Raw genomic sequence first — 57,671 nt, forward strand, 5'->3', positions numbered from 1 at the left:
ACCAAGTTCACGGAATTGCTTAACTCTATCAGGAGTTTCTCTGAAGAAGCCATCAGTTGTCCAAGTAGTTATTTCATCGTAGTCTAATTTCATATCTGTAATTATTTTTTCGATTTCATTAAGATATTCGGACTTCATATCAATGAATTGTCCTGGCTCTTGATAGTAAAAAGAAGTGCCCTCGCCTCTAATAGCCTTGACTGGTAAAACCATCTCATTTTCGGGTAAATCGATTAAAGCACCTGCATTGCCAAAAGCCAATACTTGTCTTACCCCATAAGCAATTAGCCAATCTAATAATTGGGTTGCTGCAGGAGCTCCAAGTGGAGCCTGACATAAGGTCAATTTTTCTCCATTAATCTCGATTTCATAAATATTAGGTTGAAAAGAAACAGAATCAAAGCTACCTAAAATCTTATGTGGAACTTGTTTTAAAAAGTTATCGATATCTTCCTTTGGTACAAATGCATACACTAATTTTTCATGAAACTTAAAAGGCAATTGATCATGATTTGGTTCTAAAACTGCATGCTCATTACTGTCAAATTCTAAAATAAACGGTTTCTCATTCATCTCTATCCCTCCAAGTTATAACCACCATTCTGGGGTTAACTCACCTAATGTCAATACTTTATTGCTCTCATAGTCCATCATCACTTCAACATTTTGATAATCTTTTTCCATCATCTGAACCATGAATTCGCGGCAGGCACCACATGGCGCACCATTTTTACCATCAGACATAAGCGCCAATACACGTGAGATTTTAGTTTCACCATTAGTAATCATATTAAAAAGCGCATTTCTTTCAGCACATACGCCTAAAGTACAGGCTGTGTCAACACACACTCCGGTATAAATCTTTCCCGATTTTGACAAAACTGCAGCGGCAACACCACCGGCTTCCATATGATCGGATATTTCATGGAAACCCTGTACTTTTTTGGCCGCTTGGAACATCTTCTGCCAAGTAGAGTCAGGAGCTAATCTATTTTTAACGTCTTTCATTCTCTTCTCCTTTAGTAAAAAATGCTTTAACCATTACATAAATTGCAATCCAAATAGCTAAACTTAGTAACCAGAACCAGGAATTATTGGTCATCGTCAATGAGATTCCATTGTTTACCGTCAAGTTCATTTTTATACCAAAAATTAGCTCAATAGTATGCAATCGCACGTGCGTCCACAAAAAAAAAACAAAATACAGCATAATGCAAGTGCACCAAATTCCTACTGCTTTAAAAATATTTTTTACAATTGTATTCATCTTAATTATTCCAATTCCATTGTGTCCTCAGAAAAGACGACTGGAAATTCATCAGACCATTTCTCAGTCCTTGTTTCGATTACCTTAAAGCCAAATTTCTGATACAAATTCTTGGCTCGTTCATTATCAGTAAACACGTCTAATCTTACTGGTCGTGGCAGCTTCGCCAATGCGGTCTTCATCAATGCAGAACCAGTACCTTTTCCTTGCATCCCTGGCAAAACATACAAGAAATCTAAACGGCGTCGTCCTAGACCGACAAATCCAACTACTTGCTCATCTTTTTCAGCAACGTAAATATCACAGGACAAAAAATACTTGAGATATGGTGCATCCTTCAACGCAATAAAAACTTCTTCCAAGCCTTCTGCTTTAAGCTCTTGCAATCGCCCTTGATCCATAACTTGTGCTAATTGCTCAAAATCTGTGGATTGATATCTTCTAATAGTTACTTTTACCAATCGGATGCACCTCTTTTTTAATAAGTTTTATATTGTTTTCTAATTTTATCATATATAATTTTAAATAAAAGACCTTTTAAAAGAAAATGTGACTTACTATGAAATTAAAAAAGATTAATCCTGATACTTACGAATTATTTGAAAATAGCCATTCAATCGGTACTATTTCCACATACCGTAATCTTTTCCATGACACATGCAGCTATTTAAAATTCAATCTAACTAAAATTCCAACATCTTCTCCTTTTACAGAAATTAGGCATCAAGAACAAAAACCTCTTCAGGTAATGATTGAATCTCAGCAATCAGAAATAGTAAATTTTCTGACTAAAAGCGGCTTTCAATGCAAACGACGCTGCTATGAAGCTGAAGTTAGTTCGACTGAGCTAAAGCATCCCTTAAGAGCAGAACTACCAATACTTCCTTTTGCAAAATGCGATCCTATTTATCAAGCCTGCTATCATTTTCTATATCAATATTATAAAGACGCTCATGAGCAGATTTCTCCTTTGACAGTTACTGAAACAGAATTCACTGCTGAAGTTCCCACCCAAACTGGTTATTATTGTTTGAATGAACAAGGTCAACTTTCCCATGTTGCTTTCACTGAAAAGAACGAAATCGCTTATCTGTGTTCGACCAATCTGCATACTTGCTCTGCTTTCATTGATAGCTTACTAGCTGAAATTTTCAAAAATTATTCAACTACTTTCTTTGAAGCAGATGACACCGATTGGGCCGCTAGTATGTTGCTTGATAAGTTCAAATATTCTAAAACAGAAAGTTTTAATACTTATATTTATAATTGAAAGTTGAATTCAAAGAACCTAAAATAAAACTGAAACGGAGGTCAATTATGGAAAAAGTTGAACCAATGGACATCTTACGTGCTCCTTCACCAGAAGAAGTAACTATTGCAAAAATTGGTAAATGGATCAAAGATTCATACTACGATGAAAATCATCAAGTCAATGTAGTTTTTAAGAAAGATACTCCCAAAGAAGTCTTCCGTTCATTTAAAAAGAATACAATTCTTTTTAAAGCCATTACTGATGCAGACGTCAACGAAAAGTATCAAATTGAAAAATAGTGTTTAAACAGCAATAGCCGCAGCATTACGCTACGGCTATTTTAAATTTCAATCACTTGATCAAAACTAACTTTATTTTCATCATGCAACTGGTGACTAACAAAGATAACTGTGAGGTCTTTCAGGCTTAAAAAGCTATTCTCAACTTGCAAAGCACTTGCTTTATCTAAATTGCTAGTACTTTCGTCTAATAATATTACTTGTCGATTTCTTAACAACCCTCTCGCTAATGCTAACCGTTGTTTCTGTCCTCCTGAAAGGTTAGTGCCATTCTCACCTACCATTGTATTTAAACCTTTAGGTAACTTTTCTATAAAAGTCCATAAATCAGCTTTAGTCAGAGCTATTTTGATTTGCTTATCAGAAAAATCCTCTCCTAAACACAAATTATAACGGATACTATCATTGAACAAATATGGCGTTTGGTCGATATACAAAATAATTCTTCTTAAAGTATCATAACTTAGTTCTTTTTCCTCAATTTGATTAAGCTTTAAGCTACCGGAATAGTTTCTTAATTGACCAGATAAAATCTTCATAAAGGTAGTCTTGCCACTTCCGGATTCACCATGGATTGCTACTTTTTCTTTTGCGTTAATTACAAAATTAAGAGGATGTTTAAAAACAGGTAAATGATCAAATTGTGTCTGTAAATTACTTACTTTAAGCAGGTTAAAGCTTTCATTTCTAATATTTTTTCCAACTTTTTTTGGCTCTACAGTGTCATTTAACTGATATTTTTTAAAAATTGGCTCTAAGGCAGTCATTTCAGACCAAATTGGTGCAATCACTGCTAATGAGTTAAATACGTTATAAGATAAATTACCAGACGAAGCAATCACGCCAATAGAAATAATATGTCTAAGAGCTAGGAAACCTGTCCATGCCTGAATACCCACTTGTCCAAGAATATTAGAAAAACCAGCAATATTATTGGCCACAGTTTGATATTTGACCTGTCCAACTTTTTTCTGAATAACAACTTGAACCGCATTAATAATTCTATTCTCGAGTTGTTGCTCTACGCCAAAAATGGCAAATGTTCTAAAACCACCTAACGCATCATTGATCACATTAAGCAATTTTTCATTAGCTTTAGTAGTTGAAAAACTAGCTTTTGCTAGCTGTTTGCGAATTACTTGCGGAAAAACCACCGTTAACAATGAAACAAATAAAACCAATGGTATAAAAGTCCACGAAAATTGGATTAACGCAATCAAAGAAAATAAAGGATCTGTAATAATTTGAATTGCTTCTAATATATTTCCAAAACCGTCATTTTCAATAGTTGTCATGTCATTAGTCAACCAAGACGCGTAAACTCCTGTATCCTGTGCTTGATATTGTTCAATCGTTCTGCTTGCTAAATGTCTAACGATCTCTTGTCTTAAATCTCGACTCAAATACTGCACTGTTTTTTCTCGAATGATTTGCAAAATAATCAAAAAGACTGACAGCACCGCAAAAATTGCGACGTCATATATAACCCATTGGAAAAATGGTAGCATTTTTAAGGCAATTAAATTATTAAAGATTTGAACATTAATTAAGGCATGCACTACACGTAACGCTGACGTAATGATCGTTAAAACCACTACTTGACTAACTAACAATGGTTCATACTTCAAATATCTAAATAAATACTTCATTGTTCTCACCTCGTCATTCATTATTTGACAAAGTAAGTAAAAATAATTTAATTTGTCGTATTTGAAGGTGAATTGTCGTATACGCAAATTATAATTTGGGTAATGTATTTACGAAATCATGCCAGCCGGCATTATCTAGGACTTCAAAGATCTTTTTAGCTGATTCACGATCTTTTGCAAAAATGGCTTGATAATAGTTAGTCAAAAGCTTAATTAATAGAAGTGAGTTTTTGATAGGCAGCTTCTTCAAGTATCTAATAATCCGCTCAGTTAATTCAGGGTGATTAAACTCATAACAAAGATCAAGAAAGTTAATACAGATTGCTCCTATCGTTTCTTGTAAAGCACTGCTCATCCCTTGAGGATCAGAATATTTAGCCAGAATACTGTTCACTAAAAAGCTAACCTCATCAATGTTATAAACCCGTATCGTTTCGCGAAAAATCTGCAAAGAATTTTTATCCCATCCATTATTTTGAAAAACAAACTGTTTCAGTTTTTCTTTTAAATCAGTAGGAATTGCATCTGTCTTTTTCAAATAAACTTCATTTAGGTGCAATTGCAGTTGTAAATATTTTTTCTGACGGGATTCAGGTAAAGCATCAATTTTTCTTTCAAGATTATAAAAAGAAGCCCCATCTTTCTGTTGTAAAGCTCGATCGATTTCGTGCAAAATGTTTTCGTCAGGACGATTACTATTCTGAAACTCGGCAAAGAATCGCTCATAATTAATGTTATTAGCAGCCAAAATATGCAATAATTCGTCAGCACCAATATTATGGATGCCACGTTCAACTTTGGAATAAAACGATACTGAAACTACTCCAGCCGCCATTTCTGTTTGTGTTAAACCTAAGGATATTCGAATTTCTTTGAGAGCTTGTCCAATCGTCATTTTCTTTTTCTCCTCGCATTATTTTTTACTTTACCTAAAACCATTCCCACAATCAAGCTGCTATAATACTAATATCATGAAAAAGATTTTCTTATTAAGATCTTTGTTGGCAGCCCTAAACTTAACCGCCTGTCAGCAAAAATTCGCTCAACCAAGATCAAACAATGCTAGTAGGTCAACCACCTCACAGCATAAACATCCTACAAGCCAAGCTCAAGTTGCACCCAAAATTACTACTCATAAAAAGTATAAAGGCTTCAAGTTAGCTACTATACCTGTGCAATATCAGGGCACTTGGTATCGCGGCGACCCTTATAAAAGTTGTACGGAAATTCAAAAACTACCCCATCTTCAGATTCACTCAAAGCTTGTAAGTCTGAAAAACTCTTTAAGTTGGTCAACGTAGCAAGATCTTTTTGAATTGGTTTAGCACCATCGGAATTACGTTTGGCAAAATCTTTAGCCATCTTGTATAATTCAACGGCTTTTTTAAGATTTGGAATGTCGGGAATTTTATTTTTGCCTGAAATAAATTTATCCAAATCTGTCATCATGCGCTTTTCAATTCGCATGTCAATTTCAGTATTAACTCCAATTTCAGTCCGGTCTGCAGGAATGACTGCATCCTTTTGCCATTCAGAGTTAACAGCTAAATATAAGTTGTCTTGTGGGCGGGCATTAACATCTGGCTTAGTTAAATCACCAACACCGCCACGTACTTTTTGGTTAAAATGGATCATCGAATCCGTCCTCTCTTTACTTTTTTGTTAAGCCTATTTTAATGCTAAATGAATTTTGGCAAAAGAAAAAGTTGTAGAAAAACTACAACTTTTTGCTTTTTAATTTGAATTTACAGTCTATTCAGCTGGGAAAATCTTGTCAGGGTTAATGACATAATTTGGATCAAAGACGCGCTTAATCTTTCTCAAAATATCAGTGTAATCCTTGCCATAATAACTTTCGAACCAGTCTTTTCTAGCATAGCCAATCCCGTGCTCACCAGACATATTTCCATCTAATGACTTAGCGGTCTTGTACAATTCTGTAATAACATAATCGCTCTTCTTCTTAAATTCTTCATCACTCATGTCATCGGAGCAAAGGTAAATATGCAAGTTACCATCCCCGGCGTGCCCAAAGTTTGGAATCCGCATATTTTGTTCTTTCTCTAATTCATCAATGCGGTGCAAGACATCAGGGATATGGTTGATTGGAACACAGATATCCACTTCATCCATCTTAGGCGTTGATTTTTGAATAGCTAACAGCAATGCTTCACGGCAAGCCCAAATCTTCTTAGCTTCTTCTGAATCAGCATCCAAGACAACAGCCTTCATCGCGTTAAATGGCTTAGTTGCTGCTAAAGCTTGCTTAAGTTCAGCTTGTAATTCTTCATCAGTAAAGGCATCAATTCCTAAAATAATGAACCCATCCCCTTCACTAATTGGGAAGGTTTCATTATAGTATTTCTCCCATAATTGAATAACCTTACGGCCCATAAATTCAACGGTCGTTGGTACTACACCTGAAGCCAAAATGGCTGGGATAGACTTAATCGCATCGTCTAAAGTAGGGAATGGAATAATCGCGTTAATCGCCTTTCTTGGGCGTGGATATAAGCGGATCGTAACTTCAGTGACAACACCCAAAGTCCCTTCAGAACCGATAATGATGTCCTTTAATGAATAACCAGATGCGGATTTAACTGCCTTACTACCAAATTTGTAAAGCTTGCCATCAGTTAAAGCCACTTTTAATTCACGGATGTGTTCACGAGTAACCCCATACTTAATCGCCTTTAAGCCACCAGCGTTAGTATCGACGTTCCCACCAATTGCAGCCCAGTGCATGGCTGGTGCTGGCATGTAAGTGAATGGCTTATCGGCTAAAAATTCTTCGATATCCTTTAATCTAATGCCTGCTTGGACGGTCATGTTTAAACTTTCTGGACTATATTCTAAGATCTTGTTCATCTTAATCATGTCCAGTGAAATCCCACCATCAACCGTTAAGTTAGCTCCCATTAAGCCAGTTGAATTACCACGGGGTACTAATGGAATATTGTGATCACTAGCATACTTCACTACTTTAGTTACTTCTTCATTAGTAACTGGTTGAATGACTAAATCAGGCATGGCTCGAACGGTCTTAAACTGATCGTGATCCCAGTGCTCAGTTGGTTTAGTAATAAATCTTTCATCATCGCTAATATAAGTCTTTAAAATGTCCAAGTCATTTTGATCAATTTTATGATATTGCATATTATTCTCCCTTTTCTAAATTAAATCGCTGAAACTCAACAGTTTCATTCTACGGGAATTTTGTAAGCGCTGTCAAAAATATGATCTTTTTCACAAAAGAAAAAGCCTGCTAGCTTCACTGCTAGTAGACTAAAAAAATTATATTAGTGATTATTTTGCAAAGTATATAAGTTATAGTAATAACCCTTCTTAGCTAATAATTCCTCATGTGTACCCTTTTCAACAATCCGGCCCTTATCCAAAACAATAATTTGATTGGCATCAGCAATCGTCGATAAACGGTGGGCAATCGCAAGAGTTGTCCGCCCCTTACGCAAACGCTTAAGACCTTCTTGAATTAAAGTTTCAGTCTCAGTATCGACATTAGCGGTTGCTTCGTCTAAAACTAAAATCTTCGGATCAGTTACCAAAGTCCGCGCAAAGGAAATCAATTGTCGTTGTCCCTGACTAAGTTCACCGCCGCCCTCAATCACCTTGGCGTGATATTTACCAGGCATCTCTTCAATGAAGTTGTCAGCTTGCACAGTCTTAGCTGCCGCTTTGATTTGCTCGTCGGTGATCTTGTCATTATATAAACGAATATTAGAAGCAATATCACCATAAAACATGAATGGTTCTTGTAAGACCAAACCTAATTTCTGCCGCAATTCTTCTTTAGGATATTTCTTCAGGTCAACGCCATTAATCAAAATTTGTCCTTGGTAATATTCATAAAAACGCATCATGACGTTAATAATCGAACTCTTACCAGAACCCGTATGACCGACAATCCCCAACGTTTCACCAGGGTTAACAGTAAAACTGATATCATGCAGAATTTCATTTTTGCCATCATAAGAAAAGCTGACATGCTTGAATTCAATTTTACCTTGGGTGATCGTTAAGCCTTTTTGCGCATCTTGTTTTGGTTCATACTCCGTATTATCTAAAATGCAGAAAATTCTTTTACCAGCAACAATCCCATCTTGAAACAGTGTCATCTGGTCCATCATCGTTGAGATGGGGTTAAAGAACTGAGAAATATACTGTGAGAAAGCATATACTACCCCTGCTGGGACAAAAGTCTTTTGCAAAGGAAAGCCAAAGTACATCAAGGCGACTGACAAGGCAAGTGAATAGAGCAAACTAGTCAATGGTGATAACAACAGTGAATTAATCCGGATCATATTGAACCGCGTATTCATCAAGCCACCATTTTCTGCTTCAAACTCGCCAGTCATCCGTCCTTCTTGTTTGAACTGCTGGATTAAAGAAACTCCTTCAATTGATTCATTCAAGTTAGTATTAATTCGGCTCAATCGTTCACGATAATTCCGATACAGCTTAGAACTCTTTCTTGAATAAAGCCAAATTACTAAAAGTAAAATAGGCAAGAACGCTAACATCAACCAACCTGCTGTTTGATTAGTCAAAAACATGGTGACTAAAGCTGAACCAACTGAGAAGACACTAATCACGACTGTTGATAAAACCGTTAAGAAATTACTTAAGGTCATCGTATCATTAGTCACTCGGGAAACAATTGACCCAGCTGGTGTCTGGTCAAAATAGCGCATCCCTAGTGAATGAAGCTTACGATAAAGCGCCTGCCGTACACTTTCCAATGATTTTTCTGAACCAAGAGCAAAGAAAAATTGATAGGTAAACTGCAAAATTGCCTTAAGTAGTGAACCAGCCGCATACAGAAAGCCCGCAAATAAAATAACTTGCACAGTCGCCGTTTGTTTTAAAAGAAAATGATCAAGGAAATACTGCAAGCCAAATGGTAAAAGCATATTAATCACACTGACTAAGAATGCTCCGACAGCCGCAATGATCATCTCCGTCTTAAACATCTTCACAAATCCTAACAAACGTTTAAAGATTTGCATTTGTTCTTTGACCGGAATTTCTTCAGACCAAACTGACTTAAACTCATCGTTATTCATTTGCATCACCTACTTTCTCTTCTAATTCTTGCCGGCGCCACATCTCAGCATACCAACCATCTTCGGACAATAATTGCTCGTGATTCCCGCGTTCGACAATCCGACCATTCTTTAATACCAAGATCAAATCCGCATTCATCACTGAAGTTAAACGGTGCGCCGCAATTAAAGTGGTCTTGCCTTGGCGTTCTTTCTTAAGTGATTTCAAAATTTCAGTTTCGGTCTTAGCATCAACTGCCGACAAGGCATCATCCATAATCAAAATCTGACTATGTTTTAACAGAGCCCGAGCAATTGACATTCGCTGCTTTTGCCCACCTGAAAGTGAAACTCCATTTTCACCAACTAAAGTTTGATAAGAGCGCGGCATTTGTAAAATATCATTGTGTAAATCACTCTTTTTAGCTGCTTCAATGACTTGATTATCTCCAGCATCAGCTTGTGAGAAAGAAATGTTCTTTTGAATGGATGTTGAGAACAAGTAATTATTCTGCGGTACATAAGAAATTTGACGCAACAAAACATTTAATGGAATTTCACGAATATCGTGACCATTTAAAGCAATTTGGCCATCATAATCATCAAACTCCCTTAATAATAGTTGGATAATGGTCGTCTTCCCTGAGCCAACCCGGCCCACAAGGCCTAAGGTTTCACCTTTATGCAAAGTAAAATCAATCTTTTGTAAAACCGGAATGTCCTTTTCATCAGGATAGGCAAAGGATTTAATTTGATACTTTAAGTCGCCATCAATGTCCTTAGCAGTTAAACTTTCGTCGGCATGAGCATCGGTGATTAGTGGTTGCTCATCCAGTAATTTTTGCACCCGATCATAACTCGCACTACCACGCTCTAAGATATTATATAAATAACCAATGGCAAACATTGGCCACACCATGTTCCCAATATAAGCAATAAAGGAAACTAATTGTCCAATTGATAGCACATGATTAGTTACTAGTAGACCCCCGTAAATGATCGTAATCGTGTAAGTTAAGCCAATGATAATTGTGCCTAACGGATCAAACAAGGAATCCCAGACAAAGACCCGCCGATTAATTTTTATTGTATCTTGCACCATTTTGTCAAAAGCAGCTGTATCTTCTTTGCCTTGACCAAAAGTCTTTAAGACTTTAATGCCTGAAACTGATTCTTGTGTCTTATTATTTAAGCGCGAAAAAGCAGCTTGTGATTCATTAAAGGCATCATGCAGACGGTTACCTAACTTTTGTGCACCCCAAGCCAAAAATGGCAGTGGCAATAAAGCCACAATGGTTAACCGGACATCGACAAAAATGATCATGGCAATCATTGTCGAGACCCCCATCATCAAAGAGTCAACTAAAGTTAACACCCCATCACCAGCTACATTTTGAATGGCAGAGACATCGTTAGTGGCATGGGCCATCAAGTCTCCTGTTCGGTGCCGCTGATAAAAGGTGCGGTCCATCTTCATAAAGTGTGCAAATAATTTTGACCGCATTTGTCGTTCTAGTTCGGCAGCTCCGCCCCAAATTTGTTTACGCCAAAAATAGCGCAAAATATACAAGACAATCGCGGCCGCAATCACCGCCAAAATGAGCATCCCATACTGACCCCAACTAATGTGGCCTTGATCTAATTGGTCTGCCATTAAACCTAGAACTCTTGGTGGGACCAAGTTAGCAAATGACGTTAATGCTAAAAAGGTAATCCCAATAATATATCGTGTCTTTTCCTTCTTAAAAAACCAACCTAGTTTTTTAAAAATACCCATTAAGTCACCCCCCTATTTTTGAGCAAAAGAAAAAGACGAGATAATCCGTCTTCCTACTAGCTATTCAATAATTGAATTTACTTACCTTGTTGTTGATGCTTCATCATGTTCATCACTTGGTTAACCTTCTTAGCTGAAGGTTTTTGACCCATTTGTGACATCATAGCAACAATCATATCTTCGCTAATTGGAGGATTATCTTGGAAATATTTCTTCATATATGCTCTTGCACCATAAAATCCGCCGATTAAACCGACAGCTAGTGCGACAATAATTAATACAATTGCTAAACCTAAATTCATAATCTAATAAATCCTCCATTACCTAACATTAATATCTTACCTAATTTCAGGTATTTTTCAAGACTAAATTAATCTTTTCTCAAGCCTTTTCTTCTTTGAGCTCTTTTAGCTCTTTCAGAAGTAACTTCCTTACCGTTCTTATCGATAATTACGGTATCTTCTAATTGTTGCTTGAAGCCCGCTCTGAAGTTAGCAATAAACTTCTTATGCAATTCTTTTCTTTCGGCTTCCTCTTCAGGAGTCAAGCCTTGTTCTTGTTTCTTGTGATAAAGTTCGTTAATACGAGCAGTAACTTTTTTCTCTTCTTCTTTGTCCATTTTTAACACCTCTATTTATAATGTAGTTTACAGTATTTAGCCTTTAAAAAAAAGCAAAATAATTTAGAACGCTTGTTTGTAATTTTTGGATTTTTCTGTTAAACTTAATATAAAGCAAATTTGAATTGAGGTAAATAACAATGCCAAGAAAAGAACATGAAACGAAACAATTAGAAATCTTGAAATTTATTTATGACACTGTCGAAGATCGTGGCTTTCCTCCAACAGTTCGGGAAATTTGTGCCGGAGTTAACTTATCTTCAACTTCCACAGTTCACGGTCACCTATCACGACTGGAAAAGAAAGGCTTAATTGTTAAAGATGCAACTAAGCCACGTGCACTAGAAATCACAGCTGAAGGTCGGAAAGAATTAGGGATTAAGCCAACTACAATTCCAATTGTCGGTGTAGTTGCAGCCGGTCAACCAATTTTAGCCGTTGAAGACACAACTGAATATTTTCCATTGCCACCAGATTTAAAGAATGATGCGGGAGAATTATTCATGTTGCGCATTCACGGCGACAGTATGATCAATGCCGGAATCTTTGATGGTGATGAAGTGATCGTTAAGAAGCAAAGTACGGCTGAAAATGGTGAAATCGTGATTGCGATGACTTATGAAGATGAAGCAACGTGCAAACGTTTCTATAAAGAAAATGGTCATTACCGTTTGCAACCTGAAAATGATACGATGGATCCAATTATTTTGAACCACGTCACGATTTTGGGTAAGGTAGTCAGCCTATACAGAAATAACATTGATTAATTAAAAAGTGTTTGGACTTGCCAAACACTTTTTTTATTGCAAAATTTTAGTTAATTTTTCCTCAAAAACCGGTAACCATTTTTCGCGATAACCTGCTCTAGTCGGATGGATTTCATCCGCCATATACAAACTATCTTGATCTTTAAAATCAGGATTGTGATAAAGATCAATTAATTCTAACCCATACTTTTGCACAATTTCTTGTGCGCGATCGACCATTTTGGAATAAAGGTCATTCTCAAAATAAGGATTCGTATAGATGACAATCGGACAATGCCAAGTTGCTTGGGCTTTGGAAACAATATACTCTAGCGCACCCGTGATGGTCTTGGTATCAAACTTGCCATCTTGACTCAATTCTCCTAATTGTTGACTACCACGCTTGGTATCATTAGTTGATAATTGCAAGACAAATAACTCTGGCTTAGCCTCGGGCAATTCTTTGTTGAAGCGAGCAACATATGAATCACCAGGCTCAAAGGCAGCTTCATCAACCAAGGTTGTACCATTCTCGGCATCCTTAATTGCTTCAATTCCGTCTCTTTTCCATAAATAATCAACAAAGGATTCACCTAATGCGCCAAAACCAAAAGTTACCGATGATCCTAAGAACAAGATCTTTTTATTAAGTAGTGGACTAATGACAGTCTCGGTACTGTTGACGCTATACTTGCGACTATTCCCAGGTAAATCAGCAAGTTCTTGGAAGTATTTTTGCATTAAAGGTTTTCGGTCAGCTTCCATTCTTAATTCCGCTAAAGCCACCTTTGACAAGTCATTATTTTGTCCTAAAGAGATCAAAAAGGTTTCATTACTCAATTTATTTTCGCTTCTTTCTTTAAGTATGGCTTAATAACCAACCAATCTTTGGCAATTTGCTCGGTTAATTTTCGATTGTAAAAGACCGCCGCAGGATGATATTGCGGAAAAATTGTATATTTCTCCTTAGACCACACGTAACCATCTTCTTGGTCATTTAATTGTAAAATCGGTGTATCTTTAATTACTGTGCCATGCTCTTGGGAAATCTTGTGTCCAGGTCCTAATAAACGCTCTAAGGCAGTATTTCCCACGGCTACAATTAACTTTGGCTGTACTTGCTTAATTTCGTAATCAAAAAGTGGTGCATGCGCTAAAATCTCTTTTTTAGTAGGTTTGCGGTTAGGATATTTGGTCACCTTTTTATTTTCGCGCTTACTGAAGACCTCTTTCACGCTATAAGGCCGACTACGGACTGCAGAAGTGATATAGACGTCTTCGCGCTTCAGACCAATTGAAGCTAGCGACTTCATTAATTCCTTACCAGAATCACCGTGAAAAGGAATATGGGACTCAATTTCTTCTCTTCCTGGTGCTTCACCGACGATCATTAGCGCCGGATGAATTGGCCCAGCTCCTTCATTGATCCCTTCTATTTTCATCCCTTGAGCACGTTTTTCGACTTTTTGCCATAATTCTTTTGGATAATGCATTTTAAGCCTGCTTTTTCAAATATTCAGTAGCATCCAGCAGCATTTGTTCTAACCCGCGTCCTTTAACAAAATAGGCTGGCCCTTCACTAGCAGTAATCCACTTAGAGTTGAGAATTTCTTCTTTTTGATCAACTACTGCTTGGTCAGGATTATACTCACTTAAAAAGAAATCGACTTTTTTGATAGTTCCTTCTTCAGTATGATATTCAGTTTGACGTTGAAAATTAAAGTCAAACTTAGGATGTAATCCCACTTCTTCGGCAACCTCTCTTTGAGCAGCTTCTTTTTCAGTTTCACCTGGTTCAAGGTGTCCTTTTGGAAAGCCCCAACTGTGATGCAAAACACTTTTAACAATTAAAAATTCCAATTGACCATTATTTTTACGGTAAATAATACTACCGGCTGAATGTTCATGTATCATCAATATTTCCCCCTCGTATTGGCTTAATTATACACGAAAATTAAGAAATAATTTAGTAAGAGCAAGGATTAGACTAGTTGTGATACACTTAAGTAGCTAATCTTTTTAAAAAATCAGGTGAATTAATTGAATAAGAAAACAAAAGGTATCATTGTTTGGTGGGTGGAATTTTTAGCCTTCCTAGCAATCTTGTGGGGTGGTCTGCTAGCCCTGAATACTTACGTCTTAGCCAATTGTACAGTTTCAGGGATTTCAATGGAACCAACCTTTGACAATGGTGAAAGAGTGGTCGCTGTCCGCCATGCGCAATTAAAACGCGGTGAAGTGGTAGTTGTTGATGCACCAGATGAGCCAGGTGCGTTGTACATTAAGCGAATTATCGGGATGCCCGGTGATAAGCTCGTCAGCAAGAACAATCAAATTTATATCAATGGCAAAAAAATTAATCAGCCGTGGCTAAAAGCTGGTTGGAAACTAACCGATAATGGTGAAGATGGCTTTACTGGAACAAAATACTCACAAACGCAGAACTTTACCATTAGTTCCTTAGCCAAAACTGCCAATTATCGCCGTTTCTACACGACTAAGCAATTAAAAACCATGCAAAAGACCAATCGTGTTCCGAAAGGTACTTATTTCGTCATGGGAGACCACCGGAGCGTTTCAAAAGATAGCCGCTATATTGGTACTATCAAACGAAGCAAAATCGTTGGTGTGGTTAAATTTAGTTACTGGCCATTAAATAAGATTAAGTTTTATTAGAAATCAGTGGGAAGAAACTTCTCGAAAAATAGCCGAGATAGTGTAGAACCGAATTAGAATACGTAGTATTCAATTCGTGTTCGTAACTATAGTCGGCTATTTTTGTTTCTGACCACGACAATTCTGAAATGGAGAAGACAAAAAAACAAACAGAAAAAAGCACCATCTTCCACATAAATGTGAAAAATGATGCTCCAAACTGACCAGGCTCCCCTCCTAGTCAGTTTAGTTTTTTTCTAAAAAAGCAAACAAAACCAGATGCCTACCTCTGATAACTTTAAGTAAAAGACTTTTTCGCTAACGCGAACGCATGCTATTACCGAATCATCAATCAGAAATTAGTTTCTCATCTGGTTTCATTCCCTTCTTCACAGTAAATTAAGAATATCATACTATTCTTATGTGTCAACCTTTTTTATCAAAAGGGCTGAACTAAGCAAAAAGTCAACTCAAAACGAGTCGACTTCCTGTTGTTACTAATTCAATGAAATTAGCGACGTGCTTCTGCAATTCTTGCAGACTTACCCTTACGGTCACGTAAGTAGTAAAGCTTAGCACGACGTACACGACCATGACGTACTACGTCAAGCTTAGCAACACGTGGGTCGTTAATTGGGAAGGTACGTTCAACACCAACACCTGAAGCAATTTTACGAACAGTGTAAGTTGCAGCAATGCCAGTACCCTTCTTCTTAATAACAACACCTTCGAACATCTGAATACGTTCGTGGCTACCTTCAACAACACGTACGTGAACACGAACAGTGTCACCAGCACGGAAAGCTGGGATATCGTCACGAATTTGTTCTTTAGTTAATTCTGCAATTAATGGATCCATAATATTTTTTCTCCTTCTTCGGCATTCATTCACGCACCAGCGCCAGCGGAACACCCATAACTTATTTTGTGGCTTTTGCCACGCAGTATAGTTTATCAGATATCGTCAGCTTAAGCAAGGTCTGCTTTGATTTGACGCAAAATTTTTTCTTCTTCTGGACTTAAGCTGCGCTTTTCTAACATATCTGGTCGATGAAGATAAGTTGCCTTTAAAGCTTGATAATGACGCCACTCAGCGATCTTTTGGTGGTTGCCACTAGTTAAAACCTCTGGCACTTTTTGTCCCTCAAAATCAGCTGGACGTGTATATTGGGGATATTCAAGTAAACCATGTGAGAAACTTTCTTCAACTGGAGACGCCTCATTACCTAAAATCCCTGGAATTAAGCGGACAGTGGCATCGATCATACTCATGGTTGGCAATTCGCCACCAGTGAGCACATAATCGCCAATTGAGACCGTTTCATCAGCTAAATCATAAACTCTTTGATCAAAACCTTCATAGTGACCACAGATAAAGGTGAGCTCATCTTCTTTAGCCCAATCTTGTGCCATTTGTTCATTGAACGTTTTACCTTGCGGAGCGGTAATAATCACCTTCCCAGTTGAAGGCAAGGAATCCAGTGCCTTTTTAATTGGCATAATTTGTAGGACCATGCCAGCACCTCCACCATATGGCGTATCATCAACATGATGATGGACATCCGTCGTAAAGTCACGAAAATTGACTAAGTTTAACTGCCACTTATTATCTTCTAGTCCTCTACCAAGCATTGAAACTTGCAGCGGGGTAAACATATCTGGAAAAAGTGTTAAAACATTAATCTTCATCGCGTAACCCCTCCATTAATTCCACAAACACTTGCTTATGCTCAATATCAACTTTTTTCACTACATCCTTAATGTATGGTAACCAAAATTCTTTGCCGTTTTCTTCTTTAACCAGCCAAATATCATTTGCACCAGGTGCTTCAATATCAGTTATTTCGCCAATCAAAGAACCAGTTTCATTGTCCAAAACCTGGCAGCCTAAAATATCACGGTAGTAGTAAGAACCGGCCGGCAATTCCTGTTGATTAGCTTCACTAACGACCAAAGTTTTCCCTTTTAACTTTTCGGCTTGGTCAATATCAGTTATTTCTTCAAATTGGACTAACCAAAATTGCTTAAAGGGACGCCCACTTTTGACCGTTAAAACTTCTTCAGGTTGATCCTTTAAAGCTAATTCTGAGCCAGCACTAAAGCGTTCATTGGGAAAGTCCGTAATCACGGCTACTTTAACTTCACCATTTAAACCATGGGTGGTTAAAATTTTTGCGACATCGTAATATTGCATTCTTTTCACCTTTAAAATTCGTAAGAAAAAAAGTTTGAAGTACAAAACTCCAAACTTTTTAAGTAATTATTTAATTACTTGTTGTACTTTGCATCGTGCAACTTCTTCATAAGGCCAGCACCTGAAAGAAGTGATCTAACAGTGTCTGAAGGTTGAGCACCCTTTTGAAGCCATTCAAAAATCTTGTCTTCTTCAAGCTTCAATTCCTTTGGTTGTGCAACTGGGTTGTAGTAACCAACTTGTTCGATGTAACGACCATCACGTGGCATACGTGAGTCGGCAACAACGATTCTGTAGAATGGCTTTCTCTTGGCACCAGCACGGTGCATACGAATTTTAACTGACATAAATTAATTTCCTCCTAAAACTTAACGATTAATAATATACCACCAAAGCAAATGGGTGTAAAGTGTTTTTCCTTAACAGTTAAAAATATTTTTTATGAATGGAATCGTTTCATCTTCTTCATGCGCTTGCGTTTATTCTTCTTGAATTGCTTTCCCATCTTGCGCATTGCCATCTTAGCCATTGGTGAATTCATTCCTGGCATACCTTGTAACGCCTTAGTATTACCTTTGGTAATCTTGGACATCATGTCGCGGGCCTGCTTGAACTGCTTAATCATCCGGTTAACTTCAACCACTGGGCGGCCGGAGCCGGCTGCAATTCTACGTCTACGACTAGGATTCAAGATATCTGGATCTTCTCGTTCTGCTTCGGTCATTGAATAAACGATAGCCTTAGTATGAGCGATTTGTTTTTCATCAACACTTAAATTCTTTAATTGCGGATTGTTGGCCATCCCTGGGATCATCTTCATGATTTGATCTAGTGGTCCTAATTTTTGCACTTGTTCTAATTGATCAATAAAGTCGTTGAAGTCAAAGGTATTCGCCTTCATCTTTTCAGCAACTTTTTCAGCTTCTTTAGCATCGTAATCTTGTTGAGCCTTTTCAATCAAGGTCAACATATCACCCATGCCTAAAATTCTTGAAGCCATCCGATCTGGGTGGAAGTCTTGTAAATCAGTTAACTTTTCCCCTTGACCAGTATAAATGATCGGCTTACCAGTAACGGCTCTAATTGAAAGGGCAGCACCACCACGAGTATCACCATCAAGTTTCGTCAAAATGACGCCAGTCACATCAAGCCGTTCGTCAAAGCCTTTAGCGACATCTGTAGCAGCTTGACCAGTCATGGCATCAACAACTAATAGAATGTTATCGGGAAGAGCAACTTCTTTTACTCGTTCCAATTCTTCCATTAATGGTTCGTCAATTTCAAGTCGACCGGCCGTATCAATAATGATATAGTCATTCTTATTTTTATCAGCTTCTGCCAACCCATCTTCAACGATCTTAGCGACATCTTTTTCATCAGCTTCGTTAAAGACAGGCACGTCTAATTGTTGACCAATTTGCTTCAACTGATCAATGGCAGCTGGACGGTAAATATCGCCAGCAATTAATAATGGGCGCGCCTTTTCAGTTTGTTGTAAATGATAGGCAAGTTTACCAACAGTTGTCGTTTTACCAGTACCTTGTAAACCAACCATCATGATAATTGTTGGGATATGCTTAGACTTGTTTAAGCCAACGGCGGTTTCACCCATCATCTTAGTCAATTCTTCATTAACAATCTTAATGACCTGTTGACCTGGGTTTAAACTTTCTTGAACTTCCTTACCCAGCGCTTCTTGCTTGATTTTCTTAATAAAGTCCTTAACGACTTTAAAGTTAACATCGGCTTCTAATAAAGCTAACCGGATTTCACGACTGGCTTTATTGATATCTTCTTCCGAAATCTTGCCTTTACCAGTTAAATTTTTTAATGCTTTTTGAATTCGTTCACTTAAATTTTCAAAAGCCATGGGTTATTCTCCCCTCATCTTATTCAACAATTTGACTAATTCTGCTTTAGCCACTTGTTGATCATTATTATCAATTGCTAATACTGCATCGGCAAGACTATTTTCAATCTTGTCATAATCTTGCTTCATATGCAGTTTACTTTCATAATTCTCAAGGATCTTACTTGAGCGTTTTAAATTATCATAGACAGCTTGCCGCGAGACTTCATGATTAGCAGCAATCTCACCTAGTGAAAGATCATTATAATAGTAATCTTCAAAGTAATCTTGCTGACCTTGCGTAAGCAAGCTGCCATAGTAGGCATATAAATCGCCTAATTTTTCATTCTTTGTTAGTTCATCCATTTAAGTTTCACCGTTTTTAAGTATAGCAAAAATCCCCTCTTTTTAGAATTGACTACGCCTAATTTCATTGTTAAAATGAGTTGATTTTTACTTTTATTTTTTAAGTTACTTCTAATTTCATGATATAGTAGTGTACAAGGATTTGAAACATTGTGAATCTTTTTCAAAAGATGAATCGAAAAGAAGATCCACGTGTCTATGAGAATAAGGATGGACATTTAGTGCGATCTTTAAAAGTAAAAGATATTTTAGCTCTAGGTGTGGGAACCATTGTCTCCGCCTCAATTTTTACTTTACCTGGTGAAGTAGCGGCGATGCATACTGGTCCAGCGGTTGCAATTTCCTTTATTTTAGCTGCAGTTGCGGCAGGGTTAGTAGCCTTTGCTTATGCAGAAATGGCGGCAGCAATGCCTTTTGCCGGATCAGCCTACTCTTGGATCAACGTCATTTTTGGTGAATTCTGGGGCTGGGTTGCTGGCTGGGCCTTGCTTGCCGAGTACTTCCTTGCCTTAGCCTTTGTTGGTTCTGGACTTTCAGCTAACTTGAGAGCCTTAATTGCTCCGCTAGGCTGGAAATTACCAGCTGCGCTTTCCAATGCTTTTGGGACTGATGGCGGAGTCATTGATTTGATCTCTGTGCTCTCAATTGCCTTAGTTGGAATTTTAATTTCAGTTGGTGTAGGCCGGGTGGCACGAGTTGAAAATGCCTTAGTTGTTTTAAAAGTATTTGCAATTCTACTCTTCGTCGTAGTGGGTGCCACTGCTTTAAAGGCTGGCAATTACCAACCTTTCATCCCTAAGTACCACCCAACTGCCAATGGTCCGTTTGGTGGTTGGCAAGGGATCTATGCCGGGGTAGCCATGATTTTCCTATCATATATTGGCTTTGATTCAGTGGCCGCTAATTCCGCTGAAGCGATTGAACCTGAAAAGACCATGCCACGAGGAATCATTGGTTCTTTAGTTATTGCAGTTGTCTTATTCGTCAGTGTTAGTTTAGTTCTGGTAGGAATTGTTCCTTATCAAGAATACGCTGGTAACGCTGAACCAGTTGGTTTAGCCTTAAGAGCTGCTAATCATCCAATTGTGGCTGTTGTGGTACAAACAATTGCAGTCTTGGGAATGTTCACGGCATTAATCGGAATGAGTATGGCTGGTTCAAGACTGATCTATTCCTTCGGTCGTGATGGGATGTTACCTAAGGCTTTAGGTAAGCTTGATGAAAATCACCGTCCAAACAACGCTGTCTTAACTATTACCTTAGCAGCAATTATTATTGGGACGATCTTTCCCTTCTCAGCTTTATCACAATTGATTTCCGCTGGGACCTTAATTGCCTTCATGTTTGTTTCCTTAGCGATTTATCCATTAAGAAAACGAGAGGGGCAAGACATCGTTGATCCATCTTTCAAGATGCCACTTTTCCCAGTTTTACCTTTCTTAGCCTTTCTTGCATCTTTAATTGTCTTCTTAGGCTTGGACAAGCAAGCTAAGTTATATGCTGGTATTTGGTTTATTTTAGGAGTTGTCATCTACCTAGTTTATGGTGTGCGGCATTCTAGCTTAAACAAAAAAGAAAAATAATTTTAGCTATTAAAAAGTGAGTGGGAAGAAACTTCTCGAGAAATAGCCGAGATAGTGTAGAACTAAATTAAAGCACGCAGTGCTTAATTTATGTTCGTAACTATAGTCGGCTATTTCTGTTTCTGACCACGATAATTCTGGAATGGAGAATGCAAAGAGTCTGGGAAAGTTATTTCCCAGACTCTTTTTCTTTTTGCGCTATTTATTATAAGTTAGCATCCATGTTGAAGGTCAACTTAGACATGCTGATGGAATCAACCATCATTTGACCCCAAAGCTTTTCAGTATCCTTCTTAGTGTGAGCAACTGTTTCTTGGTTAGCCTTTGTTAAGTAGGCAGTTAATTCTTCACCTGACTTACCTTCAGCACCTTTGATTACTTCTTCAACACGAGCTCTGTAGTAACGGTTAAGTTCAGTTAAATAAGTAGTATCAAGTTGAACAAATTGTGGGTAATGACTTTCTACCAAAGCAGCAACTGACTTGTAGTACCACCAAGCATCATTCATGTTGTAATCCATAGAGGTGTTGTTGTATGAAGGATCAGTATCACTCATATTAGCAAAGAATGGAACATATGGAGTGAAAGTTGGTCCACCAATACATAACCACATAATGGCAGCACGATCAGCTGGAACATCGCTTCTAATTTGCAAAATGTGGGAGTTTTGCGTCCGGTTCAAGCCAATTGGACGGAAGCGGTGCTTTTCTTCATCGGTTCCTTTACCAAATGGATCAAATGGGGTGTCTTGGTAGTGTGAACCCAAGGCAAATTGGATATCTTCGCGACTAATCTTCTTAGCAGCCTTACGGATAAATGGAATGTCGCCATCTTCTGGATCTTGTTCAATTTCTGGGTTAAACAACTTTTGAATGTACCATTGACGGTTAGTGTTGTAGTGACGATCTTGTTCAGTGTAAGTACCAAAAATATGACGGAAGTTCCAACCTTCGTGGTCAGTGTTCAAATGGTGTTCTTCAACAAATTCACGAATACCATCGCTCCACATAAAGTAATCTGGATTGTCAAAATCAACTTGTTCAATGGCTACCCGGTTACCTGTCGCAGCATAACAATCATCTGGAATTCGTTCAGCAACCCAGTGGTGACCAGTAACAATTTCCATGTACCAGATTTCATCCTTATCACTGAACAAAACTGAGTTACCAGCTGGTGAACCATACTTAGCGATTAATTTACCTAAGTAGCAAACACCATCTCTAGCTGAATGAATGTATGGCAAGACTGAGGTTTGCATACAATCTTCGTCCAAACCATCCTTAACTAATGGATCAAAAGCTAAAGTTCTTTCATTACCATAAGTTGATTCAGTACATGACATCGCAACGTTTTCTTCGTTAATACCACTTTCGTCGTAATAACCACGATGCTTGTAATCAACATTTGGTACAGCTGGTACACGTTGAGCATCTTCTGGTAAATCCATTTCGAACTTGTTAAGCCAAGACTTAATATGTTTCTTTTCGCCGTGACGAGCTGGTTCAATAATAAACTTTTGTGGGGTAATTGGTCTAAAAGTATCATCGTTACGAGCAATCATCGTTGTCCCGTCGATTGAAGCTTTTTTACCAACTAAAATAGTTGTACAAGCACTATATTCTTTCATAGTTTTCTCCTTATTATTCTTTAAAATTAAACTTAACACTAATTTTAGACTAATCCATGGAAAAGTCCAATCGCGTAATTGGCGGCATCAAAATCAGCCAAATCTTCAGGCTTTTCGCCAAGACCAACTAATTTTACTGGTAATTTCATTTCGTTGCGGATTGCTAACACAACCCCGCCTTTGGAAGAACCATCTAATTTAGTTAAAACTAAGCCGGTTAATTTGGTAGTTTTATCAAAGTCTTTGGCTTGAAGTAAGGCATTTTGACCAGTTGAGCCATCTAAAACTAACAAAGTTTCAGTTGGTTGATTAGGGGCTAACTTTTTGATTGTTCTTTGGATCTTTTCCAGCTCTTTCATCAAGTTAGCCTTATTCTGCAACCGTCCAGCCGTGTCAACTAATAAGTAATCAACATGTTCATCAATTGCTCTTTGAGTTGCGTCATAAACAACTGAAGCTGGATCAGCCTTTTCCTTACCAGTCACCACCGGAACGTCAACGCGCTTACCCCATTCAACCAATTGTTCAACCGCACCAGCTCTGAAGGTATCGGCTGCTGCCATTAGGACAGTTTTACCTTGATCCTTAAAACGCTTAGCTAATTTACCAATCGTCGTAGTTTTACCAGCGCCGTTAACCCCAACAAAGAGATAAACATTTGGCTTTTCATCTTCGTTGTAAATTAATTTTTCATCGTCGCTGTCACCATTTTGATCATACAAGTCCACTAACTTTTCAACGATGACCTTCTTTAAGTCATCCCGTGACTTGGCATTTTGTAATTTAGCTTCATCCCGCAGTTCTTCGGTTAATTGTTCGGCGGTTTCAAAGCCAACATCAGATTCAATTAGTAAATCTTCCAAATCATCAAAGAAGTCTTCATCAACCGTTCTGAATTTGGCAAAGAAAGCATTCAAGCGGGCAACAAAACCTTTATTGGTTTTTTCTAGCCCTTTTTCATATAATTCTTTCTTTTCTTCTTCAATTGATTCTTCACTAACAGGTTCGTCTACTTCTTCAGTAGTTTCTGCTTCGCTTGCTTCTGGTTCAGTTTCCTGTTCTTCCTCTGGTGCAGAAGGTTCAAGCTCTGTGACTTCACTTGCTACTTCTGGTTCGGTTGGTGCAGAAACAGGTTCAGTCACCTCAGGTTCAGTTGGCGCTGCAGCTGGTTGCGTGGGTTCTGTAGCCGTGAGTTCAGGCTCTGTTGGTTCTGTTGCAGCTTCATCTGGCTCAGTTGCTTGTTCCGGTTCAGTAGCTGCAACTTCCTCTTTCTTTTCTTCTTCGTCTTCTTTTTTACCAAAAAGAGATTTTTTAATTCGGTCAAATAATCCCATTAAGCTTCCACCTCATTCTTTATATCTTTTAGTGAGACTGACAAAATTTGGGAAACACCTGATTCTTGCATGACTAACCCAAATAATTGGTCAGCTTGTTCCATGGTTCCACGACGGTGCGTAATAACGATAAATTGAGTGTGCAAATCGTATTTTTGTAAGAAGCGAGCAAAACGCGCAACATTGGCATCATCTAAAGCTGCTTCTACTTCATCGAAAATACAGAATGGCACTGGATTGACTTCAAGCATGGCAAAGAGCAAAGTAATCGCCGTTAAAGCCCGTTCACCACCAGACAGGAGGCTAAGACGTTGCAACTTTTTGCCAGGTGGTTGAGCAATCATTTCAACCCCAGTAGTCAGCATATCATCTGGATCAGTTAAAACTAACTTAGCGCTACCGCCACCAAACACCACTGGGAAGATCTTCGTGAAATGTTCAGAAACTTGCTTAAAAGTGGTCTCAAAACGACTGCGAACTTCTTTATCTAATTCATCCATTGATTTTTCCAAGTTAGTCCGCGCTTTTAGCAAGTCATTTTGTTGCCCATTTAAGAAATCATACCGTTTCTTGACATTTTCATATTCTTCAATGGCATCTAAATTAACTGGACCAATATCTTCAATCGACATCCGGTGGAGTTTAACAGCCTTCTTTAATTTATTGCGATTTTCTTCAGTATTATCAATCGTCGCCTTATTGAGAGCTGCCTCGTAAGTCAAAGCATAGTCTTCACGCAAAGTCTCTAATTTTTGATCCATCTTAGAGTCAAATTTAGCAATTTGAACTGAATAATTCTTTTGCTCTTCAGCGGCATCTTTACGTAAATCATAATTACGACTGGCCACTTGTTCTAATTGATTAATTTTAGCATCAAATTGGCCCAACTTGGCGGACAAGTCATTAAGTTGTTGTTGCAGATCCTTTTGCTGTTGCGCAATTGTTTGGCGATCAGCTTCTAGTTGCGTCTTTTGTTTTTGCGAAGTCTCCCCATTATCAGAGAGTGTCTGCAACTTGTGCGTCAACTGATCTAATTGTGCTAGATCATTCTTAAGCTGGGTTTGCCGTTCATGACGTTGATTGGCTAAGTTTTCAAGTTTATTCGCAAAAACAGCGATCTGCGGAACTAAATCTGCCACCTCAGCTTGCACCTTTTTATTCAGTGAAGTGAAATTCTTAATGCGATCTTCCATTGTCGCCATTGCTTGTTTAAAGTCACTGGCTTGATCAGCTAAGCTGTTTTGTTTATCCTTTGCTGCTTTAATCTGAGCTTCCAGGTCTGCAATACGATCATCCCGCTCACGCAAACGAGAATTATAAAGTGCACTAGCATCAGCCAAGCGGTTAACTTCTTTTTCTTGACTTTGATATGACAAGGCAGCTTCATTTAACTCTTGCGTTGCCGCCTGCAAGTCAGTTTGTAAATTAGCTAACTCTTGTTTAGCTTGGTCTGCTTCATCACTAATCTTGCCTAAACTAGCTTGATCAGCTTTAAATTGTTTCTGCAAGCTCAAAATCTTGCCCTGCAATTGATTTATCTCAGCCGTTGTTTGCAATGGCGAATTGTTACGTAAGTTTTTCACGCCCCCAGTCATTGAACCACCTGGGGAAATAACATCCCCATCTAAGGTAACAATGCGGTAGCGACCAACTCGTTGAGCAACCTTCATGGCGGTTTCAATTGTATCGACAATAATGACGCTGCCCAGCAAATAGTTAATAGCCGGCGTTAAATCAACATCGGTATTACTAGTAACTAATTCACTAGCCACTCCTTTAAAGCCTGCAAAAGACTGTAAAGTAGTGACAGTTGAGCGTGGAATCGTGTATTGGCGTAAACCGTCTAATGGTAAAAACGTTGCTCGTCCAGCGTGATTCTGTTTAAGTTTATTGATTGCATCCCGAGCACTAGTTTTGGTCTTGGTAACTAGATTCTGTACTCCGCCACCTAAAGCCGTGGTCATCGCTGCTTCTAATTCAGCTGGAAAAGTAATTAATTCACCAACTGCTCCAATCACACCCGGATAATCAGCTAAATGATTCAAAACATTTCTTACGCCGAAATAGTAACCTTCATGCCGCTTTTGAATATTAACTAGGGCTTCGTGACGGGCACTAATCTTTTGCAATTGATTTCTTTCCGCCGCAACTGTTTGCCGCAAAGCTTGCAATTGCTCTTCTAATTGCTGTGCTTCTTGCTCTTTAGCAGTATAATCAGCTTCTTTTTGCTTACGTAAAACCTTTAATTTCTGTCCTTGCGTTTGCAAAGTAGCAAGTTCTGCTTTAGCCTTATCTAATTGCTCAGCTACATCATCATTGTGATAAGAAGTATCATCATTTATTCGCTTCAACTCGGATTGCAAATAGACAATTTGGTTATTATTTGAAGTTTGATCCTGCAATAGCTGAATATAATCATTACGCTTTTCATCAAGTTGATGATTGAGATCTTCAGGATTCGCCTTTAGCGTGCCAACCAGTTTAGCTCTTTGCGCCTTTAATTGATTTTGCTGAGCAGTTAGTTCCTGTCGTGACTTGTCTTGTCGAGCTAAATCTTTCTCAATTTCAGCGATAGCTTCTTTTAAGTCAGCTACTTGCTTACGATATTCGTTTTTAGTTGCTTCATCAAATTGCTTAGACTGTTCTGTCATCTGCAAATCAGCATTGATCTTCGAAAGCTTTTCTGTCAATTGCAGTAACTGACTTTGAATTTCTTCGCGTTTTTCGCGCAAAGCTTGATATTCAGCCCGTTTCTCTGTAACCGAAGCTTGAGATGACTTAACTTCTTGATCTAACTTACTGAGTAAAGACTGATTATCATTCGCTTCTTTTTGCATCGCCAGTTTTTGCTCATTTAGCGTTTGAATTTCAAAGGCTAACAGGGTCTTCAACTTTTGATCAAGACCAGCTTTTTGGAATTGATATTCCTTAGCTAAAGAACTTTGCTCATGCAAGGGTTCAACGCGACCTTCCAGTTCCTTAACTAAATCATTAATTCTAATTAAGTTGTCATTGGTCTTTTCTAATTGCGCTTGAGCTTCTTCTTTTTGTTGCTTGAAGTGTAAAACCCCAGCTGCCTCTTCAAAGATCTCACGCCGCTGCTCTGGACGTGAGTTTAAGATTTGATCAACTCGGCCCTGGGAGATAATCGCTAAGCTGTTTTGAGAAATTCCTGAATCAAGAAATAATTCTCGGACATCTTTTTGGCGAACGTTTTGATGATTAATCAAGTATTCATTATCACCAGAACGTAGAATTCGTCTTGTAACAGCTACTTGATCACTATCAAAATGCAAGTCACGCTTTTTATTATCGAAAACTAGGGTGACTTCTGCTCGATTAAGCGGCTTCCGAAATTCACTACCAGCAAAGATGACGTCGCGCATGTTATTACCACGTAGGCTCTTAGCTCGACTTTCACCCATTGCCCAGCGAATCGCTTCAGTAACATTGCTCTTACCACTACCGTTAGGTCCGACGATGCCAGTGATACCATCACCGAAATGAATCGTGGTTTTGTCTGCAAAGGATTTGAAACCATCAATAATTAATTCTGTTAATGGCACAAGTACCCCTCCTACTCAAGATTTTGCAAAGCCTTCTTGGCTGCTTGCTGTTCAGCTGCTTTTTTATTGTGTCCTTCGCCCTGAGATTGAACCTTACCATTAATTTTCAGTTCAACCACGAAGTGAGATGGCAACTGTGATTCACTAATCGTGACATATTCAATGTTGACTGGACCATCTTGCTGCAATAATTCTTGTAAATCTGTCTTATAGTCACGGGAATCGTCAAATTCACCCTTATCAATTAAAGGATAGACTGTTAAATGCAAGAAGTATTGCACTGCCTTCATCCCTTGATCAAGGAAAAGTGCACCATTAAATGCTTCAAAAACATCTTCAAGCAAAGTCTTACGATGACGAGCACCAGCTTTTTCTTCTCCGCGACCCAGGTTTATTTCATCTTGAAAACCACATTCAATTGCGAATTCAGAAAAGCCTTCAGTTCGAACGATGTTAGACCGCATCCGCGTCAATTCACCTTCATTTAATTTGGGATAATGCCGGTAAAGATAATCGGAAACTGCCAATTCTAGCACAGCATCGCCTAGAAATTCTAGCTTTTCATAATCCCGCGCTTCATCGGGATGTTCATTTGCATAAGAAGAATGAGTAAAAGCTTCTTCAAGCAATTCAAGATTGTTAAATTTAATTTTATATTTATCGTTTAATTGTTTAATAAATTTTGTGCTTACCATATTTCTGCCTTTCGTACCTATAAATTATACCAGTTTTCATAGACAGACAAAAAACAACCTGAGTCATTTTCAGGTTGTTTTTTGAGATTATTTGTTTATGAAAATTACTTAGTGAAAGCAACGTCGTTCCAACCAAGGTCAGAATCGTTAGAAACTGAGTAGCCAGTCAACTTGCTGTTAACAGCAGTAATTTTGTATGCATTTGAAACTGGTACTACATATGCTTCATCGAACATGTACTTTTGCCACTTCCATAAAGCGTTCTTGCGGTATTCAGTATTCAAAGCCTTCTTGCCATCCATTTCAGCAAGTAACTTGTTGTTTTCCTTAGTTACGAAACGTGAGAAGTTAAATGGAGCCCGTTCACCGTAAAGGTTGTTTTGTGAAGGATCACCCGCTAAGCTCCAACCAGCCATGAACATATCAATACCTGGATCGTCGTTTTGAACCTTGTCGTAGAATGAGTTACCTTCAATCAAACGACCACCAGTTAACTTAACGTTCAAGCCCATCTTCTTCCATTGTTGGATGTAGTTTTGGATGATTGGTTCTTGAGTTGAGCTACCAGTCATGGCTGCCAAGTGAATAGTTAATGGCTTACCGTTAGGTTGGACACGGTAAGTACCCTTCTTCTTGTAACCAGCCTTGTCCAAAAGTTCGTTACCCTTCTTAATGTTGTAAGTGTAACCCTTGATATCCTTATCAAAGAATTCACCGAAGGCCTTTGGTACCAAAGTAGGAATTCTGAAGGTTAAGCCTTGAGTATAACGCTTGTTAACTTGATCAACGTTCATACCATAAGCAATAGCTTGACGCAAAGCCTTGTTGTTCATCTTTGCGTTCTTGTTCATGACGTTCTTGCCAGCCTTCTTGTCCCACTTACCAACCTTGAAACCAAGGTAGTTGTATGAAAGTGGAGTGTTGGCAATAAAGTTGTAGCCCTTAGTATTCTTAACTTGTTGCCATTGTGAGTTAACAACATCAATAATGTCAAACTTGTGTGACTTAAGAGCTTGAGCAGCTGAGTTTGAAGAAATTACAGTTTCAGTAATCTTCTTGATGTGTGGTTGACCCTTGTAGTAGTACTTGTTTGGTGACCAAGTTACTGATTGACCACGAACAATCTTATCAATCTTGTATGGACCAAAGAATAATGGCTTTTGACGAACCTTGTCAGATGAAATCAACTTATTCATTGGTACATCTTTCAAGTAGTGGTAAGGAGTTGCAGACTTCCAGAAGTAACCTGAACCAATCATGTTCATACCTGGGTACATTTCCTTAAAGTGAATTACCAAGGTATTACCATTTTCACCATTAGGCATTTCCAAGCCCTTGATAGTCTTAGCTTTGCCTTCATGGAATTCTTTGAAGCCCACAATGTTTTCCAATAGAGATGAATATCTTTGTGATCCACTCTTGGAGTTAGCAATGATTTCATATGGGTATTCCATATCTTTAGCAGTTACAGGCTTACCATCTGACCACTTAACACCCTTTTTAAGTTTGAAGGTAATAGTCTTAGCTTTATTATCTAATTTAAAGGTAGCAGCACCTTTGTTAGTAATTTCATAGCTTCCGTTTGAAGTAACCAATGATTCATGACCAAATTGACCAACAGTATCATCAATTGAATCAGTTGACAAAGTATCTTCAAAGATACCCTTAAATGGGGTATTAGCTAAAATAGCATATTTTAATGTACCACCATTCTTCTTTGGCTTATTTGGAACAGTTTGTGGAAACTTTTCCTTTGAAGCATCTTGATTATTAGCATTGTTCTTGTTACCACAAGCAGCTAAAGCTAATGCAGCACCGGTTAATAAACCGATTGAACCTAAAGCTTTAATTTTATTCATTAAAATAACCTCCCGATTATTGTGGACTTTTTTGAATCAAGTTGATATTTAGAATAATAACACAGAATTAACTTATTGTGAAGTTTAAATTAGAAAAAATATGAAAAAAGTTTTAATTATAGCTTTATAAACAAAAAGAATAGCATAAACTCAACACTTATGCTATTCATAAAGTTTTTATTAAGTTCAATTAATTTTCACGTTGACGAGCATCAGCAGCCTTTTGCAAAGCACGACCAACATAGTTAATACTCAATGAAATAATCAAAAGTAAAATTGCAGCTGGCATCCATAACCAAGGACGAGTAGTAACGTTAACAGGATCATTAGCATACCCAATTAAAGTACCAAGAGATGGAGTAGTGATTGGTAAACCATAACCAATAAATGAAAGTCCAGTTTCAACACCAATGTTACCGGCAATCCCCAAAACTAAATCAATGATGATCATTGAAGAAATATTTGGTAATACTTCTCTAAACATGATTTGCAAATCACTAGATCCCGAAGTCTTCGAGGCCATAACATATTCTCGTCCACGCTGTGCTAAAACGAAACTTCTGTAATACCGCGCCGAACTCGTCCAGCCAAAGATCGAAATCATTCCTACTAAAGTGTAGGCGTTGTAGTTAGGAATAACTGTTGCCAAAACAATCAAGATTGGAAAATTTGGCATAATCTGGATGAAGTCGACAATTCTCATAATGATGGAATCAATGATACCGCCATAGTATCCTGCAAAAATACCAACAATTAAACCAACAACCATGGAAATCAAAGTTACTGAAATACCAATCATGATAGAGTTACGTCCACCCATGATTAATAATTTCAAAATATCACGACCACCTTCGTCAGTACCGAAGATATGGCCATTTTCACCCCAAGCATAGTAGGATTCAGCAATGTTAATTTCTGTAACTTGTGACTTGTTTAAGAACAAAGAACCGACAAAACAGAATAGTAAAATTGCTATTACAATACAAAACGCTGTTAACGCTGCTTTATCTTTAACAATTTCGCGTAAAACAATTCGAATTCCTAATGGAGGAGTTGAAACCTGTTGACTGTTATCTTTTTTCATTTTTTTATCTTTAGCCATTTTCTTCTCCTCCCTACTGAATTCTGATTCTTGGGTCGACAATACTCATGATAATATCTGAGAGCAAGTTACCAATTAAAGTTAAAATACCGTAAAGTAAGATTAAAGCTGTCAAAGTCGTATAATCACGTTGAGAAATTGAATCCATGAACAATTGTCCCATACCAGGATAATTGAAGACAGTTTCAATAATAACGGAACCACTAAGTAAACCAGTAATCGTGTTACCAAAGAAAGCAGCGATTGGTAAAAGTGAGTTTCTCAAAATATGTTTATTAAAGACGACTTTTTCAGGAACACCCTTTGAGCGAGCAGTCCGAACATAATCTTCTACTCGGTTATCCAAAATACCAATTCTCAAGTATTGAACAGTACCTGTGGTAGAAATTACAGCAGCTAAAATTGCTGGTAATAGCATATGATAGAATCTACTCCAAATAACTGGGAAGAATCCAGATGCACTACCAGAAACAGAACCAGATATTGGGAACCAACCAAGCGTATAGCCAAAGAGCCAGATACCTAAAATGTAAACCACGAAACCTGGAATAGCGAAAGTAATGTAGTTAAAGATCTGAATCAAAGTGCCTTGCCAGTGACCTTCACGACGACCAGCAGTAATTCCCATTGGAATAGCTAAAGCATAAGTAATTACAACGGTTAACAAGGATAGCCAGAAGGTATTAACAGCACGATCGGCAATTAATGAAGTAACTGAAACGTGTTGAACATAACTAGTACCTAAATCACCATGGAATAAATTACCAACCCAACGGAAATATTGTACCCAAATTGGATCATTTAACCCAGCAGCTTGTCTTAAGCGAGCAATTTCTTTAGGGTCCGTGTTAGGGTTAATCAAACCGGTAAATGGATCCCCTGGCATCATTTTAGCCAAAATAAAGACAATGATACTTAAAACGATTAGCTGTGGAATCATGATTAAAAGACGTCTTAAGACCGTTTTCCACATTATTATTTGCCCTCCATTTCATTCAATTCAGCACTTGGTAAGGCAACGTAATGAGTCGTAGTAAGTTTTTGTAATGGAAATACTCGACCGTCTTTGTCGTACCACTTACTTTGGTCATTGCGATATTCTGCTTCAACTTCCAAACGGTGCTTCTTGTGCTCTGCACGGTGTTCAACATCGACCTTCGGAATAGCTGATAGTAAACGCTTGGTATAAATGTGCATTGGATGCTTATAGATATCATCTTTAGTACCCAGTTCTACTAAACGTCCACGGTTCATAATCGCAATATTCTCTGACATGTGGCGAATAACACCTAAGTCGTGAGAAATAAACAGATATGCAATATTGTATTGTTGTTGAATATTCTTCATGAAGTTCAAAACCTGTGCTTGAACTGAAAGGTCCAAGGCACTAGTTGGTTCGTCAGCAATGATCAACTTAGGATTAGTAGCTACCGCACGGGCAACCCCAATTCTTTGTCTTTGACCACCAGAGAATTCGTGTGGATACTTGTAAATCGCATCACTTGGCATCCCAACGATATCAAGTAATTCTTGTACACGTTCACGTTCTTGATCAGTCGTCAAATTTTCAAAGTTTCTAATTGGTTCCGCAATAATGTCCTCAATTCTCTTTCTTGGGTTCAAACTGGACATTGAATCCTGGAAGATCATTTGACCATCTTTGTTGTAATTTAACTTTCTTCGGTTAGAAGCCTTAGTAATATCTTGACCTTTGTAGAAAATTTGGCCACTGGTGACCTTTTCAATCCCAACGATCGCCTTACCGGTGGTAGATTTACCTGAACCAGATTCACCAATTAAACCGTAAGTTTCACCTTCATTAATGGTTAAATTAATACCATCAACGGCACGAACATAATCAGTAATCCTATTCCAGAAACCAGAACGAATTGGGTAGTGAACCTTTAAATCTTTAACTTGAATAATTTCTTTACTCATAGATTACTCTCCACTTACTGAATTAACTTCTTGAGGTGCTGGTTGGTCTTCAAAGTGGAAACTCTTCCAGCAAGTACATCTTACCCAATGACCTGGTTCAACTTCATGAACTTGAGGATTTTCTTCATGGGCACTTGCTGGAATCCAAGGAATTCTAGCAGCGAACCGATCCCCAGTACGAGGCATATTCTTCAATGATGGCACTGTACCATGAATCACAAGAAGTTCTTCGTCACTATCGCCTTCATTTTGTGGCATGGAGTTCAACAAAGACCGTGTGTATGGGTGTAATGGATGTTCAAAAATTGTCTTAACATCGGATTTTTCAACGATTTGACCGGCGTACATAACGGCAACTTCATCAGCAGTTTCAGCTACGACACCTAAGTCGTGAGTAATCAAGACAATACCTGAGTGAGATTGCTTTTGAATATCTTGCAGCAAGTCCAAAATCTGCGCTTGAATAGTAACATCAAGAGCAGTTGTTGGTTCATCGGCAATGATGATTTCTGGCTTGCAGGCAATGGCCATCGCAATCACGACACGTTGACGTAAACCACCAGACAATTCGTGGGGATACATCATGTACATTTCTTCAGGATTTGGCATCCCAACTTGATTAAATAGCTCAATTACTCGTGCCTTACGTGCCTTTTCATCCATATCTGTGTGGTAGTAAAGGGTTTCGGCAACTTGATCACCAACACGCATTAATGGGTTTAAGCTGGCTAATGGATCCTGGAAAATCATCCCGATCTTATCACCACGAATCTTATTGAATAAAGATTCATTCAAACCAACTAAATTAAGCTCATTGTAGAGAATGTCCCCGGTTACTTTAGTATTTTGATGATCGTATAAGCCAATAATGCTTGATGCGATCGTGCTCTTACCACAACCAGATTCACCAACAATGGCCAAAATTTCATCTCGTTTTAAGGTCAGATTGACATCATCTGCAGCATCATAAAACTTGCCTTGCAAGCGATATGCTGTGTGCAGGTGCTGGATATCTAACAAGAGATCACTTTGCTTCTCCAAAGGTCATTCCTCCATCTTACTGTACTTATTTATTAAAAGGTACTTAAGTTTCTTAATTTATTTTCTAATTATAAACATAAAGCCGCCCTCATGCAAACTGAGAACGGCTTTTTTTCAAAAAAATTATTCTTGGTGAGCTTTGATATAAGCAACAGCGTCGCCAACAGTTTTAATTTTTTCAGCCTCATCATCGGGAATTTCAGCGCCAAACTCATCTTCTAGTTGCAAAATAAATTCCACTAAGTCAATTGAGTCAGCATCTAAATCACTAGAAAAATTAGTATCCTTAGTAATCTTATCTGCATCAATATCAAAATTATCAGCAATTAAGCCCTTAATCTTATTAAAAATTTCTTCTTCGCTCATATATCCTCCTATTATTTAGCAAACGTAGCCTTAACCTCGCCTACTAAATCTTCGTCTAACATTTTATCAATTTGTTTCAAGGTATAGTAAATTGGTCTTTCATTAGAACGACCATGAGTTTTAACAACCGGAGAATTTACTCCCAATAAGACGGCCCCACCATGAACAGCTGTATCGTACTTGTTCTTTAGGTCGTTAACAGCATTCTTAATCATTAAGGCACCAATCTTTGTCATTAACCCATTATTAAGCAAACTATCCTTTAAGGAGTGGAGTAAGACGCTCGACATCCCTTCCACACTCTTTAAAGCAATATTACCAGAAAAACCGTCAGTTGCAACTACGTCCGCCTTACCGGTCATAATTTCGTTACCTTCAATATTACCGATAAAGTTTAAATCACTCTTTTGAAGCAACTCATATGCAGCTTGGTGAATTTCGTCACCCTTATCGCTTTCGGCACCATTATTAAGTAGAGCAACACGCGGATTTTTCACATCACGAATTTTTTCAGCATAAAATGAAGCCATTTCAGCCCATTGCAAAATATATTCTGGTTTAGTCTTGGCATTTGCCCCAACATCGACAATATTAAAGCCTTTATCAGTATTTTGAGCAGGCAAAGTTGGCATTAAGCCTGGGCGACTAATTCCTTTAATCCGGCCAATAATGAAAATTCCACAAGCAAGTAAAGCTCCAGTATTACCTAAAGAGAACAAAGCATCAGCCTTGCCTTCTTTCACAAAATTGGCAGCTTCAACCATTGATGAATGTTTCTTGGTTCGCATGGCTTTAACTGGCTCATCTTCATCATTAATTACTTCAATAGTTGGAACAATCTTTAATTGATCATTAATTTCATCAGCAGGGATTACTTGTCTCAATTGTTCTTTATCACCAAATAAAATGAATTGCGTCTGAGGAAGTTCTGCTCTAACTTTTAACACTCCATCGACAATTGCCTTAGGCGCATTTTCTCCACCCATGGCATCAATTGCGATTCTTTTCATGAAATAATCACCTAATCTTTTCTAAATTCTATTTTGTTCCAGTTTTTTATATTCTAGCACCTCGCGCAGAGATTCGTGAACTGCTTTTTTTAGTTCTGGATCAGCTGCTATTAATTCTTTAGCAACCTTTTGAGCAACCACCATCGTATTGTAGTTGTTCACGACATTTCCAACGCGAAACTCTGGTAAACCTGATTGGGCTTTGCCAAAAAGGTCACCTTCGCCGCGCATCTTGAGGTCTTCTTCAGCTAATTTAAAACCATCATTAGTGGCAGCAATAATTTTCATCCGAGCTTTACCTGATTCAGTTTTGGGATCAGCAATGAACATGCAGTAACTTTGCGTCTGGCCACGACCAATCCGGCCTCGCAGTTGATGCAATTGACTCAGACCAAACCGCTCAGCATTATAAATGATCATCATATTCGCATTTGGTACGTCGACCCCAACTTCGATGACGCTGGTTGTTACTAAGATATTGATTTCGCCAGCAGCAAAATCCGCCATAATTTCATCTTTTTTAGCCCCAGGCATCTGTCCATGAAGCAAGACAACCTTTTGATCTGGAAAATCATGGCTTAATTTTTCATGTAATTCTTCGGCATTCTTTAAGTCCATCGTTTCAGATTCAGTAATTAAGGGTGTCACTGCATAAATTTGAAAACCAGCCGCTAGCTGCTCTCGCATCAGGCGATAAACATCATCCATCTGACTACTTGTTTTCCAAGCTGAAATAATCGGCTTGCGCCCTGCTGGTAAATGACGAATTTCAGACACGGTCATGTCCCCATAAACCGTTAAAGCTAAAGTTCGCGGAATTGGCGTGGCTGTCATCGCCAGAATATCAGGATCTTCACCCTTATTGATCAAAGCCTGCCGTTGGCCAACCCCAAAGCGGTGCTGTTCATCAATAATGACTAGACCCAAGTTTTTGAAAATAACATTATCTTGAATCAAGGCATGTGTCCCAATGACCACATTGATTGTGCCATCAGTTATTTCACGATAGATTTCTCGTCGCTCCAAAGTCTTGGTATTACCAGTCAGTAAAGCCACTCGCACGCCAAAAGGTCGTAACAATTCATCGATCTTCTTAAAGTGCTGGGTCGCTAAAATTTCAGTTGGCACCATTAAAGCAGCTTGATAACCAGCAGTAATTGCCGCATAAATAGCATAAATTGCTACAACTGTTTTACCAGAACCAACATCCCCTTGCAAAAGACGGCGCATTTGCCTTGGAGAATGTAAATCAGTAAAAATTTCATTGACCACTTCTTTTTGGTCAGCTGACAATTCAAATGGTAATGAGGATGTAAGTTTAGCGATTTCTGTTAAGTCATAGTCTTTAGCCTTGCCTCGTGCCTTTTGATTATTGCTGGCAGTTAACTCAGCTAGTTGAATCTGAAAGATAAAGAACTCTCGAAAAATTGCACTTCGTTTGGCAAGTTCTGCTTCTTGACCATTCTTAGGATGATGCATTTTAACGATAATTTCCTGATCTGATAATAAGCTATATTTTGGCCTAATTGCAAGCGGTACAATATCTTTTACTTCAGGTAAAAAATCTTCAATCGCTAAATTGATTAAATCAACTAGTTTCTTTTGTCGCACATGCTTGTTAACCGGATAAATCGGCGCCATACCACTATCATTTTCCTTAGTAACGACAAACTTGAAGCCAGATAAACTCTGACGAGCAACATTATATTTACCATAAATTGCTACTTCTTGACCGATTTCTAGCTGTTTTTTCAACCAGGGCTGGTTAAAAAAATTGACCATGATCACATCATGGTCAATTCTTAGTTTGAAGCTTAGACGACTCTTTTTGTAGCCAAAACGGCTCACAAACGGTTCAGTCGCTACAATCCCTTTTAGCATTACCTTTTGACCATCCATGATTTGGTCTAAAGGTAAAGTTTGCAATTCATCATAGCGAAACGGAAAGTAGAATAATAGATCATAAATACTATAGATTCCTAAGCTTCCCAAATTGGCTGCAGTTTTTGTTCCAACTCCTTTTAAATCGGTCACAGGAGAAAATAATGCATTATTTTTAATCATTTTATTCAACTGAAACTAAGAAATGGTAAACTGGTTGGCCACCATCGTGAACTTCAAATTCGAGATCATCATGCTTAGCTTCGACTGCTTTAACTACTTCATCAGCTAAAGACTTATTAGCATCGCGCCCAAACATGATGGTTACAATTTCTGAATCTTCATCAAGCATCTTTTCGATCATTTCAGTTGTAGCAGCTACTAAATCAGCATTATCAACCTTGATCTTGCCATCAACAATGCCAAGGTAATCATCTTTATGAATTTCAACATCATCAATGTTAGTGTCACGGTTAGCTTGTGTAACTTCACCTGAAACAACTGAATCTAAGTCTTCAGTCATTGCTTCCACGTTTTCATCAACAGAAGTATCTGGATCAAATGAAAGCATTGCGGTTAAACCTTGAGAAATGGTCTTGGTTGGCACAATTCCTACTGGAATATCACTAACTTCAGCAGCTTGCTTAGCAGCCATAACGATATTACCGTTATTTGGTAAAATAATGGCCTGCTTAGCGCCAGACTTCTTAATGGCATCAATAATATCAGCAGTTGAAGGGTTCATGGTTTGTCCACCAGAAATAATCCGGTTGACCCCTTCACTTTCAAATAACTTGCGAATTCCGTTACCTGAGCAGACAGCGATGACAGCAAAATCAACTGCATCTTGCTTTTCTTCATCGTCATTAACGATGGTTTCGTGTTGAATCCGCATGTTATCAATCTTGATCTTACCTAATTGACCAAATTGGCTACCATATTGGAAAACATCACCTGGGTGTTCAGTGTGAACGTGAACTTTGGCAACTTCACCATCTGAAACAGCTAATAATGAGTCACCTAATTCAGATAAGTGCTTTCTGAATTCTTCCAAGTCAAACTTCTTCTTGTTAGGCACATCAGCAGTTAAGTCAACCATAATTTCAGTACAGTAACCATTAGCAATATCTTGCGTTGCTAATTGACTTTGAACTGATTGGTGGTGCATGGCATTGATCATTTCATCCATTTCAGTTTCATCTGGTTGATATTGATCAGCAAAGTTTTCACCAAGTAAACCTTCTAAGAAACCTTCATAGATGAATAACAAACCTTGACCACCGGAGTCAACAACACCGACTTGCTTTAAAACTGGTAATAAGTCAGGGGTAGTCTTCAAAGCCTTCTTAGCTCCTTCAACTACCGCCTTCATTACTTCTTCTACATCATCAGTGTCATTGGCCTTTTCGGCACCTTCTTGAGCAGCAACGCGTGCAACAGTTAAAATAGTTCCTTCAACTGGCTTCATTACTGCCTTATAAGCAGTAGTTACCCCATTAGAAAAGGCATTTGCTAACTCTTGGGCATTTAAAGTCTTCATCCCTTGAGTTGCCTTGTAAAAGCCTCTGAACAATTGTGAAGTAATAACACCACTATTACCACGAGCACCCATCAGCATCCCGCGAGCAAGACTTTCGGTTAAGTCGCCAACGCTAGTGCTTTGATTCTTAGTAACTGCTCTTGCACCACTTTCAATGGTCAAATTCATATTGGTACCAGTATCACCATCGGGAACTGGGAAAACATTCAATGAGTTTACAAACTCAGCATTCTTTCCCATTCGGTGCGTAGCAACCCGGACCATGTCTCTAAATTGTTTACTATCTATTTCTTTTAAAACCAACCTAATAACCTCCGCTTGCGTTATTCATCAAGTACTTTAACGCTTTGAATGATGACATTAACGGCCTTTGTATCAATGCCTAATTGATTCTTCAAATTATATTTGACACTGCTTTGAACATTACGACTAACTTCCGAAATCTTCAAGCCATAGCCAACAATAATGTAGACATCTACCGTAATTTCATTATCTTCAGACTTGACAACAACACCGCGCTTGTAATTGGCCCGATTAAGAATTCCATCGAAACCATCACGAATGGCATTCTTAGAAGCCATTCCTACAACGCCGTAATTAGACGTAGCTGCACTACCAACAACAGTTGCAATTACTCCGTTTGAAATATCGATCAAACCATTTTTTGTTTTGATTTTAACAGCCATGTTTCTCCTCCGTCTTCATTGTCTCGAATATACGTATTCATTTTATCATAGTAAACTACAAAAGCGCAGTAAAACCTATTTATTAAAAAATACTTTTCCTGTTGAATTAAAGTTCAAGATATGCTATCTTAATTAAGTATGAAAACACATATAAAGGAGGTTTAGCAAATGGCAAAAGATTTTGTGACAGGTAAGAAAACTACTTTTGGTAACAAGCGTTCACACTCAAAGAGATCAGCTCGTCGTGCATGGAAGCCAAACCTTCAAAGAGTTCGTATTCTTGTTGACGGTAAGCCAAAGCGCGTATGGGTATCTGCTAAGACTTTGAAGTCTGGTAAAGTAACTCGTGCCTAATGATTAACCAAGCCCTTACAGAACTATCTGCGGGGTTTTTATTTTGCAAAAAAGTAAGTAATTAAGTACAACATTTGTGCAACAACAAAAGAAGAGCATGGAAATGAGTCATCATTTTCCTGCTCTTCTTTTTCTTTATTTCATAATATTGTGATGTTTGTCATCATCAGGAATTTCACTTGCCATCCGCTCTTGAATTGGCGTGTAAGCATATTCCGTGATTAATTCCCCTAGCTTAGTTGGCAAGCCAAGATCTTGATAAGTCACATTACGTGATAAACCATTAATGGTAGCAACTTCTTTATGATTCTTTTTATCAAAAACATGCACATGATCTTTATGCAAGTATTTCTTAACATCATTCTTTACTCGATCAAGCTCAGCTTCAAAGCGTCCACCTTCAACATCACTGACTTTATTTTCAAAATCACTGTATTTCATAATCTAGCCTCATTTCTTTTATCTGCTTCTATTGTACACGCATTTCTAGAGATTATGAAAGCGATTAATATCTTTTGAATAAATTGCCGCAATCATGCCCTCGTCAAACGAAATTTCAAATTCAGGCTGATGTGGTAAAAACTCATTAGACGAAAAAACTCGTGGATAATTTGCCGAAAAATTATCTAACTCATACCGAGCATGTTTGATGGAAAAATTTTTTACTCCCGTCAATCCGGCAAAACCGATATAGGGATAAGTCAAATCCTGCTGCAATGAATGTTGACCTGGATTAAAAAATAAAATTTTATTTTGCTGATCAAGAATGGTTACTCGCTCTGCAAATTGCCGAATTGCTTGATTCAGTAGCATCAATAAATTGATCAAAAAATGATCAATCCGCCCACCCGTTGCTCCTAAAATCGTTAATTGCGTAACATGATAATCATCAAACACCGTTTGCAGCATCAGTTCTGAATCGGTCCAATCTTTAATCGGATTGGAATAGCGGATATCCGGCACATTACTTTCAATACGGGATAAATCTTTAGGCTTGAGTGAATCAAAATCGCCAACTGCTAAATCTGGCACAATACCCAATTCTTCTAAATATAAGGATCCGCGATCAACACCGACCACTAAATCATGAGCATATTTTGCTTTCAAGAACCGCTTTTTGATGTCTTCGGGCCATAAATCTGTCGGCCCACCTAGTAATGCATATGCTTTCATGAGGCCATAATTCTCTCTAACTTCTGCATTTGGCTGGCAAAATCAGCAGCTTCATATAAATACGAGCCCACCACAAAAACATTAGCACCGGCATCTTTAGCTAACTTAATGGTCTGATCATTAATCCCACCATCAACTTCAATAGGCAGTTCTGATCCGGCTATTTCTCTAATTTCTTTAATTCGATTAGCTGATTCCGCAATAAATTTTTGCCCGCCAAAGCCAGGATGAACAGTCATAACTAGTACTTGCTTAATTTTGCCTAAAAATGGCTTAATGACCTTGACTGGTGTATCTGGATTCAGAACTAACGCCCCAGCTACATGATGGTCAGCTAAATAATCTAGCCAATAATTGAGCTTCGCCTCACTCATTGCTTCATAATGCAATTCAACGCTGTCAGCGCCAGCCTTCACAAAAGCCGGAACAAGATCATCAGGATGATCACTCATAAAATGGATTTCCGATTTAATTGATGGGAACTCCCGCTTAAAATCTGATACCAATTGTGGTCCAAAAGATAAGTTAGGAACAAAATGCCCATCCATAATATCAATATGAAAACGACTGATTCCAGCTGCAACAGCTTCATCAATATCTTTTTTTAAATTTAAATTATTTGCATTCAAAATAGATGGTGCAATCATCAACTTCTAATCTCTCCCATTTACTTCAAATATTCAGGTAACCGTCCCTCACTAATTTCGGTCCGCATTGCCAAATAATCATCATAACGCGCTGGTAGGATTTCGCCTGCAGCCAGCAATCTTTTCACTTCACAGGCTGGTTCTTTTAAATGTTGGCACCCGCGAAACTTACATTTGCTGCTGGCTTTTTTAAATTCAATAAAGTAGTTACACAATTCATTGAGCTTAATTGGGGTTAAGTCAATTGAAGAAAAGCCAGGGGTATCAGCTAAAAAGCCCTGTCCCATCTTAAATAATTGCACTTGTCTTGTTGTGTGTTTACCCCGATTTAAAACTTGCGAGATTTCACCAGTTGCTTGATTGGCATCCTTTTTTAACTTATTTAATAAAGTTGACTTGCCAGCACCAGATTGTCCTGCTAAGGTCCAAATCTGTCCTGCTGCGATTAAATTAGGTAAATCTGCTGCCAATTTAGTCGCATCATCATAAACAGGGTAGCCAATTTTTTCATAATAGGCCAAAATTTCCTTAATTTGACCTAACTTATCGCTATTTTTAAGCAAGTCACCTTTTGACAAATAAATCGTAACTTGGACTTTCTGCCAACTAAAAAAGTTTAAAAAGCGATCAAGCAGTGCTACTGAGAAGTCAGGTTGCACTGCAGAAATAACTAACAAAACGTGACTAACATTAGCCACAGCTGGGCGTCCGATGCGATTCAAACGTGGCAAAATTTTAACTAAGTAACTCATGCCTTGATCATCAATCTGAATCTCAACATGGTCACCGACAGCCGGTTTTTGCTTCTTCTGTCGAAATACACCACGTGCTCTTGTTCTGATTAACCCCTCACTAGTTTGCACGTCATAATAACCTGCAATCAAACCAGTTACGGTGCCTTCAGCTTGCCTTGTCATTTAGTCACCTTTTCATTCAAAATTGTCTCGCCATCACGTACTACTCTTAATTGACCTGAACCATCCTTTAGTGAGAATGGAATTGAAAAGCTCATATCACGCTTAATGTACAGATCACGATAAATATTACCTAAAGAGTGGTCATCATCGCGAATGTAAATTTGCACATGATTACCCTTGGCATTTTCTTTTTCTTCTGCTTCACGATGATTATCACCCTGTGTTTCGTCAGCAGGAGCTTGATAATCAACGGTAAAGGTCTTAGTCACATTGGTATCTTTAGCATCTTCTTTTGGCCCTTTAGAAACTACTACTGTGACCGTTGAGCCACGTTTTACCCGCGTGCCGGCATCTGGTCGCATGGAAATAATCATGCCCTTTTCAACATGATCTGAATATTCTTGGATTATTTGTAACGTTAAGCCATATTCTTTGGCATAATCCTGCGCACTCTTCAAAGAATAATTCTTCAAATCCTTTAATTTGATTAAATTCTTCTTTGGCTTTGGTGCTTTGCCTTGGGAAACTACCAAAGTAATAGTTGTCTGTTTTGGTTTAACTTCAACACCAGCAGCAATACTTTGCGAAATGACTTTTCCTTCATCAATGTCATTCGAATATTGGTTTTCTCGAATGACATCAAATCCCAATTCTTCTAACTTAGTGGCAGCTTCTTCGTAGTCAGTATTCTCTACATCAGGAACTTTGATCATTCCCGCGCCACTAGAAATTACTAGGTCAATAACTTGACCTTTCTTTAGCATCTCACCTGCAGCCGGTTTGGTTTCAATCACCTTACCAACGGCAACACTATCAGAATGCCGTTTAACTGTATTACCAATCGTAAAACCAGCATCTTCGATTTTAGCTTTGGCCTTACCTTCAGCAAGATTAGTTACATCTGGTACTCTAACTCCAGCTGGTTGATGATCTTGATTTCCACCTAAGGCAAAAATCATGATGAGCACAATTAATACAGCGGCAATTCCCATAAAAATAAACCACCATTTATGAGCTCTAACTCCCTGCCAGAAATCATGATGTTGCTCTTTCGCAGTTTCTTTAGGGGAAGATTTTTCTTGCTCAGTGTTTTGCTTAGTCACATCATTATCAGCCTTTTTAAAGCCAGGCAGGATAATAGTTTCATCATCATTAATACGATGATTAGGTACAAAGACTTCTTCATCTTTACGACTAAAGTCTAAACTTGTATCCAGATCCGCCTTCATTTCCTGAGCTGTGGCATAACGATCGCGTGGATCTTTAGCAGTAGCTCTTAATACCACATTTTCTAAAGCTTGCGGAACTTTTGGATCTTTTTTACGAATTGATGGAATTGGTTCTTGGGCATGCTTTAAAGCAATTGAAACTGGCGTTTCACCGTTAAACGGCACTTTACCAGTTATTAACTCATAAAGAATAATCCCTAAAGAATAAATATCTGATTGCTTAGTAACTAGACCACCACGAGTTTGTTCAGGTGACATATAATGCACCGAACCCATTACTGAGTTGGTTTGGGTGATGGAACTCTGATTAAGCGCAACTGCAATTCCAAAGTCAGCAATTTTAACATTACCGCGCCGATCCAGCAGAATGTTTTGCGGTTTCAAATCACGGTGAATGACATTATGCTTATGAGCCAAAGCAACCGCACTTAAGATTTGGTCCATGATCCGAATCACTTCATGTAAATCAAGAGGTGAATTTTCACCAATATATTCTTTCAAATCTGGGCCATCAACGTATTCCATTACCATGTAAGGTAAACCTTGATCAGTCCCGACATCAAGCACAGAAACGATATTTGGATGACTTAATTCACTAGTTGCTAGGGCTTCTCGCTGAAACCGTTCTTCGATTTGAGGTTCTTTTTGCAAATCTAACCGTAAGACTTTGACGGCAACTTTTCGCTGCAAAATGATATCTTCAGCTAGATAAACATTGGCCATGCCGCCTTCACCCAAAGTATCGATAATGCGGTAGCGTTCACCAAGCAAATAAACTTTATCAATCACTTGCCTTCATCCTCCTTGTTCCAAATCAAGCAGACGGTAATATTGTCACCACCACCTAATCGATTTGCCTCATTGATCAGTTTATTACAACGATCTTTCAAAGAGAGATCCTTGGTTGCCAAAATCTGTTGGATTTGCGGATCACTTAAAGAATTGGTCAAACCATCAGTGCACAATAAGATAATATCGTTGTCATTCAGCTTAATCGTGGTAAATTCTGGATCAATCGTACTTGAAACACCTAAAGCTTGAGTGATGATGTTCTTTTGGGGATGATGCTTAGCTTGTTCTTTGGTAATTTGCCCCATTTTTACTAATTCATTAACTAAAGAATGATCTTCAGTTAATTGGGTAAATTTCCCATCGGCATAGCTATAACCACGCGAATCACCCAAATGAGCAATTAAGGCATTATCAGCAAAGGCAAAAGCTAGCACAATCGTCGTTCCCATTCCATTTAGATCAGAAAAACGATCTGCGGCTTTTAAGATAGTTTCATTTTCAGTATTAAGCTGCACATCAAGCCACTTACGGGCAATTTTCGAGTCAGTAAAATCAGTTGCTTTAAAATTATGTCCTAAATGAGTCACGGCCATCGTAGAAGCTACATCGCCGCCTTGATGTCCGCCCATCCCATCACAGACAATTGCTAAAGTAATATCGCTTTTATTTTTAAAAACTCGAACAAAATCTTGATTGCTTTTACGTATTCTACCAATACTTGAAGCATATGCTGTTTCAATCAAAAATCTAACCTCGTAATTTAAACTTCGCAATAAAAAAGCCGTCACTGCCATAACTATCTGGCAATATTTTAAGCATTCCAGTCTTAGTCCCGATCTTGGACAATTCAAACGGAACTAGCTCAAAGTTAGGATGACTAGCTAAAAATTGTTTAACTACATCTTCATCTTCTTCAAGAGAAATAGTACAAGTTGAGTAAACTAACTCACCATTTTCTTCAAGTAGATGACTAACATGATCCAAGATTGACAATTGAATTTTTTGTAAATTTAACAAATCTTGTTTCTTTTTGGTGTAACGTATTTCTGGTTTTCGTCTTAGTAATCCCAAACCAGAACATGGTGCATCTACCAATATTCTAGCAAATTGTTGCCCAGAAAAGTATTCATCCGCCTTCCGCGCATCAATTGCTTTAGTCTTGACCTGATCGGCAACGTGCATTCTAGTCGCATTTTGCCGTACTAAACGCAACTTTTTTTCATGAATATCTAAAGCAGTAACTTGCCCTGTCGTCAAATGTTCTGCAATTTGCACCGTTTTACCACCTGGTGCGCTACATGCATCTAGGACTTCTTCATCACCGTTAAAGTCAAAAGCATCAACCACTAAGCTGGCTGCTTCATCTTGCACTGTTAATTGGCCGTTCTTAAATAAAGTAGTCTCTACAATTCCGCCATGAGCTAAAACATAGTTATTTGCTGCTAATTGAGAAGCTTGAGGCTCATAGCCTAATTTAGTTAAAGCAACTAAAGTTTGCCGCTGATTAGTTAAGCTAGACAAGCGCACACTATTTTTGGCTGGTTCATTAATTGATTGCAGAATGCTAGCAGTCCGTTTAAAACCCCAATTAGTGACAAAATATTTGACCAACCAAATTGGGATACTCTCTTTCACACTTAAATATTTAAACCGGTCTTTTTCTGGCGGCAAAATTTTTCCGCGCCGCGTTAAAGCCCGTAAGATCCCATTTGCTACGCGAAAACCACCCGAATGTTGCTTACCAAATTCCTTGGCTAATTTATTGGCTTCATCAAGCACCGCCCGAGTTGGAATCTTATCTAAAAAGAAAATTTGATAAGCTGACATCAATAGCAATGGTTTTAAATACTTTTCTGAGAGCTTGGTTTTAATTAAATCATGGAGTTGGTAGTCCAAAAAGATCCGATATTGAATTGTCCCATAAACTAATTTGGTAGCTAGATTCTTATCTGCTTGCGATAAATGCGCACCTTGTAAGCTATTATTCAAACTGATATTAGAATATGAACCATCTTGCAAGACTCTAATTAAAGTTGCAAGGGCAATTGCACGGGCGCTTTTTTTATTCTTCGTCGACAATTTTTTCTCCTGTGGTAAACTTACTGCCTTGGCCATTCAAAAAGTTCTTAACTTCCATTCGCTTCTTACCGGAAGGTTGTAATTCAAGTAACTCTAGTACTGTTCCATTCGCAAAACTAATGGCGAAGCGACCTTTATTGGCAACAACTGTACCTGGTGCTAAGTCAGTTGTTTCATCACTGACTTGAGCTTTCCAGACCTTCAAACGTTTACCATCTACCATCATGTAAGCACCAGGGTCAGGATTAAGGGCCCGCACTAAGTTGTTAGCTTGAGCGGCTGTCATTTCTAAAGTGATTTTTTCTTGTTCTTTAGAAATGTTAGGTGAAAAGACTACTTGGTCTGGATCTTGAGCTACCTTCTTAACTGTGCCATCAATGATTTTTGGCAAAGTTTCTAATAACAAATCACGACCAACATAAGATAGTTTTTCAAACAAGCTACCACTAGTATCGTCTGGTTGAATCTCGATGGCTTTTTGGGCATACATATCGCCAGCATCCATCTTTTTAACCATTTCCATGATCGTGACGCCGGTCTTCTTATCCCCATTTAACAAAGAATATTGGATTGGCGCACCACCACGATACTTAGGTAATAATGAACCGTGTACGTTAACTGCAGCAATTTTCACTGAATTTAAGAATTTTGTTGGCAAGAATTGTCCATAAGCGGCCGTAACAATTAAGTCAGCGTGCATGTTGATCAATTCTTCCATTTCAGGTGAACCAGATAATTTAACTGGTTGAAGCACCTTTAAATTATGCTTTTCAGCAGCAACTTTGGCAGGGGTTTTGGTAATTTTTTGTTTACGTCCCACTTTTTTATCGGGTTGGGTAACAACAGCCTTGATTTCATAGCCATGATCAAGTAATCCTTCAAGTACAGGAACTGAAAAATCTGGAGTTCCCATAAAAATAATTGATGTCATCAAAAAAACTCCTTAAATGATGCGTTCGGGTTCATTATCGATATAAACATTCAAACCATATTTTTTAATCTCTTGGGCTGAATATTGAATTTGATGTAGTAGCGAATTAAGATTCATTTCTTTTTTATATTTTACCAGTATTTGGTAATAATATTGATTTTTTAAACGAGAAATTGCACTTGGAGTAGGTCCGAGAATGATTGTTTCGGGGTGTAAATTTCGCGTTAGGCGTCTTTTAATGCGAAAAGCTTCCTGGGCTGCATGCTGTTCATTCTTTGAAGCAACTGAAATTAACACCGTGTAAAAATACGGTGGATAATTACCAGCATGCCGGACGCGCATTTCATAACCATAGAAGCGTTCATAATCCTGACTTTGAGCTAATTTAATTGCATAATGATCAGGATTGTAGGTCTGAATTAACACTTCGCCTGTTTTCTCTGCCCGCCCTGCTCGGCCTGAAACTTGCGTTAATAATTCAAAAGTTCGTTCTGAGGAATTATAATCTGGCACCCATAAACTTGTGTCAGCACTAATCACACCGACTAAAGTAACATTAGGGAAGTCTAATCCCTTAGCAATCATTTGCGTTCCAAGTAAAATATCAGCTTCATGATTGCCAAATGCATCTAAGATTTTCTTATAACTGCCCTTTCTTCTAGTCGTATCCACATCCATACGCAAAATACGTACTCCTGGAAGAAGTTCTTCTAATTCTTCTTGAACTTTTTGCGTACCAGTTCCTAAAAAGCGAATATGCTCACTTTGACATTGCGGACAACGTTGCGGAATTGGCTCAGTATAACCGCAATAGTGGCATTGCATCATGCCTGTATCTTTATGCATGGTCAAGGATAAATCACAATTAGGACACTTCATAACGTAACCACATTCCCGGCAAAGCATAAAATTGGCGAATCCGCGCCGATTTAACATCAGAATAACTTGTTCTTTTTTGGCAAGCCGGTCTTTAATGGCGTCCACTAATTCAACAGATAAATCAAATTGACCGCCGGCAAATTGTACATGCTTTAAATCAATGATTTTAACCTCTGGCAGTTTCTTTTGATTTGCTCGTTTAGTTAAGCGTAAAAGTTCATAGACACCCTTTTGTGCCCGGGCACGGCTACCTAGTGACGGGGTAGCACTTCCTAAGACTAAGGGACAGTGATTATAATGACTGCGCCAAATAGCCACGTCTCGTGCGTGATAACGAGGATTGTCCTCTTGTTTATAAGAAGATTCATGTTCCTCATCAATTACAATCAAACCGATATTATCTAAAGGAGCAAAAACAGCACTCCGCGCTCCAACTACGACCCGCGCTTCACCACGACGAATCCGGCGCCATTCATCATAAAGCTCCCCTTCTGATAATCCACTATGTAGAACCGCAACTTCACCGCCAAAACGTGCCTTCACCTGGCGCACCATTTGCGGAGTTAAAGAAATTTCAGGTACCAGCATTAAGGCGTTGCGCCCTTCAGCCAAAGTTTTACTGATTGCATGCAAATATACTTCCGTTTTACCACTACCAGTAATCCCTTCAAGCAAGAAGGTTTGATCCTGCTTTTCTTCAATTGCAGTCGTAATCTTGCTCAAAGCTGCTGTTTGTTCGTCGTTTAAAGTAACTTTTTTGTCAGGTTGATCTTCATCAAAACCCGCTAACGGATCCCGATAAACTTCAACAGCTTGTTTCTTTAACCACTTTTTCTTAACTGCGGCCGTTAAAGTTGCAGTATTAACGCCCGCTTCTTTTTCCAATTCTACTTGTCGCTTAGGATAGGCATCATAGTGCTGAATAATATCTTGCAATAAATGGCGTTGGTTAACTGCATTTGGCCTAACTGATGCTAAGATTTTTTCATATTCAGCCTTACTCTGACAAAGTTGGTATTCATTTTCGGTTTTCTTTTTAGCCCGGTTTTCGACTAAATATTCGATCTTAGCCTCATCATGGCGTAATAGTTTTCTTGCTAAAGCAATTTGCTTAACATCGGTCATCTTGTTCAGATCAACCGGATCTCCTTGAAAAAGCGGTAATTGTTTTGCTTTTTCAGTTAAAGGAGTCAAGATCTTGCGGTAATTAGCCCGCATTACTCTTGGCAACATCGTTTTTAAAATTGAAATCCGATAAGAAAAAACATGATCGGCTAGATCGGCTGAAAGTTGTACTAATTCAGGTGTTAAAGGTGGCATTTCATCGACAACTAATAAGAGGTCTTTTAATTTACCTTGAAACTGACTAGTTTCAGATAGACCAACAACAAAACCTTGCAATTTTCTTGGTCCAAAAGGCACAAAAACGCGAGAGCCGACTTCAACATCTTGCAGTTCATCGGGAACATGATATTCAAAAATTCGATCAGTCTGCTTAGCAGCTATATCTACAATAACCTGAGCAATCATTTTATCACCTTGCAAAAAATGACCTCCATTGATCAATGGAGGTCATTCACTTTAATCATCAACGAGATTAACTTCTCTATGAGCCGGATCAACTGTTACTTTACCAGCGGCAATTTCTTCTAATGCTTTGCCAACTGCCTTATCACATTTGAAGCTACTTAAAGTAGGTGGATCACCTGCTTCAAGTTCATGAGCTCTTTTAGCAGCTAAAACTGATAGTGAATAACGTGAATCAACGTGTGACAGTAATTTATCAATTGATGGGTATGTAATTCTCATAGTTAATCCTCCCTGACCATTTTACGGTAGTCATCAATAACTCGCTTAACGCTAACATGTTCTGCGTCAACAATCGCCTTAATATGATCGACGGCATTGGCAACAGTATCATTAACTACCGCATAATCATAATCTTGCATTACTAAGATTTCCTTACGGGCTTGTTTAATTCGACCCATAATCACATCTTCAGATTCTGTACCGCGCCGCTCTAAGCGCAAGTGCAAAGTATGTAAGTCTGGCGGTGTCAAGAAAATAAAGACTCCGTCTGGCATCTTTTCACGAACTTTTCTTGCACCATTAACATCGATTTCCAATAAAACATCCTTACCTTCATCTAGCATCTTCTTAACTGGTGCCAGAGGAGTACCGTAATGATGTCCAACGTATTCATTATATTCCAGAAGTTCACCTTGGTTAATAGCTTCTTGAAAACGTTCTTCACTTACAAAGAAATAATCTTTACCATCGACTTCACCAGGGCGCGGCTTCCGAGTAGTCATTGATACTGAATACTCAAATGGAAAAACCTTGTTTTCAACAATTGCGCTCTTAACAGTTCCTTTACCAACACCAGAAGGACCTGAAAGGACGAGTAACAAACCTTTATGTGCCATGCCAAACTCTCCTACAAAATACTAATATAATTATTTTGCACTATCAATGGCTTATTTTCAAGTTTTCATGACTAAAAGAAGTGAGGATGCTAAAAAGTCTGGGAATATTATTTCTCAGACTTCCACTTATTTTTTCTCTTTAAAACTCCGCATTAAGTCTACTGCATTCTGCTTAGCCGCATCAGTAACATCACTGCCTGCCATCATTTGCGCAATCGCAGTAATTGTCTCTTCCGTTGTCAACGGTCCAACTTGCGTAAAGGTGGCACCGTCTTTAACTTCCTTAGCAACTAAGTAACGTTGGTCCCCAGCTGCAGCTACTTGCGGTGAGTGAGTAATCGTAATTACTTGCTTATTTTCACCAATTGAATGCATCTTGCGTCCAATGGCTGCTGAAACTCGACCAGAAACTCCAGTATCAATTTCATCAAAAATCATCGTCCCAACTGGTTCAACCTTACTGAAGATTGCCTTCAAAGCTAAAATCAGCCGTGATTGTTCCCCACCAGAAACTATCTTAACTAATGGCATTAAATCTTCACCAGGGTTAGGCGCAATTAAGAAAACAATCGCATCGGTTCCTTTACTAGTAAAAGTTTTAGTTTCTTCAAAATTAATTGAAAACCGCGCTTTTTCCATGTAAAGATCAGCTAGTTCCTGTTTAATTTGGTGTTCCAATTGTTGAGCCACCTTCTCGCGGATTTGGTGTAATTCACGCGCTTGCTCAGTTAATTTTTCTTCTAACTTAGAAACCTCAGCCTGTAATTTTTCTTCATCAAGGCCACCAGTTTCAAATTGACTTAATTCTTTTTGAACCTTTGCATAAAACTTAAACACATCGGCTAAAGTTGGACCATACTTTTTCTTAAGCGAATTCAAAGTGTCCAAGCGGTTAGTCACATATTGGAAACGCTCCTCATCAAAGTCGATGGAATCCATTAAATTAGACAATTCACTGCGAGCATCATTGAGCGCATAAACGCCATCATCAACAGTCTTGGCAAAATCCTTAAACTTATTACCAAACTCAGTTAAATCAGTAGCTGCGTTTTGGGCATCCCCTAACAAAGTGGCAATCCCATGCTCATCATCGTCATACAACTGCATAAAATAATTTGCGGTATCCGCAATCTTTTGGTAATTGTTTAATTCGTTGTATTCATCTTCTAATTTTTCATCTTCGTCAGGATCTTCTAGATTAGCTGCCTCTAATTCATCATTTTGAAATTGCAAAATATCTTGCTTTTGGGCTAATTCCTGCGCACCTTGACGCAAATGACGCAATTGACTGGTATATTTTTGCCATTTGGCAAAATTAATTTGATAAGCAGCTAACTGATCATGAAAAGCTTGATCAGCATAATTATCAACTAAATCAATTTGCCGATCCTGATCCATTAAAATTTGCTGGTCATTTTGACCATGAATATCAACTAAATAATTGCCAATTTCTCGCAAGACATTAATCGTCGTTAGTTGACCATTAATTCGCACCACATTGCGGCCCTGAATTGCTAATTCACGACTAATAACTAACTGATCATCGTCATGCGGCAAACCATATTGTTCACACAGCTGTGAAATCTTTTCTTTTTGGCCTTTTAAGGCAAAAAGACCCGTAATAACTGCTTTTTTTTCGCCACTGCGGATCATTTCTTTTTGACCACGACCGCCCATTAATAAAGAAACGGCATCAATTAAGATCGACTTACCAGCCCCTGTTTCCCCAATTAAGACAGTCATTTTCTCTTGAAAGCGAACCTTTAAGCTCTTAATAATGGCAAAATTTTTAATATCTAATTCCACTAACATTAAAAATCACCTACAAACCATTTACTGCCCGTTCAACAACTTCACCAGCTTCACCAGACCAGAGCTTTTGACCACCATGGGCTTCATCTTTTTGTAAATGAATCAAAAATTCAATGTTGCCTTTACCACCTTTAATTGGTGAATAATCAACACCTAAGACATCAAAGCCAATTTTCATTGCTTCATTCATCGTATGCTCAATTACTTGCCGATGTACTTCGTGATCATGAACAATACCATGCTTACCAACATTTTCTGGACCAGCTTCAAATTGCGGTTTAATTAGACAAACTGCATCGCATTGATCTTTTAAGATGGCATACATCGGCGGCATGATTAAGTCCAAAGAAATAAAAGAAACATCAGTCATGGCAAAATCAGGTAAACCTTGATCAAAATCTTCGGGCTTACTGTAACGGAAATTCTGCTTTTCCATGACAACTACGCGTGGATCATCGCGCAACTGCCAAGCCAATTGATTATAGCCTACATCTAAGGCATAAACCATCTTGGCGCCATTTTGCAGGGCCACATCAGTAAAACCACCAGTTGAAGCCCCAATATCAAGGCAGATCTTGTCTTTTAGATCAATATTGAATACCTTTAAGGCTTTTTCTAGTTTAAAACCACCACGAGAAACATATTTCTTACCATCATCTTTAACAATAAATTTTTCATCAAGCGGAAACTTGGTACCACTTTTATCAATTCTTTGATGATTATGATCTTGCACTAGTCCAGCCATAATCGCTCTTTGAGCTTGCGAACGGGAATGAAAAATCCCTTGTTCAGCTAATAAAACATCTGCTCTTTCTTTTGCCATTTATAGCACCTTTTGATATAAAGCTAAAAAGCCTGCCAAAACTTCACCATTCAAGCCATGAAGATCATCTTGGGCTTGCTTAATTAAGTCACGTAATTCTTGACGACTACGATCAATTCCAAGCAAGGTCAAAGTATTATTCTTTCCCTCTTCTTGATCCTTGTGAGTAGCTTTTCCAGCTTCTTCACTAGTTTCAACAACATCGACTAAATCATCATAAATTTGGTAAGAACGGCCAAAGACCTTAGCAAAGCCAACTAGCTTGACTTGTTCAACTTGGCTAGCTTTAGCATAAACAGCTGCCATTTCAACACTAGCTTGAATTAAGCACCCAGTCTTAAGCCATTCCATGCGATTGATAAACTTAGCATCCCCGGCAACACTAGCATTATTAGTAGAATCAATATCTAAATATTGGCCCCCAACCATACCGTTGGGACCAACAGCTTGGGTAATAATCGCAACCAGCTTAGCAGAATTACTGCCTTCTGCAATCCACTGAATTCCCATTGGTAGTAAAGCATCCCCAGCTAAAATAGCTTCAGCTTCACCCCATTTTTTATGACTAGTCAATTTACCGCGACGATAATCATCATTGTCCATCGCTGGTAAATCATCATGAATTAAAGAATAGGTGTGGATTAACTCAATCCCACAGGCAATTCTTACTTCAGTAGTGGTAATTTCTTTACCTAAAGCATTCAAAGTTGCTAAAAACAACAATGGTCTTAATCTCTTACCACCAGCCATCACTGAGTAAGCCATGATTTGACTAATCTTTTGATCATCAACTTCACTAGCTAAGTATTCTTCTAAATACTGATTAATAACTGGTGTCCATTCTTCTTGAAAATATTTAAAAGCTGACATAATTATTCCTCTGGTGCTGCGGCATTATTTGGATCTAGTTTGTGTTCAGTTCCATCACTATCAATTAACTTAGCCACAGTTTCTTCGGCTTGAGTTAATTTTTGATCAAGATCGCGACTAATCTTGACTCCTTCTTGGAATTGCTTCAAGGCGTCTTCCAAAGGCACATTACCATTTTCAAGATTAGTGACTATTTCTTGCAAGCTCTTTAATTGTTCTTCAAAATTATTTTTCTTTGTTGCCATTTTCTTTCCTCTCAACTGCTGTTATTGTAGCAACGGCTTTACCATCTTTAAAGTGTAAATTTAACTGCTCTTGCTGCTTTATCTGGGTGGTAGAACTAATCGTCTTTCCCTGATCATCTGTCGCATAAACAAAACCACGTTCAAGAGTTTTTAACGGGCTATAGTCATTCAACTGCTGTACAGCTTGGGCGAATTGATTACGCTCTTGACCTAGATAATGCTTAATTGCTGCAGCTAAATTTTGCGTGTAAAAACTACGTCTTTGTGCTAATTCTTTAATACGTTTATCGGGACTAGCTGCTGACAAGCGCTGCGCTAATAAATGATAATTCTGCTTTGAGCGCTCAAGCTGGTTATTCATGCTATTAGCCAAACGCTGTTTTAATAAATCAACGGTTTGAATCTGTTGATCATACAACCTGGTTGGCTCACGCAAAACGACCGAGTTCTTAATTCGTTTTAAAATGTCACGCTTTTGCCGAATAATTGTTTGCATGCTGGCTAGTAACCGACTACGCAATTGACTAATATTTGCTAACTCATCCGCTAAATTAGGCGTAGCATATTCAGCTGCAGCTGTTGGCGTTGCTGCACGAGCATCAGCTACCAAATCACAGAGGGTGGTATCTGTTTCATGTCCTACTGAAGAAATCACAGGCATTGGCATGTCATAGACTTGCCTTACTACCTCTTCTTCATTAAATGGCCATAGATCTTCTAATGAACCACCACCACGGCCAATGATCATAACATCATATTCATCTCCGTGTGCAGCTATTTGCTTCATCGCATTAACTAGTGTCTCAGCAGCAGTATCCCCTTGCACTTGGGCAGGAAACAGATCGATTTCGGCATGAGGGAAACGCCGATTTGCTGTCACCATAATATCGTGAATAACTGCCCCTGATGCACTAGTTACCACCGCGATTTTATCAGGAAAATGCGGCAACGGACGCTTATGTTCTGGATTAAATAAACCTTCCTTGGCCAGTTTTGCTTGCAATTGCTTTAGCTGCTCATAAAGGGCACCTAACCCTGCCGGTTCCATACTTTCAGCATAGAACTGATATGAACCTTGCGGTCCATAAACACTTACATAACCGGTAACGTAGACCTTCATTCCCTCTTCGGGCTTAAATTTAACCTTATCAAAGTAGGAACGAAACATGACTACGTTAATTTTTGATTTTTCATCTTTTAATGAAAAATACTGGTGAGAATTCCTCCGAAAACGAAAATTGGATAATTCTCCCTGCAAGAAGACCTTGTGTAAGTATGGGTCATTTTTGAACTTTTGGGTAATATAATAGTTTAAATCTGTAACAGTCAGATACTTATTATCTGCCATTTGCTCTCCTTGTTAACTTAACGACTTGCTCCATTAAGGATTCGACCGTTAATGGACCAACACCACCTGGGACCGGTGTAATCCAGCTAGCTTTTTCTTTAACTTCGTCAAAAGCAACGTCACCAACTAATTTACCATTGACATGATTAATACCGACGTCAACAACAACGGCGCCTTCTTTAATTTTATCAGCTGTAATCAAGTTAGCTTGACCTGCTGCAGAAACTACAATGTCAGCGTTCTTTAAGTAATATTCTGGATTTTGCGTCTTAGTATGTAAGAGTGAAACAGTCGCATTTCTCTCTTGCATTAAAGCAGCTAACGGTTTACCAACAATATTGCTGCGGCCAACAATGACAGCATCTTTACCAGCTAGTTCAATGCCATAATGATCAAACATGGCAATAATGCCGGATGGGGTTGCCGGCTCAACGAAGTGGTCACCTTGCCATAAGCGGCCCATATTGCTTGGTGTCAGGCCATCAACATCTTTAGCAGGATCAATGGTCTCCATCAAATGGTTAACATTAATTTGCTCGGGGGCTGGAAGTTGGACCATCACACCATAAACCTTAGGGTCAGCATTTAATTTTTTAATTAAATTAATGACGTCTTCTTCTGTTTCATCATTAGGAAGTTGATAAATTTTTTCTTCAATGCCAATTCTTTCAGCCTGACGTTTTTTCGTCCGGACATAAAGTTTGCTAGCAGGATTGTCACCAATATTAATTACGCAAAAAAGTGGCTGAATTCCGTCATTTTTTAAAATCTTTACTGTTTCTTTTAATTTGTCTGCACGTAATTTTGCTAGTTCTTTTCCATTCAGAATCTTTCCCATCAATATCAACTTCCTTTTCTACAAAAATAGCCGGCAAATTGCCGACTATCAATCTATTTTTCAACAAAGTTTGCTAGCATACCATTAATGAATGGTTTGACTTTTGGATCAGCAAATTCATCGCACAAGTTTAGAGCTTCATTAACCGCAGCTTTGGGTTCAATTTCCACGCTATCTTGAATTTCGTATAAAGCAATTTCTAGAATTGCTACCGCGATGGGATTAACTCGCTCCAAGCGCCAACCATTTTTCAGGTGCTTACTTAAAGCTTCTTTTAATTCATCACGATTAGCAATTACGCCTTCAATTAGAGTTTTAGAATAGGCAGAAAGTTGCTCAAGATC

Annotated in this window: 58 protein-coding genes (2 of these 58 cut by a window edge); 6 read left to right on the plus strand and 52 right to left on the minus strand. The window is 38.4% G+C overall.

Annotated elements, in window-relative coordinates:
- From EJK17_RS01130 to EJK17_RS01145, 3 genes are all read right to left on the minus strand, one after another.
- Window positions 1–573 carry the 5' portion of a nucleoside phosphorylase gene (locus tag EJK17_RS01130; RefSeq protein ID WP_103661009.1) on the minus strand. Its footprint begins 189 nt before the window's first position, so only the first 573 of its 762 coding nucleotides appear in the window; its start codon is at window positions 571–573; its stop codon lies off the left edge, out of view.
- A gap of 15 nt (window positions 574–588) precedes the next feature.
- Window positions 589–1,008: a cytidine deaminase family protein gene (locus tag EJK17_RS01135; protein ID WP_103661008.1), complete on the minus strand. Its 420-nt coding sequence runs from the start codon at window positions 1,006–1,008 to the stop codon at window positions 589–591.
- A 264-nt stretch (window positions 1,009–1,272) separates the two neighbouring features.
- Window positions 1,273–1,668, minus strand: coding sequence for a GNAT family N-acetyltransferase (locus EJK17_RS01145; RefSeq protein ID WP_168180701.1), 396 nt, complete (start codon window positions 1,666–1,668; stop codon window positions 1,273–1,275).
- A gap of 158 nt (window positions 1,669–1,826) precedes the next feature.
- On the opposite strand from EJK17_RS01145, the gene EJK17_RS01150 reads away from it, so the two are divergent.
- Window positions 1,827–2,537 carry a GNAT family acetyltransferase gene (locus tag EJK17_RS01150; protein WP_103661006.1) on the plus strand — a complete coding sequence of 237 codons (711 nt, stop codon included), beginning with the start codon at window positions 1,827–1,829 and terminating at the stop codon, window positions 2,535–2,537.
- 47 nt (window positions 2,538–2,584) lie between these two features.
- Window positions 2,585–2,818 carry a hypothetical protein gene (locus tag EJK17_RS01155; protein WP_168180696.1) on the plus strand — a complete coding sequence of 78 codons (234 nt, stop codon included), beginning with the start codon at window positions 2,585–2,587 and terminating at the stop codon, window positions 2,816–2,818.
- Window positions 2,819–2,859: 41 nt separating this feature from the next.
- Here the strand turns inward: EJK17_RS01155 and EJK17_RS01160 are convergent, their stop codons facing one another.
- The 8 genes from EJK17_RS01160 to EJK17_RS01195 form a co-directional block, all read right to left on the minus strand.
- Complete coding sequence (locus EJK17_RS01160) at window positions 2,860–4,467, minus strand: ABC transporter ATP-binding protein (protein ID WP_103661004.1); 1,608 nt, start codon at window positions 4,465–4,467, stop codon at window positions 2,860–2,862.
- Between the two features lie 88 nt (window positions 4,468–4,555).
- Window positions 4,556–5,362, minus strand: coding sequence for a helix-turn-helix domain-containing protein (locus EJK17_RS01165; protein WP_103661003.1), 807 nt, complete (start codon window positions 5,360–5,362; stop codon window positions 4,556–4,558).
- Between the two features lie 269 nt (window positions 5,363–5,631).
- Entirely contained in the window at window positions 5,632–6,102 is a 471-nt protein-coding gene (locus tag EJK17_RS01170) for a hypothetical protein (RefSeq protein ID WP_103661002.1), read from the minus strand.
- 117 nt (window positions 6,103–6,219) lie between these two features.
- The gene (locus tag EJK17_RS01175; protein WP_103661001.1) at window positions 6,220–7,623 is read right to left on the minus strand and encodes an FAD-binding oxidoreductase; all 1,404 of its coding nucleotides are present in this window, start codon (window positions 7,621–7,623) and stop codon (window positions 6,220–6,222) included.
- A 143-nt stretch (window positions 7,624–7,766) separates the two neighbouring features.
- Window positions 7,767–9,551 (minus strand): ABC transporter ATP-binding protein, encoded by a 1,785-nt coding sequence (locus EJK17_RS01180; RefSeq protein ID WP_103661020.1) that lies wholly within the window; start codon window positions 9,549–9,551, stop codon window positions 7,767–7,769.
- Complete coding sequence (locus EJK17_RS01185; RefSeq protein WP_103661000.1) at window positions 9,544–11,307, minus strand: ABC transporter ATP-binding protein; 1,764 nt, start codon at window positions 11,305–11,307, stop codon at window positions 9,544–9,546. The genes EJK17_RS01180 and EJK17_RS01185 overlap by 8 nt, the downstream gene beginning before the upstream one ends.
- Before the next feature lie 77 nt (window positions 11,308–11,384).
- A complete protein-coding gene (locus tag EJK17_RS01190; protein WP_103660999.1) occupies window positions 11,385–11,609 on the minus strand; it encodes a YneF family protein in 225 nt (74 codons plus the stop codon).
- Window positions 11,610–11,677: 68 nt separating this feature from the next.
- Window positions 11,678–11,926 (minus strand): DUF896 domain-containing protein, encoded by a 249-nt coding sequence (locus EJK17_RS01195; RefSeq protein ID WP_103660998.1) that lies wholly within the window; start codon window positions 11,924–11,926, stop codon window positions 11,678–11,680.
- Window positions 11,927–12,066: 140 nt separating this feature from the next.
- Between EJK17_RS01195 and lexA the strand changes: the two genes are divergently transcribed.
- A complete protein-coding gene (lexA, locus tag EJK17_RS01200; protein ID WP_103660997.1) occupies window positions 12,067–12,693 on the plus strand; it encodes a transcriptional repressor LexA in 627 nt (208 codons plus the stop codon).
- Between the two features lie 33 nt (window positions 12,694–12,726).
- Here lexA and EJK17_RS01205 read toward each other — a convergent pair whose 3' ends face one another.
- Genes EJK17_RS01205 through EJK17_RS01215 form a run of 3 tightly spaced genes read right to left on the minus strand, consistent with a single transcriptional unit; the run spans window position 12,727 to window position 14,586 of the window.
- Window positions 12,727–13,512 (minus strand): SGNH/GDSL hydrolase family protein, encoded by a 786-nt coding sequence (locus EJK17_RS01205; RefSeq protein ID WP_103660996.1) that lies wholly within the window; start codon window positions 13,510–13,512, stop codon window positions 12,727–12,729.
- Window positions 13,509–14,165: a uracil-DNA glycosylase gene (locus EJK17_RS01210; RefSeq protein WP_103660995.1), complete on the minus strand. Its 657-nt coding sequence runs from the start codon at window positions 14,163–14,165 to the stop codon at window positions 13,509–13,511. Before EJK17_RS01210 ends, EJK17_RS01205 begins: the two co-directional genes overlap by 4 nt.
- Before the next feature lies 1 nt (window position 14,166).
- On the minus strand, window positions 14,167–14,586 hold the full coding sequence (locus tag EJK17_RS01215; RefSeq protein WP_127796137.1) for a bis(5'-nucleosyl)-tetraphosphatase: 420 nt from the start codon (window positions 14,584–14,586) through the stop codon (window positions 14,167–14,169).
- A gap of 150 nt (window positions 14,587–14,736) precedes the next feature.
- Here EJK17_RS01215 and lepB point away from each other — a divergent pair, with 150 nt between their 5' ends.
- A complete protein-coding gene (lepB, locus tag EJK17_RS01220; RefSeq protein ID WP_369823577.1) occupies window positions 14,737–15,348 on the plus strand; it encodes a signal peptidase I in 612 nt (203 codons plus the stop codon).
- A 490-nt stretch (window positions 15,349–15,838) separates the two neighbouring features.
- Here the strand turns inward: lepB and rplS are convergent, their stop codons facing one another.
- From rplS to ylxM, 6 genes are all read right to left on the minus strand, one after another.
- Complete coding sequence (rplS, locus tag EJK17_RS01225; protein ID WP_103660992.1) at window positions 15,839–16,186, minus strand: 50S ribosomal protein L19; 348 nt, start codon at window positions 16,184–16,186, stop codon at window positions 15,839–15,841.
- Between the two features lie 110 nt (window positions 16,187–16,296).
- On the minus strand, window positions 16,297–17,016 hold the full coding sequence (trmD, locus tag EJK17_RS01230; protein WP_103660991.1) for a tRNA (guanosine(37)-N1)-methyltransferase TrmD: 720 nt from the start codon (window positions 17,014–17,016) through the stop codon (window positions 16,297–16,299).
- The gene (rimM, locus tag EJK17_RS01235) at window positions 17,006–17,521 is read right to left on the minus strand and encodes a ribosome maturation factor RimM (RefSeq protein ID WP_103660990.1); all 516 of its coding nucleotides are present in this window, start codon (window positions 17,519–17,521) and stop codon (window positions 17,006–17,008) included. The genes trmD and rimM overlap by 11 nt, the downstream gene beginning before the upstream one ends.
- Before the next feature lie 74 nt (window positions 17,522–17,595).
- Window positions 17,596–17,868, minus strand: coding sequence for a 30S ribosomal protein S16 (gene rpsP, locus EJK17_RS01240; RefSeq protein ID WP_103660989.1), 273 nt, complete (start codon window positions 17,866–17,868; stop codon window positions 17,596–17,598).
- A gap of 92 nt (window positions 17,869–17,960) precedes the next feature.
- Window positions 17,961–19,391 (minus strand): signal recognition particle protein, encoded by a 1,431-nt coding sequence (ffh, locus tag EJK17_RS01245; RefSeq protein WP_103660988.1) that lies wholly within the window; start codon window positions 19,389–19,391, stop codon window positions 17,961–17,963.
- Window positions 19,392–19,394: 3 nt separating this feature from the next.
- Window positions 19,395–19,736 (minus strand): YlxM family DNA-binding protein, encoded by a 342-nt coding sequence (gene ylxM, locus EJK17_RS01250; protein ID WP_103660987.1) that lies wholly within the window; start codon window positions 19,734–19,736, stop codon window positions 19,395–19,397.
- Window positions 19,737–19,888: 152 nt separating this feature from the next.
- Here ylxM and EJK17_RS01255 point away from each other — a divergent pair, with 152 nt between their 5' ends.
- Complete coding sequence (locus tag EJK17_RS01255; protein ID WP_103660986.1) at window positions 19,889–21,319, plus strand: APC family permease; 1,431 nt, start codon at window positions 19,889–19,891, stop codon at window positions 21,317–21,319.
- Between the two features lie 205 nt (window positions 21,320–21,524).
- Here the strand turns inward: EJK17_RS01255 and EJK17_RS01260 are convergent, their stop codons facing one another.
- From EJK17_RS01260 to EJK17_RS01325, 14 genes are all read right to left on the minus strand, one after another.
- Window positions 21,525–22,946: a C69 family dipeptidase gene (locus EJK17_RS01260; protein WP_103660985.1), complete on the minus strand. Its 1,422-nt coding sequence runs from the start codon at window positions 22,944–22,946 to the stop codon at window positions 21,525–21,527.
- A gap of 44 nt (window positions 22,947–22,990) precedes the next feature.
- Window positions 22,991–24,280 carry a signal recognition particle-docking protein FtsY gene (gene ftsY, locus EJK17_RS01265; protein WP_103660984.1) on the minus strand — a complete coding sequence of 430 codons (1,290 nt, stop codon included), beginning with the start codon at window positions 24,278–24,280 and terminating at the stop codon, window positions 22,991–22,993.
- On the minus strand, window positions 24,280–27,846 hold the full coding sequence (gene smc / locus EJK17_RS01270) for a chromosome segregation protein SMC (RefSeq protein ID WP_103660983.1): 3,567 nt from the start codon (window positions 27,844–27,846) through the stop codon (window positions 24,280–24,282). Before smc ends, ftsY begins: the two co-directional genes overlap by 1 nt.
- 11 nt (window positions 27,847–27,857) lie before the next feature.
- Window positions 27,858–28,541, minus strand: coding sequence for a ribonuclease III (rnc, locus tag EJK17_RS01275; protein ID WP_103660982.1), 684 nt, complete (start codon window positions 28,539–28,541; stop codon window positions 27,858–27,860).
- Window positions 28,542–28,645: 104 nt separating this feature from the next.
- On the minus strand, window positions 28,646–30,400 hold the full coding sequence (locus EJK17_RS01280) for an oligopeptide ABC transporter substrate-binding protein (RefSeq protein ID WP_103660981.1): 1,755 nt from the start codon (window positions 30,398–30,400) through the stop codon (window positions 28,646–28,648).
- Between the two features lie 190 nt (window positions 30,401–30,590).
- Entirely contained in the window at window positions 30,591–31,502 is a 912-nt protein-coding gene (locus EJK17_RS01285) for an ABC transporter permease (protein ID WP_127796138.1), read from the minus strand.
- 13 nt (window positions 31,503–31,515) lie between these two features.
- A complete protein-coding gene (gene opp4B / locus EJK17_RS01290; protein WP_103660979.1) occupies window positions 31,516–32,475 on the minus strand; it encodes an oligopeptide ABC transporter permease in 960 nt (319 codons plus the stop codon).
- 2 nt (window positions 32,476–32,477) lie between these two features.
- Window positions 32,478–33,440, minus strand: a complete 963-nt coding sequence (locus tag EJK17_RS01295) for an ABC transporter ATP-binding protein (protein ID WP_103660978.1) — start codon at window positions 33,438–33,440, stop codon at window positions 32,478–32,480.
- Between the two features lie 3 nt (window positions 33,441–33,443).
- A complete protein-coding gene (locus tag EJK17_RS01300) occupies window positions 33,444–34,481 on the minus strand; it encodes an ABC transporter ATP-binding protein (protein ID WP_127796139.1) in 1,038 nt (345 codons plus the stop codon).
- A 123-nt stretch (window positions 34,482–34,604) separates the two neighbouring features.
- Complete coding sequence (gene acpP, locus EJK17_RS01305; protein WP_103660976.1) at window positions 34,605–34,847, minus strand: acyl carrier protein; 243 nt, start codon at window positions 34,845–34,847, stop codon at window positions 34,605–34,607.
- Between the two features lie 11 nt (window positions 34,848–34,858).
- Window positions 34,859–35,857 carry a phosphate acyltransferase PlsX gene (gene plsX, locus EJK17_RS01310; protein WP_103660975.1) on the minus strand — a complete coding sequence of 333 codons (999 nt, stop codon included), beginning with the start codon at window positions 35,855–35,857 and terminating at the stop codon, window positions 34,859–34,861.
- 21 nt (window positions 35,858–35,878) lie between these two features.
- Complete coding sequence (gene recG / locus EJK17_RS01315; RefSeq protein WP_103661019.1) at window positions 35,879–37,918, minus strand: ATP-dependent DNA helicase RecG; 2,040 nt, start codon at window positions 37,916–37,918, stop codon at window positions 35,879–35,881.
- A gap of 4 nt (window positions 37,919–37,922) precedes the next feature.
- The gene (locus EJK17_RS01320; protein ID WP_127796140.1) at window positions 37,923–39,581 is read right to left on the minus strand and encodes a DAK2 domain-containing protein; all 1,659 of its coding nucleotides are present in this window, start codon (window positions 39,579–39,581) and stop codon (window positions 37,923–37,925) included.
- Window positions 39,582–39,601: 20 nt separating this feature from the next.
- The gene (locus EJK17_RS01325) at window positions 39,602–39,964 is read right to left on the minus strand and encodes an Asp23/Gls24 family envelope stress response protein (protein ID WP_103660973.1); all 363 of its coding nucleotides are present in this window, start codon (window positions 39,962–39,964) and stop codon (window positions 39,602–39,604) included.
- Window positions 39,965–40,132: 168 nt separating this feature from the next.
- On the opposite strand from EJK17_RS01325, the gene rpmB reads away from it, so the two are divergent.
- Window positions 40,133–40,318: a 50S ribosomal protein L28 gene (gene rpmB, locus EJK17_RS01330; protein WP_103660972.1), complete on the plus strand. Its 186-nt coding sequence runs from the start codon at window positions 40,133–40,135 to the stop codon at window positions 40,316–40,318.
- Window positions 40,319–40,453: 135 nt separating this feature from the next.
- On the opposite strand, the gene EJK17_RS01335 is transcribed toward rpmB, so the two are convergent.
- From EJK17_RS01335 to nusB, 18 genes are all read right to left on the minus strand, one after another.
- Window positions 40,454–40,759: a hypothetical protein gene (locus tag EJK17_RS01335; protein WP_103660971.1), complete on the minus strand. Its 306-nt coding sequence runs from the start codon at window positions 40,757–40,759 to the stop codon at window positions 40,454–40,456.
- 45 nt (window positions 40,760–40,804) lie between these two features.
- Window positions 40,805–41,491, minus strand: coding sequence for a thiamine diphosphokinase (locus tag EJK17_RS01340; protein WP_103660970.1), 687 nt, complete (start codon window positions 41,489–41,491; stop codon window positions 40,805–40,807).
- Window positions 41,488–42,141 (minus strand): ribulose-phosphate 3-epimerase, encoded by a 654-nt coding sequence (gene rpe, locus EJK17_RS01345; RefSeq protein ID WP_103660969.1) that lies wholly within the window; start codon window positions 42,139–42,141, stop codon window positions 41,488–41,490. The genes EJK17_RS01340 and rpe overlap by 4 nt, the downstream gene beginning before the upstream one ends.
- Window positions 42,142–42,158: 17 nt before the next feature.
- Window positions 42,159–43,055: a ribosome small subunit-dependent GTPase A gene (gene rsgA / locus EJK17_RS01350; protein WP_103660968.1), complete on the minus strand. Its 897-nt coding sequence runs from the start codon at window positions 43,053–43,055 to the stop codon at window positions 42,159–42,161.
- Window positions 43,052–45,073, minus strand: a complete 2,022-nt coding sequence (gene pknB / locus EJK17_RS01355) for a Stk1 family PASTA domain-containing Ser/Thr kinase (RefSeq protein WP_103660967.1) — start codon at window positions 45,071–45,073, stop codon at window positions 43,052–43,054. The genes rsgA and pknB overlap by 4 nt, the downstream gene beginning before the upstream one ends.
- A complete protein-coding gene (locus EJK17_RS01360; RefSeq protein ID WP_103660966.1) occupies window positions 45,070–45,819 on the minus strand; it encodes a Stp1/IreP family PP2C-type Ser/Thr phosphatase in 750 nt (249 codons plus the stop codon). Before EJK17_RS01360 ends, pknB begins: the two co-directional genes overlap by 4 nt.
- A 4-nt stretch (window positions 45,820–45,823) precedes the next feature.
- A complete protein-coding gene (gene rsmB, locus EJK17_RS01365) occupies window positions 45,824–47,191 on the minus strand; it encodes a 16S rRNA (cytosine(967)-C(5))-methyltransferase RsmB (RefSeq protein WP_103660965.1) in 1,368 nt (455 codons plus the stop codon).
- A complete protein-coding gene (fmt, locus tag EJK17_RS01370) occupies window positions 47,139–48,086 on the minus strand; it encodes a methionyl-tRNA formyltransferase (RefSeq protein WP_103660964.1) in 948 nt (315 codons plus the stop codon). Before fmt ends, rsmB begins: the two co-directional genes overlap by 53 nt.
- 12 nt (window positions 48,087–48,098) lie before the next feature.
- Window positions 48,099–50,495 carry a primosomal protein N' gene (priA, locus tag EJK17_RS01375; protein ID WP_103661018.1) on the minus strand — a complete coding sequence of 799 codons (2,397 nt, stop codon included), beginning with the start codon at window positions 50,493–50,495 and terminating at the stop codon, window positions 48,099–48,101.
- Window positions 50,496–50,546: 51 nt separating this feature from the next.
- On the minus strand, window positions 50,547–50,774 hold the full coding sequence (rpoZ, locus tag EJK17_RS01380; protein WP_103660963.1) for a DNA-directed RNA polymerase subunit omega: 228 nt from the start codon (window positions 50,772–50,774) through the stop codon (window positions 50,547–50,549).
- A 2-nt stretch (window positions 50,775–50,776) separates the two neighbouring features.
- Entirely contained in the window at window positions 50,777–51,391 is a 615-nt protein-coding gene (gene gmk, locus EJK17_RS01385) for a guanylate kinase (RefSeq protein WP_103660962.1), read from the minus strand.
- 126 nt (window positions 51,392–51,517) lie between these two features.
- Complete coding sequence (recN, locus tag EJK17_RS01390; RefSeq protein WP_127796141.1) at window positions 51,518–53,203, minus strand: DNA repair protein RecN; 1,686 nt, start codon at window positions 53,201–53,203, stop codon at window positions 51,518–51,520.
- Between the two features lie 10 nt (window positions 53,204–53,213).
- Window positions 53,214–54,026 carry a TlyA family RNA methyltransferase gene (locus EJK17_RS01395; RefSeq protein WP_127796142.1) on the minus strand — a complete coding sequence of 271 codons (813 nt, stop codon included), beginning with the start codon at window positions 54,024–54,026 and terminating at the stop codon, window positions 53,214–53,216.
- A complete protein-coding gene (locus EJK17_RS01400) occupies window positions 54,027–54,896 on the minus strand; it encodes a polyprenyl synthetase family protein (RefSeq protein ID WP_103660959.1) in 870 nt (289 codons plus the stop codon). It abuts the gene before it with no gap.
- A gap of 2 nt (window positions 54,897–54,898) precedes the next feature.
- Window positions 54,899–55,141 (minus strand): exodeoxyribonuclease VII small subunit, encoded by a 243-nt coding sequence (locus EJK17_RS01405; RefSeq protein WP_103660958.1) that lies wholly within the window; start codon window positions 55,139–55,141, stop codon window positions 54,899–54,901.
- Entirely contained in the window at window positions 55,122–56,489 is a 1,368-nt protein-coding gene (xseA, locus tag EJK17_RS01410) for an exodeoxyribonuclease VII large subunit (protein WP_103660957.1), read from the minus strand. Before xseA ends, EJK17_RS01405 begins: the two co-directional genes overlap by 20 nt.
- Complete coding sequence (locus tag EJK17_RS01415; RefSeq protein ID WP_103660956.1) at window positions 56,479–57,327, minus strand: tetrahydrofolate dehydrogenase/cyclohydrolase catalytic domain-containing protein; 849 nt, start codon at window positions 57,325–57,327, stop codon at window positions 56,479–56,481. The genes xseA and EJK17_RS01415 overlap by 11 nt, the downstream gene beginning before the upstream one ends.
- 53 nt (window positions 57,328–57,380) lie before the next feature.
- Window positions 57,381–57,671, minus strand: partial view of a transcription antitermination factor NusB gene (gene nusB, locus EJK17_RS01420; protein WP_103660955.1) — the 3' portion only. It continues 108 nt past the right edge of the window; only the last 291 of its 399 coding nucleotides appear in the window; its start codon lies beyond the right edge, outside the window; its stop codon occupies window positions 57,381–57,383.

Origin of the sequence: Lactobacillus xujianguonis, assembly GCF_004009905.1 — a bacterium.
GTDB lineage: Bacteria > Bacillota > Bacilli > Lactobacillales > Lactobacillaceae > Lactobacillus > Lactobacillus xujianguonis.

Excerpts from the sequence above, each read along its gene's own strand:
- rplS (WP_103660992.1), bottom strand. The coding sequence starts at position 16,186 with ATGGATCCATTAATTGCAGAATTAACTAAAGAACAAATTCGTGACGAT.
- rpsP (WP_103660989.1), bottom strand. The coding sequence starts at position 17,868 with ATGTCAGTTAAAATTCGTATGCACCGTGCTGGTGCCAAGAGAAAGCCA.
- trmD (WP_103660991.1), bottom strand. The coding sequence starts at position 17,016 with ATGAAGATTAATGTTTTAACACTTTTTCCAGATATGTTTACCCCGCTG.
- EJK17_RS01165 (WP_103661003.1), bottom strand. The coding sequence starts at position 5,362 with ATGACGATTGGACAAGCTCTCAAAGAAATTCGAATATCCTTAGGTTTA.
- EJK17_RS01395 (WP_127796142.1), bottom strand. The coding sequence starts at position 54,026 with ATGGCAAAAGAAAGAGCAGATGTTTTATTAGCTGAACAAGGGATTTTT.
- EJK17_RS01170 (WP_103661002.1), bottom strand. The coding sequence starts at position 6,102 with ATGATCCATTTTAACCAAAAAGTACGTGGCGGTGTTGGTGATTTAACT.
- EJK17_RS01415 (WP_103660956.1), bottom strand. The coding sequence starts at position 57,327 with ATGGGAAAGATTCTGAATGGAAAAGAACTAGCAAAATTACGTGCAGAC.
- rpmB (WP_103660972.1), top strand. The coding sequence starts at position 40,133 with ATGGCAAAAGATTTTGTGACAGGTAAGAAAACTACTTTTGGTAACAAG.
- lexA (WP_103660997.1), top strand. The coding sequence starts at position 12,067 with ATGCCAAGAAAAGAACATGAAACGAAACAATTAGAAATCTTGAAATTT.
- rnc (WP_103660982.1), bottom strand. The coding sequence starts at position 28,541 with ATGGTAAGCACAAAATTTATTAAACAATTAAACGATAAATATAAAATT.
- rpoZ (WP_103660963.1), bottom strand. The coding sequence starts at position 50,774 with ATGAGAATTACATACCCATCAATTGATAAATTACTGTCACACGTTGAT.
- EJK17_RS01405 (WP_103660958.1), bottom strand. The coding sequence starts at position 55,141 with ATGGCAACAAAGAAAAATAATTTTGAAGAACAATTAAAGAGCTTGCAA.
- rsgA (WP_103660968.1), bottom strand. The coding sequence starts at position 43,055 with ATGACAAGGCAAGCTGAAGGCACCGTAACTGGTTTGATTGCAGGTTAT.
- ftsY (WP_103660984.1), bottom strand. The coding sequence starts at position 24,280 with ATGGGATTATTTGACCGAATTAAAAAATCTCTTTTTGGTAAAAAAGAA.
- EJK17_RS01175 (WP_103661001.1), bottom strand. The coding sequence starts at position 7,623 with ATGCAATATCATAAAATTGATCAAAATGACTTGGACATTTTAAAGACT.
- EJK17_RS01400 (WP_103660959.1), bottom strand. The coding sequence starts at position 54,896 with ATGTCAGCTTTTAAATATTTTCAAGAAGAATGGACACCAGTTATTAAT.
- gmk (WP_103660962.1), bottom strand. The coding sequence starts at position 51,391 with ATGGCACATAAAGGTTTGTTACTCGTCCTTTCAGGTCCTTCTGGTGTT.
- rsmB (WP_103660965.1), bottom strand. The coding sequence starts at position 47,191 with ATGGCCAAGGCAGTAAGTTTACCACAGGAGAAAAAATTGTCGACGAAG.
- EJK17_RS01185 (WP_103661000.1), bottom strand. The coding sequence starts at position 11,307 with ATGGGTATTTTTAAAAAACTAGGTTGGTTTTTTAAGAAGGAAAAGACA.
- EJK17_RS01155 (WP_168180696.1), top strand. The coding sequence starts at position 2,585 with ATGGAAAAAGTTGAACCAATGGACATCTTACGTGCTCCTTCACCAGAA.
- EJK17_RS01190 (WP_103660999.1), bottom strand. The coding sequence starts at position 11,609 with ATGAATTTAGGTTTAGCAATTGTATTAATTATTGTCGCACTAGCTGTC.
- acpP (WP_103660976.1), bottom strand. The coding sequence starts at position 34,847 with ATGAGCGAAGAAGAAATTTTTAATAAGATTAAGGGCTTAATTGCTGAT.
- priA (WP_103661018.1), bottom strand. The coding sequence starts at position 50,495 with ATGATTGCTCAGGTTATTGTAGATATAGCTGCTAAGCAGACTGATCGA.
- ylxM (WP_103660987.1), bottom strand. The coding sequence starts at position 19,736 with ATGGATGAACTAACAAAGAATGAAAAATTAGGCGATTTATATGCCTAC.
- EJK17_RS01340 (WP_103660970.1), bottom strand. The coding sequence starts at position 41,491 with ATGAAAGCATATGCATTACTAGGTGGGCCGACAGATTTATGGCCCGAA.
- EJK17_RS01210 (WP_103660995.1), bottom strand. The coding sequence starts at position 14,165 with ATGCATTATCCAAAAGAATTATGGCAAAAAGTCGAAAAACGTGCTCAA.
- plsX (WP_103660975.1), bottom strand. The coding sequence starts at position 35,857 with ATGAAAAGAATCGCAATTGATGCCATGGGTGGAGAAAATGCGCCTAAG.
- rimM (WP_103660990.1), bottom strand. The coding sequence starts at position 17,521 with ATGCAATATTACGATGTCGCAAAAATTTTAACCACCCATGGTTTAAAT.
- EJK17_RS01285 (WP_127796138.1), bottom strand. The coding sequence starts at position 31,502 with ATGGCTAAAGATAAAAAAATGAAAAAAGATAACAGTCAACAGGTTTCA.
- EJK17_RS01195 (WP_103660998.1), bottom strand. The coding sequence starts at position 11,926 with ATGGACAAAGAAGAAGAGAAAAAAGTTACTGCTCGTATTAACGAACTT.
- EJK17_RS01280 (WP_103660981.1), bottom strand. The coding sequence starts at position 30,400 with ATGAATAAAATTAAAGCTTTAGGTTCAATCGGTTTATTAACCGGTGCT.
- EJK17_RS01215 (WP_127796137.1), bottom strand. The coding sequence starts at position 14,586 with ATGATACATGAACATTCAGCCGGTAGTATTATTTACCGTAAAAATAAT.
- EJK17_RS01295 (WP_103660978.1), bottom strand. The coding sequence starts at position 33,440 with ATGAGTAAAGAAATTATTCAAGTTAAAGATTTAAAGGTTCACTACCCA.
- EJK17_RS01260 (WP_103660985.1), bottom strand. The coding sequence starts at position 22,946 with ATGAAAGAATATAGTGCTTGTACAACTATTTTAGTTGGTAAAAAAGCT.
- EJK17_RS01135 (WP_103661008.1), bottom strand. The coding sequence starts at position 1,008 with ATGAAAGACGTTAAAAATAGATTAGCTCCTGACTCTACTTGGCAGAAG.
- EJK17_RS01160 (WP_103661004.1), bottom strand. The coding sequence starts at position 4,467 with ATGAAGTATTTATTTAGATATTTGAAGTATGAACCATTGTTAGTTAGT.
- xseA (WP_103660957.1), bottom strand. The coding sequence starts at position 56,489 with ATGGCAGATAATAAGTATCTGACTGTTACAGATTTAAACTATTATATT.
- opp4B (WP_103660979.1), bottom strand. The coding sequence starts at position 32,475 with ATGTGGAAAACGGTCTTAAGACGTCTTTTAATCATGATTCCACAGCTA.
- fmt (WP_103660964.1), bottom strand. The coding sequence starts at position 48,086 with ATGACATCAATTATTTTTATGGGAACTCCAGATTTTTCAGTTCCTGTA.
- EJK17_RS01150 (WP_103661006.1), top strand. The coding sequence starts at position 1,827 with ATGAAATTAAAAAAGATTAATCCTGATACTTACGAATTATTTGAAAAT.
- EJK17_RS01325 (WP_103660973.1), bottom strand. The coding sequence starts at position 39,964 with ATGGCTGTTAAAATCAAAACAAAAAATGGTTTGATCGATATTTCAAAC.
- ffh (WP_103660988.1), bottom strand. The coding sequence starts at position 19,391 with ATGGCTTTTGAAAATTTAAGTGAACGAATTCAAAAAGCATTAAAAAAT.
- recN (WP_127796141.1), bottom strand. The coding sequence starts at position 53,203 with ATGTTAGTGGAATTAGATATTAAAAATTTTGCCATTATTAAGAGCTTA.
- EJK17_RS01335 (WP_103660971.1), bottom strand. The coding sequence starts at position 40,759 with ATGAAATACAGTGATTTTGAAAATAAAGTCAGTGATGTTGAAGGTGGA.
- EJK17_RS01180 (WP_103661020.1), bottom strand. The coding sequence starts at position 9,551 with ATGAATAACGATGAGTTTAAGTCAGTTTGGTCTGAAGAAATTCCGGTC.
- EJK17_RS01145 (WP_168180701.1), bottom strand. The coding sequence starts at position 1,668 with ATGGATCAAGGGCGATTGCAAGAGCTTAAAGCAGAAGGCTTGGAAGAA.